The sequence below is a fragment of the Massilia haematophila genome, assembly GCF_042647645.1.
Classification (GTDB): domain Bacteria; phylum Pseudomonadota; class Gammaproteobacteria; order Burkholderiales; family Burkholderiaceae_D; genus Telluria; species Telluria haematophila.
On record NZ_JBHRVV010000001.1, the window covers coordinates 4558222 to 4615892 of the forward strand.

Consider the following 57671-nt stretch of genomic DNA (forward strand, 5'->3'; position numbering starts at 1 on the left):
AGATCGGGCTGGTCTACGACGCCGACCGCGCCGTGTAGATTCGCAACGCCGTCCGGCGTATGCATGTTGACAAGAAAATCGGCGGACCGAATACTGGACAGGTTCCCATGCCTGTCCTGTCCGGAGTCCTCCATGTCTGCCCTGCGCGCCACCCTCCTTGCCGCCGCCTTCCTGCTGCCCCTTGCCGCCCAGGCCGAACCCGTTCCCGTCCCCGCCGACAAGCTGGCCTATGTCGGCGACTGGCAGGGCAAGGAGATGCGCATCCAGATGGCCAAGGACGGCAAGATCAAGTACAAGCGCGACCGGCCCAGCAAGAAGCTCGACCTCAGCGTCGACCTGCAGGGTTTTGACGGCGACAATTTCGACATCGGCTGGGGCTTCGTGCGCTCGACCTTTGTCGTCAGCAAGCCGCCGCAACGCGAGGGCGACAAGTGGAAGATGACGGTCGACGGCGTCGAGCTGACGCGGGTGGATTGAGAGCGCCTAACAGAACCTCCATGGCAGCGTTGCATCGTCTTGCCGTACAGGCGTACTGTCTTCGACGCTGCGCCTTGCCCTGAAGGTTCTGTTAGGGCTCTAGGCTTGAGATAGCGCTGACGCCGGCGCGACGGCTGAAACCGGATGGCGGCTGCATTGTCTTACCATGCGGCTGGCCCATTCATCGGAGGCTAAATGACGCTGAGCAAGGTCGCTCCCATCCTGCGCATCTTCGACGAAGCGAAGGCGCGCGCATTCTACGTGGATTTCCTCGGCTTCGAGGTCGACTGGGAACACCGCTTCGAGCCGGGTTTTCCGCTCTACCTGCAAATCTCGCGCGGCAGCTGCGTGCTGCACCTGAGCGAACACCATGGCGACTGCTGCCCGGGAGCGGGACTGCGGATCGAAGCCGACGACATCGACGCCTACCACGCCGAACTGACGGCGCGCGGCCATGGCAACGCCCGGCCCGGCATCGAGGAGATGCCGTGGGGGACACGGGACATGGCGGTGACCGATCCGTTCGGGAACCGGTTGACGTTTACCAGCGCGATCAGCGCGTGAGCGGGCGCGTCGCGGACAGGCTGTCGGTATGCATGATGTTTACCGCGTGGGTTCAAGAACCCACCCTACGCATACCGCGGTCCTGTAGGGTGGGTTCTCGAACCCACGCTGTACGGCGTTCGATCAGGTCGTAGGGTGGACCGGGCCGCGCAAGGCACCTGTGTCCACGCGGTACGGCGTTTGATCGGAGCGCATCGGTATTCATGATGTGTACGGTTGCTCAACCGATGCACAGCGTGGACTCAGGAGTCCACCCTACGAACTTCGCGCAAGATCACGGCAACACCAGCGCGCTGCCTCAGACCTTCAAGAATTCCTCGCGCCCACCCAGCCAGCGCGCCAGGTGCGCATCGACGATGGCAATCGCCTCGGGACTGTCCCGCTCCAGCAGCGCCGCCGCCACGTCGCGTGCATCTTCCACCAGCCACTGGTCGGTCTCCAGGTCCGCAAAGCGCAGCATCGCCTGCCCCGACTGGCGCGCGCCCAGGAATTCGCCCGGCCCGCGGATCTCCAGGTCGCGCCGCGCGATCTCGAAGCCGTCGGTGGTCTCGCGCATCGTCATCAGGCGCTGCTTGGCCACCTGGCCGAGCGGGCTTTGATACAGCAACAGGCAGACGCTGGCCGCCGAACCGCGGCCGACCCGTCCGCGCAGCTGGTGCAGCTGCGACAAACCGAAACGCTCGGCGTGCTCGATCACCATCAGCGAAGCGTTCGGCACGTCCACGCCGACCTCGATGACGGTGGTCGCGACCAGCACGTGCACCTCGCCGGCGGCAAAGGCGTCCATGATCACCTGCTTCTCGGCCGGCTTCAGGCGCCCATGCACCAGGCCGACCTGCAGATCGGGCAGGGCCTCGGCCAGGGTTTCGTAGGTCTCGGTCGCCGTCTGCAGCTGCAGCGCCTCGGATTCCTCGATCAGCGGGCAGACCCAGTAGACCTGGCGCCCTTCGAGCGCGGCCGCGTGCACGCGCTCGATGACTTCATCGCGCCGGTTCTGGTCGATGGCGCGCGTGACGATCGGCGTGCGGCCGGGCGGCAGCTCGTCGATCACCGACACCTCAAGATCGGCGTAATACGTCATGGCCAGGGTGCGCGGGATCGGCGTAGCCGACATCATCAGTTGGTGCGGCACCAGGCCGTCGCTGCCCTTGTTGCGCAGCGTAAGGCGCTGGCCGACGCCGAAGCGGTGCTGTTCGTCGACCAGCACCAGGCCGAGTTTCGCGAATTGCACCGAGTCCTGGATCAGGGCGTGGGTGCCGATCACGAGGTTCGCCTCGCCCGATTCGGCCATCTCGCTGGCCGCCGCCTTTTCCTTCTTCTTGAGACTGCCGGTGAGCCAGGCGACCTTCACGCCGAGCGGCTCCATCCAGGCCGCGATCTTCCTGAAATGCTGCTCGGCCAGGATCTCGGTCGGCGCCATCAGCGCCGCCTGGTAGCCGCTGTCGATCGCCTGCGCCGCCGCCAGCGCGGCGACCACCGTCTTGCCGCTGCCGACGTCGCCCTGCAGCAGGCGCTGCATCGGATAACCTTCGCGCAGGTCGGCGCGGATTTCCTCCACCACGCGCTGCTGGGCATTGGTGAGCTGGAAGGGCAGGGCGCGCAGGAATGCCTCGGACAACGCGCCCACGGCGCGCAGGGTCGGCGCGCCCTTGTCGCGGCGGGCGCGCTGGGCCCGTTTCAGCGACAACTGCTGCGCCAGCAGCTCGTCGAACTTCACGCGCGTCCAGGCCGGATGCGACTTGTCCATCAGCGCGTATTCGTCGGCGTCCTTGGGCGGATAGTGCAGGAGTTTGATGGCCGGCTCGAAGTCGACCAGGCCCAGCTTGCGGCGCACGCTCGGCGGCACGGTGTCGACCCAGTCGACGCGCCGCATGGCATCGGCGATCGCGCGCCGCAGCACAGTCTGCGACAGGCCTTCGCCCGAGGGGTAGACCGGCGTGAGCGAGGTCGGCAGCGGCGCGCCCTCGTTGACCACTTTATAGACCGGATGGACCATCTCGGCCCCGAAGAAGCCGTGCTTTACCTCGGTGCGGGCGCGCACGCGCACCCCTTCGGCCAGCTGCTTGACCTGGCTGCCGTAGAAATTCATGAAGCGCAGCAGGATGTCGCCGCTCTCGTCGGCGATCGTGACCAGCAGCTGGCGCCGCGGTTTCAGGGCGATCTCGTTTTTTGTTACCACGCCCTCGACCTGCGACACATGGCCGCCGCGCAGGCAGGCCTCGCGGATCGGCACGATCCTGGTCTCGTCCTCGTAGCGCATCGGCAGGTGCAGGACCAGGTCCATGTCGCTGCGCAGGCCGAGCTTGGCGAGCTTGCTTTCTGTGGTTTTCGGGGCGGAAGTGGTCTTGGAAGCGGGCATAGATGCGGCAGGTTGGCGTGCATCAGCGTAAAATAGAGGGTTCGCCGCACGCGCTGCAGCCTCTATTGTAAAGCTGCCAGCCCCCATTTTCCCAGAATTGACCAGAATGTACTCGCTTTCCGATTTCGATTTTGAATTGCCGCCCGAGCGCATCGCGCAGCTGCCGCTGCCCGACCGCAGCGCCTCGCGCCTGTTGCAGCTCGACGGCGACCGCATCACCGACCGCCATTTCGCCGACATCGTCGACCAGCTCCAGCCGGGCGACCTGGTGGTGATGAACAATACCCGCGTGCTGAAGGCGCGCTTTTTCGGCGTCAAGGAAACCGGCGGCCAGGTGGAAGTCCTGGTCGAGCGCGTGCTGGACAAGCGCACCGTGCTGGCCCAGGTGCGCGCCTCCAAATCGCCAAAGCCCGGCAACCGCATCCGCCTGGCCGATGCCTTCGACGTTACCGTCGGCGAGCGCGCCGGCGAGTTCTTCACGCTCGCCTTCGAGGGCGACGTGTTCGAGCTGATCGAAGCCCACGGCCGCCTGCCGCTGCCGCCCTACATCGAGCACAACGCCGACGAAGTCGACGAGCAGCGCTACCAGACCGTGTATTCGAAGGAGCCGGGCGCTGTCGCCGCGCCGACCGCCGGCCTGCACTTCGACCAGCCGCTGCTCGACAGGTTGCAGGCGAAGGGCGTGAAACTCGCCTATGTCACCCTGCACGTCGGCGCCGGCACCTTCCAGCCGGTGCGCGTCGAGGACCTGTCCGAGCACAAGATGCACTCCGAGTGGTACACCATTGCGCAAGAGACGGTCGATGCCGTGCGCGCCGCCAGGGCGGCCGGGCGCGACGTGATTGCCGTCGGCACCACGAGCCTGCGCGCGCTGGAGTCGGCCTCGCAGTCGGGCGAACTGGTGGCGGGCAGCGACGACACCGCCCTGTTCATCACGCCGGGCTACCGCTTCAAGACGGTGACGCGCCTGATCACCAATTTCCACCTGCCGAAGTCGACCCTCATGATGCTGGTGTCGGCCTTTGCCGGCTATGAGGAGATCCGCAAGGCCTACGCCCACGCGATCGCCAGCGAATACCGCTTCTTCAGCTATGGCGACGCCATGCTGCTGACCACCACTTCCCGTTAAGAATACCGATGCTCGAATTTACGCTCCTGAAGAAAGACACCAGCGGCCTGTCGCATGCGCGCCGCGGCCGTTTAAAACTCAACCACGGCACCATCGAAACCCCGATCTTCATGCCGGTCGGGACCTATGGCTCGGTCAAGGCGATGGACCCGGTCGAGCTGAAGGAAGTGGGCTCGCAGATCATCCTGGGCAACACCTTCCACCTGTGGCTGCGCCCGGGCACCGAGGTGCTGGATAAATTCGGCGGCCTGCACGGCTTCATGGGCTGGGACAAGCCGATCCTGACCGACTCCGGCGGCTTCCAGGTGTTCTCGCTGGGCGCGATGCGCAAGATCACGGAAGAGGGCGTCACCTTCGCCTCGCCGATCGACGGCTCGCGCAAATTCCTGTCGCCGGAAGTGTCGATGCAGATCCAGCGTTCGCTGAACTCGGACATCGTGATGCAGTTCGACGAGTGCACGCCGTATGAGATCGACGGCCGTCCGGCCACCGCCGAAGAAGCGGCCAAGTCGATGCGCATGTCGCTGCGCTGGGCCCAGCGTTCGATGAACGAATTCAACCGCGGCGAGAATCCGAACGCGCTGTTCGGCATCGTCCAGGGCGGCATGTACGAGCACCTGCGCGACGAGTCGCTGGCGGGCCTGGAAGATATTAACTTCCCGGGCCTGGCGATCGGCGGCCTGTCGGTGGGCGAGCCGAAGGAAGACATGAAGCGCATCCTGGCCCACGTCGGCCCGCGCCTGCCGGAGAACAAGCCCCACTACCTGATGGGCGTCGGCACCCCCGAGGACCTGGTGGAAGGCGTGGCCAACGGCGTCGACATGTTCGACTGCGTGATGCCGACCCGGAACGCGCGCAATGGCTGGCTGTTCACCCGTTTCGGCGATGTGAAGATCAAGAACGCGCGTTACAAGGACGATACCGCGCCGCTGGACGAATCCTGCACCTGCTACTGCTGCAAGAACTTCTCGCGCGCCTACCTGCATCACCTGCACCGCTCGAACGAGATCCTGGGTGCGCGTTTGAACACCATCCACAACCTGCACTACTACCTGAACCTGATGCAGGAGATCCGCGACGCGATCGATGCGGATGGCTTCCATGCGTTCCGCCTGCAGTTCAACGCGGACCGGGCGCGCGGGGTGTAATCGGTGCGCGGCTGTGCTGCTGCTGGTTGAACGCGTGGGCACAGGGGCGCCCACCCTACGCGGTTCCGGCCGGTGGCCTGGATGGTTGTAGGGTGGGCGCCCCGTGCCCACGCGGTCAACGCACGTTTGCGGGGCCATGGAAAAAAAGCGGCGCCTCGGCGCCGCTTTGTCGTTTACTCCGCCGCGCGATAGCGCTCGAGCCAATGCGCATACGGCGCCGGCAGCGTCCACGACGGCTTGTCCAGGCCCAGCGCCTTGGCCGCCGCATACGGGTAATGCGGATTGCCCAGGTGCGCGCGGCCGATCATCACCAGGTCCATCTGGCCATCGGCCACGACGCGGTTGGCGACCGCCGGCGAGTCGATGTTCCACGACGACGCTACTGGAATGCCCGCTTCGCGCTTGACGCGCTCGGCGATCGGCGCCAGGAAGCCCGAGGCCCAGGGAATGTTCGCGTCCGGGGTCGAGAAGCCGACGCTGACGTTCAGCAGGTCCAGGCCGCCGGCGCGGAACTGGCGCGTCAGTTCGATCGATTCCGCCAGCGTCTCTTCGTCGCGGCCGTCGAACTCGATCACGCCGAAGCGCGCCGTCAGCGGGAAGCGCTCGGGCCAGACGGCGCGCACCGCTGCCAGGGTCTCGAGCAGGAAGCGGCTGCGGCCGGCGAGGTCGCCGCCGTATTCGTCGGTGCGTTGATTGGCGTGGACCGAGAAGAAGCTCTGGCCGAGGTAGCCGTGCGCGAAGTGCAGCTCCAGCCATTCGAAGCCGGCCTCCAGGGCGCGCCGTGCGGCGGCGACGAAGTCGGCCTTCACGCGCTCGATGTCGGCGATGGTCATCGCTTGCGGCACCTGCGGCAGGTTGGCGCCAAAGGCGACGGCGGACGGCGAGATGGTGTCCCAGCCGCGCGGGTCGCCGGCTGGGATGTGGTCGTCGCCTTCCCAGGGACGCTGGGCGCTGGCCTTGCGGCCGGCGTGGCCGATCTGGATGCCGGCCACGGCGCCGCCGGCCTTGATCCCGGCGGCGATGCGCGCCAGGCCCGGCACGTGCGCGTCGGACCACAGGCCCAGGCAGCCCGGGGTGATGCGGCCTTCCGGCGAGACGCCGGTCGCTTCGACAATCACCAGACCGGCGCCGCCGCGGGCGATGCTTTCGTAGTGGGTGGTGTGCCAGTCATTGGTATGGCCGTCGGTGGCGCTGTACTGGCACATCGGAGGCACCGCGATGCGGTTGCGCAGGGTGACGTCCTTGAGGGAGAAGGGGGTAAACAGTGCTGACATTCGTGTGTTTCTTTTTGCAAGGGTAAAACGGGCCCGGTGCGGCCGGAGGGGGCTGCACAGGGCAAGTAATCGGGATTGATCGGTGAAGGGGGCGGATCATACTCCCGCCGGAAAATTTCTGCTGAGACCGGGTTCGTTTTGGATGGTGTGTGAGCGGCCACTTCCGTGCTGACCGGGGATTTTGTAGGGTGGGCTCTTGAGCCCACGCGGTATCCCTCCTGAGCAATCGCGCATTTAAGCTCAACCAAAACCTATGAGCGGCCGTTTCGGGCAAGCTCATCCTATGCAGACTGCATCAGCACGACCGCGTGGGCACGAGTGCCCACCCTACGCAACCCGCACATATCTGCAAGAGATTTCCTACTTGCATTTTTTATACCCATCCCCAGATGCGGCGGAATGGCCGCTGGCAGTTCGCCGGTGCTAGAATACAGCGCTGTTTTTTTTATCTCATAATCGGAGTCCTTGTGTTCATTTCCAACGCTTACGCGCAAACCACCGCCGCCGCCGATCCTGGCCTGATGGGTAACCTGACGACCTTCGCGCCGCTGCTGATCATGTTCGTGGTCATGTATTTCCTGATGATCCGCCCCCAGCAGAAGCGCCAGAAAGAGCTGAAAGCCATGATGGATGCGCTCGCGAAGGGCGATGAAGTGGTCACCGCCGGCGGCATCCTGGGCCGCGTCGTGCAGGTCAAGGACGCCTACGTCACCCTGGAAGTGGCCGCCGGCACCGAAATGGTCGTGCAAAAGAACGCAGTCACCACGCTGCTGCCGAAGGGCACCCTGAAGTCCCTGTAAGCCGGCGCCGCGGCCCTTGCCATGCCTGGGGCCGCGCGCCGCTCAACATAGAACGCTGGAACACTATGAATCGCTATCCGCTCTGGAAATATATACTGATCGCTGTCGCGCTCCTGCTTGGCGCGCTGTACACGGCGCCCAACTACTTCGGCGAATCGCCGGCGCTGCAGGTAACGACCGGCAAGACCACGGTCAAGATCAACAGCGACACCACGGCCCAGGTCGCGGAAGTGCTGAAACGCGAGGGTGTTCCGGCCAACCAGGTCACGCTCGACGGCTCGGGTAACTCGACCGCCGTGCGTGCCCGCTTCGATACCACCGACGCCCAGTTCAAGGCCAAGCTCGCACTCGAGCGCCAGCTGAACCGCAATCAGGAAGACCCCGACTACATCGTCACCGTCAACCTGGTGAAGAACACCCCCGCCTGGATGCAGGCCATGCGCGCGCTGCCGATGAACCTCGGCCTCGACCTGCGCGGCGGCGTCCACTTCCTGCTGCAGGTCGACTCGAAAGCCGTGCTCGAAACCCGCCTCAAGGGCACCCTGGCCAGCGTACGCAGCGTCCTGCGCGACGCCAACGTGCGCCACGCCGGCATCGAGCGCAGCGGCAACGCGATCGAGATCAGCTTCCGCGACGAGCAGACCCGCGCCGCCGCCCGCACCGTGCTGGGCAAGCAGATCGCCGACTTGACCCTGCTTGATGCCGCCGACGGCACCGACCTGAAGCTGGTCGCCACCATGAAGGCCGAGGCGCTCAAGCGCATCGTCGAGGAAGGCGTCAACCAGAACATCTCGACCCTGTCCAAGCGTATCAACGAACTCGGCGTGACCGAGCCGGTCATCCAGCGCCAGGGCGCCGACCGCATCATCGTCCAGCTGCCGGGCGTGCAGGACGTCGCCCGCGCAAAAGACCTGATCGGCCGCACCGCGACCCTGGAACTGCGCCTGGTCGATCCGACCGTGACCCCCGGCACCGAACTGTCGGCCGCGATTCCGCTGAACTCGGAACTGTTCACCGAAGGCCGCGGCGCCCCGGTCGTGGTGTCGAAGGACATCATCCTGACCGGCGACTACATCACCAACGCCGTCGCCAGCTTCGACCAGAACCAGCAGCCGGCCGTCTCGGTCGACCTGAACGGCGACGGCGGCCGCAAGATCCGCCTCGTCACCCGCGAAAACGTCGGCAAGCGCATGGCCATCCTGCTCAAGGAGAAAGGCAAGTACACCGTGCCGTCGGCCCCGACCATCCAGAGCGAACTGGGCTCGACCTTCCAGATCACCGGCATCGGCAACGCCCAGGAAGCGAACGAACTGGCGCTGCTGCTGCGCTCGGGCGCGCTGTCGGCGCCGATGGAGTTCATCGAGGAACGCGTGGTCGGCCCGCAGCTCGGCGCCGAAAACATCAGCCGCGGCCTGCACTCGACCCTGTGGGGCTTCGTCGCGATCGCCGTCTTCATGATCGTCTACTACCACATGTTCGGCATCTTCAGCGCCATCGCGCTGGCCGCCAACGTGCTGTTCCTGCTGGCCCTGCTGTCGATGCTGCAGGCCACCCTGACCCTGCCTGGCATCGCCGCCATCGCGCTGGCGCTCGGCATGGCGATCGACGCCAACGTGCTGATCAACGAGCGCATCCGCGAGGAACTGCGTGCCGGTGCCACGCCGCAGCAGGCGATCACGAACGGCTTCAGCCACGCCTGGGACACGATTTTCGACTCCAACGTGACCACCCTGATCGTCGGCCTGGCGCTCCTGATCTTCGGTACCGGCGCGGTGCGCGGCTTCGCGGTCGTGCACAGCCTGGGCATCCTGACCTCGATGTTCTCGGCGGTGTTCGTCTCGCGCGGCTTCGTCAACCTGTGGTACGGCCGCCGCGGCAAGAAACTGAGCAAGCTCTCCGTCGGCACCGTCTGGAAACCGGGCCTGCCCGCTGAAAAGAATTAAGGACTAGGAAACGTCATGGAATTTTTCAAAATCAAGCGGGACATCCCGTTCATGCGCCACGCGTTGATCTTCAACGTGATCTCGGCGCTGACCTTCCTCGCCGCGGTGTTCTTCCTGGTGAGCAAGGGCCTGCACTTCTCGGTCGAGTTCACCGGCGGCACCGTGATGGAACTGCGCTACCCACACGCGGCCGACCAGGAAAAGATCCGCGGCACGCTGCGCTCGATCGGCCATGAAGCGCCGGAAGTGGCCAGCTTCGGCACCGCCCAGGACATCATGCTGCGCCTGCCGCCGGTGAAGACCGCGGCCGGCTCGACCGTCTCGGGCGACGCCTTCAAGGCGATCTGCGCTTCGGAAGGCGGCACGCCGAAGCAGATCAACGTGACCGAGAAGGGCCAGCAGATCGAGCGCACCAGCTGCGCCAACGCGGCCGGCGCCGAAGTGGTGAGCCTGCAGCGCGTCGACTTCGTCGGTCCGCAGGTCGGCGACGAGCTGGCGCAAAGCGGCCTGAACGCGCTGATCATGGTCGTGGTCGGCGTGGTGATCTACCTGGCCGTGCGCTTCGAATGGAAATTCGCGGTCGCCGCAATCCTGGCGAACCTGCACGACGTCGTCATCATTCTCGGCTTCTTCGCCTTCTTCCAGTGGGAATTCTCGCTGACGGTGCTGGCCGCGATCCTGGCGGTGCTGGGTTACTCGGTCAACGAGTCGGTCGTCATCTTCGACCGGATCCGTGAGACCTTCCGCAAGCAGCGCAAGATGAGCGTGACCGAGGTCATCGACCACGCGATCACCAGCACCATCTCGCGTACCATCATCACCCACGCCTCGACCCAGATGATGGTGCTGTCGATGCTGTTCTTCGGCGGTCCGTCGCTGCACTACTTCGCGATGGCCCTGACGATCGGTATCTGCTTCGGCATCTATTCGTCGGTGTTCGTGGCCGCCGCGCTGGCGATGTGGTTCGGCGTCAAGCGCGAAGACCTGGTCAAGCCGGTCAAGGCCAAGGACGAGACCGACGGCGCCGTGGTCTGATACGCATGGCCTGATGATGCTGCCTGCATGAAGAATGCCGCCCGGCCTGGCCGTGGCGGCATTTTTTTAGGTTCATCGCACTTTGCCGGGGAACGCATCCTTGATTTTCAGGAAGAAGTAGGATGCGTCCCGAAAACCGTAGGCCATGCGCTTGATGACCTTGATGCGGTTGTTGACGCCTTCAAGGATCGATGAGCTCATCGGATAGATGGCTGATGCCAGGATGCCGCGGCGATATTTGGCCAGGCGTTTGGCAAACTGGATCAGCGGTGCGATCTGGCTTTGCAAGGCGAGCTTGAGCCAGGCTTTCCACCGCCGGGCACCGTCCCGGACTGATGGCGCATACCAGATTTCCTTCAGCTCGGTCTTGAGCAGGTAAACCGTTGCCAAGGGCTGGTTGGCAGCCAACAGCTCTTCGAGCTTGACGGCCTGCTCGGCCTTGAGGTTGTCACGATTGCGCAGTAACAGCCAGCGACTGCGCTTGATGACCTGGCGGGCTTTTGGTTCGGCACGCAAGGCATTGGCCTGGTCGACACGAACCCGGTCGACCACTTCGCGACCGAAGCGCGCCACCACATGAAACAGGTCGTAGACGACTTCTGCGTTTGGACATTGCTGGCGAACTTCGAGGTCCATGGCCGTGTTCATATCCATGGCAACGGCTTCGATCCGCTGGCAGCCTTCCTCTCCCAGCAACTCGAAGAACGGCCGAATCGCTTCCCGGCTATTGCCTTCTCCCACCCATAGCACCCGCATTCGTTCGGCATCCAGGGCGACAGTGGCGTACCGGTGCCCCTTGTGCAGGGCGAATTCGTCCATGACCAAGCGCCGTACGCCTTCTGCCGAGAAGCCACCATGCAGGTGCTGCAAGCGCCGATGATCGATGTCCTTGATGGTATGCCAGTGCAGGCCGGTCAACCGGGCCACATGGGCTATCGGAAGCAGCTGTGCCAGCGCCTCCACCCAGAGGCGCACGCGGTGCGTGATGCGCGCCCGGCGGTCGAGCCAAACAATGTGCTCGGCTACCCGTGCGTCGCAGTGATGGCAGTCCAGTCGCCGCACCGGCACATCGAGCCAGACACGCCTATCCAGAATGTCGCGGTCACGCACCTTACGCCTTCGGCGCTCATGAACCAGAGCGCAAGGCTGGCGGCATGCCCCGCACAAAGCTTCGCTTGAAGGGCTGGTATCGAGAACGATTAACAGCGACCCGTCCTCTTGTTCGTGGACGGCATCGACAATATGGCCTTCCCAAAACGGGACAGACGGCATAGCATTGAGCATGGCGGTGGTTTGACAGACTGATTTGTTTGGCGACTATCAATCTACCAACATCAGACCTCCGCCACCACCTCCTGCTCAGTTCGTCAATCCCGTCTTCCCCCATTCCCCGCGAAGAACCTTTTTTTATGCATAAGCCATTTCCCCATCTCGATTTTTACAAAGAATTGTTCGAAATGTGACATTTCCCAGCCTTGTGTGAGTTATCGCACAGAGTGCCGGGGTAGCAGAACCTTATAGTGGAACCGTCTCTTTCAGGACATCCCTAGTTTTGGACTTCACCCGCTCCCTCCCGGAGCGGGTTTTTTTTTGCCGCGATCGCCTGTCATCGACATTTAACACAAATGTCACACGAAAGTGAATTGGCGCACAGAGGGCAGGGGGGCTGGGAACTATAGTGGAACTGTCTCTTTCAGGACATCCCTAGTTTTGGACTTTGCCCACTCTCCGGAGTGGGCATTTTTTTTGTTGGTGCCCGATTGGGATGCTGGCGGTGGTGGGGCTGTTGCCTGTAGTGTTATCGGTGTTTTACATCCGCGTGGGCTCGAGAGCCCACCCTACGGTCATCGCCAACGGCGAGTGCATACGAAACCCGGATACGCAGCGTGTCCTGTAGGGTGGGCCGGGCCGCGCTAGGCACTCGTGCCCACGCGGATCAAGAAAGCCGCCAGCAGGGGAGGCAACAGCCCCACGAACGTCAATCGGGTTTCAGAGAAAAAATGAAAAGGCCTACATCAACGCCGACGTCAAACTCTGCACTTCCTGCGCCGACTCCTCCATGATCCTGGCCAGCGTCCCGTCGCCCACCGCGAAATCGATGGTCGCCGCCGCCTGCGCGGTGGTTGCGCCCGGCCGCTCGAGCAGGGGAGAAGGCTCCGGCGACAAGTCGTTCGCCAGCAGCAGGGTGTCGCCCAGGGTTTCCGGCGGCAGCGCGCGCAGGCCGTTCCACATCGCTTCGATCGCGCCCATCACCGGCGCCGGCACGCCCAGCTTGAGCAGGACGCCGCGGCCGATCGCCACTTCGCCATGCTCCAGCCAGTCATCGGCGCCGCCCTCGAGCAGGCCCGGGTACTCGTGCGCGCGCGAGAGCAGGTAAAAGCCGCCGACCTCGTGCACGATGCCGGCGAACATCGCCGTTTCAGGATCGACGAAGGAGACGCGGCGCGCGATCACCTGGGCCAATGCGGCCACGTGGGCCGAGTGGCGCCACAGCTGGTCGGCGCGGGCGCGCAGCGCCGGGTCGGTGATCTCGCTGCTGAGCTGGCGCACGATGACGGAAGCGGCCAGCGCGCCGAGGGTGCGGAAACCCACGCGCTGGACGGCGGCGCGCACGTTGGTCACGTCGTTGCCGGCGCGGTTGTAGGTAACGGAATTGGCGATCGCAACGGTGCGCGCGGCCAGCAGCGGCTCGGCCTGGACCAGGCGGGCCGCCGCGTCGGCGTGGCACTCGGGATCGTTCAGCGCACGCTGCAGCTTAAGCGTGGCGTCGACATTCGTGGGAAAACTGAGCTCGCCCCGGATGGCCTGGGCGGCGATGCTCTTGAGGGCGTCAAGTCTGTCCATCGAAAAATTATACCCCCAACGGCTAGCCACACCCGGGAGTATTTGCCTCGAAGCATCGTTTTACAACGCCGCTCAGGGCTCGCTGAAGATGGCGTCGCAGTCTTCCTTCGGTTCCTCGGTGTCCTCGAGTTCGTCGACCAGGCCGAGGTCGAACAGTTCTTCGACGGCGTTCATGAAGCTGTTCAGCTTGGTGGCGCCGATCAGGCGGTAGATCTCGCCGTCTTCGTTGCGCACGCCGATCAGCATCGCTTCCTCGCGCACTTCTTCTTCCGAAGCCACGTCGAGCAGCAGGTTGCCGATGATGTGCTTGTCGAAATGGGCCGGCTTTTTGCCTGCGATCAGGGAAGTTTTCAAGATGATTCCTTTTGTTGTGTTAGTAAAGGGGACCCGAGTATCCGTTCGCGCAGTTTCTTCAACGCGCCATCGACTTCATCGAACTCGGCGTCGCTGAACCCGGCAAACAATTGTTTGCCGTGATCAACAACTTTCGGGAAGACGTCGCGGAACACGGCATCGCCGCTGTCCGTCAGGCGCACGAAATACGAGCGCTTGTCGTCCAGGCTGCGTTCGCGCAGCACCAGGCCTTTCTGCTCGAGCCGCTCGATCACGCCGGTCAGCGTACCCTTGGTGATCAGGGTGCGCTCGCCCAGCTCCTTGTAATTCATCCCGCTGGTGTTGCCGAGCGTGGCGATGATGTCGAACTGCGCATGCGTCAAGCCGTACTGCCGCACCGATTCGCCCGAGTATCGCTCGAAGCCCTGCAGGCATTCGGCCAGCAAGCGGACGCTCTTTAAATATCGTTCCCCCATGAACAGGGATTATAGCCGCCAGCGGGCGTTCGACAGCGCCGCCACGCTATGCATAGCGGGGAAAATGGTGCCGTGTTCGCCAGTGCGCGACCGGGAAACGGGCAGCCCGTGGCGCCGGCCTTTTTGGGACGGCCGGCGCCGCCTTATCGCCTTTTACGGCCGGGCGGCGTACCATACGCGTTTTGCCCATCAGCCACACATGACCCGCCACCTCCACGGCATCCTCGCCTTGCTGCTCGTCACCCTCGTGTGGGGCACGACCTTTCCGGCAATGAAGGACCTGACCGGGCATTTCTCGGCCGTGTGGATCATCCTGGTGCGTTTCGCCCTGGCCGCCGTGCTGCTGTCGCCCTTCCTGTGGCGCGCCAGGCTGGCCGACGTGCGCGCCGGCGCCATCCTCGGCGTGTTGCTGTTCTTCTGCTTCGTGTTCCAGGTCGAGGGCCTGGCGCTGACCAGCTCGAACCGCAACGCCTTCATCTGCGGCCTGAACGTGCTGGTCGTGCCGCTGCTCGGCGTGCTGGCCGGCCGCCTGCCGGAGCGCCGCATCGTGCTGGCCCTGCTCATGTCGATCGCCGGCCTGGCCGCGCTGTGCTGGGATGGCGGCGCCTGGGGTACCGGCGATTCGCTGGCCCTGATGAGCGCGCTGTGCTTCGGCGTCTACATCAAGGTGATGGAGGTGCAGACCCGGCGCGCCACGCGCCTCTTGAGCGTCACCGCGGCCCAGATCGGCACCGTCGCCCTGTGCGCCCTGGTCTGGCTGCTGGGCCGCGAACTGCCGGGGGACGCCGCAGCACGTGCCGCCTACCTGGCCGACGTCGTCGGCAATCTCGGCCACGCCGGCTGGAACTTCGCCTACCTCGGCGTGGTGGCGACCGCCGCCATTATCTCGCTGCAGACCTGGGGCCAGTCGCGCACCTCGGCCAACGAAGCGGCGGTGGTCTACGCCTTCGAGCCGGCGGCGGCCGCCTTCTTCGGCTACTTCTGGCTGGGCGAAGCCTTGAGCGCCCGCGGCTGGCTGGGCGGTTTGCTGTTGATCTCCGGTATGATAGTCAGTCAATGGAATTCCGAAAGCCGGCCCTCCGCCGCGCTTGCACCCGAGTGAACACCTTCCCGATCCGCCCCCATGCCGCAAGCTGAACTGCCCCTCCTGGCGCAGGAACGGCCGCTGCGCATCCTGCTCGTCAACGCCGGCGAACCGGACACGATGAGCTGGTCGGGCCTGGCCCAGCCGCTGCGCCTGGCCGCCAAGATCCTCGGCCCCGAGCGCCTGCACGTGGACGTGCGCAGCCCCGACAAGTTCGCCGGTGACAGCCAGCGCCACTGGCACCTGGTGCTGCTCGCCGCCGACGAAGCCCAGTCCGGCCTGAAGCCCGCCAACTTCCGCGCCGTGGTCGAGCGCTGCCGCGCCGCGCCCTTCTGGGGCGGCGTCGGCGCCGGCGTGCTGTGGCTGGCCGAAGCGGGCGCCCTGAACGGCGTGCGCACCGCGTTGCCCTGGTCCCTGTACGCCGACGCCGACAGCCGCGCCGACCAGGCCGTGTTCACCCCTCACCTCTACGAAATCGACGGCGCCCGCCTGACCTGCTGCGGCGGCGCCGCCTCGGTCGACTTCGCGCTGACCCTGATCGAGACCATTTTCGGCTCGACCGTGCAAGCGCAGGTGAAGGAAATCCTCTGCGTCGACCGCGTGCGCGGCAGGGAAGAGCGCCAGCGCGTGGCGCTGCAGGCGCGCTTTGGCACGTTGCAGCCCAAATTGACCGAGGCAGTGACCTTGATGGAAGCGAATATCGAGGAGCCGCTGTCGACCGACGAGATTGCGCAACTGGCCGGGGTGTCGCGGCGCCAACTGGAGCGCTTGTTCAAGCAGTATCTGGGCAGTTTGCCGTCGCGCTACTACCTCGAACTTCGGTTAAAACGGGCGCGGCAGCTGCTGCTGGATACGAATTACTCGATCGTGCAGGTCGGGCTGATGTGCGGGTTCTCGTCGGGGTCGCATTTTTCGACGGCGTTTGGGGCGTTGTTTGGGAATACTCCGCGGGAAGAGAGGCAGCGGAGGTTGGCTGAATAAGTTATAGCTCGTGAAGCGTTTTCGGCTTCTTTCGAAAGTTCAGACGGCCACGACTACGTGCTCCTCACTTTGCGATTGATTAAGTTGTAAAATCGCAAGCCCTTGAATAATGACAAACGCTGGTCTGTGAAGGACGAGCGCGAGTTCTCAAGGGACAATAATGAGCAAATTAAGCCGTTCGATTCATGACCTGATGTACGGCAGACAGTACAACCGCATCCTGCGCTTGTCGTTCCCTAACAATGACGCCCCAGCTGCTCAGATTTTAGTCAACAAGATCGATGCGACAGAAGGCTTGTCCAAAGATTTCGCATATACGGTAGAGCTGCTTTCCAATGACCCTGCCATTGCGCTCAAAGCGGTACAGGGCAAGTTGCTCAATATCGAGTTAGTGCGTAAGGACGGCAGCCTTCGCTATTTCTCCGGCTATGTGTTCAGCTTCAGGCGTCGTCATTCCGACGGCGGCATCACCTTCTATGAAGCCATACTCGGCCCTTGGCTAAGATTCCTCAGCCTGCGCAAGGATAACTACCTGTTTCACAACAAGACCTTACGCGCCCAGGCAGAAAGCATTTTTCAGGATTACACGACATATCCGCGGTGGGAATGGCGTGTGACGGGCGACGATCCCGTCATGACCGATGCTTGCCAGTTCGACGAAACCGACTTCAACTATTTGAGCCGTCGCTGGGAAGCCGCAGGCTGGTATTACTGGTACGAACACGACGCCAGCGGCCATACGCTCATCATCAGCAGCGATTCAATCCGGGCCCCGGTGATCGATGGTGGCGCAGAGGTGCGCTTCCATGGCGAAGGCGGCGCCTTGGAAGAGGATGCAATTGACTGCTGGTCCCCAGTGCGTCAGGCCATGCCCTCCAGTGTTGCCTTAAGCGGTTTCAATTTCAAATCTCCAATCCCCGCCAATGTCACGCTTCCTACGTTAAATCAGCAGGGCGAGCTGCCAGAGGTCGAGTCCTATGAATATGCCGGCGCTTACGGATTCAGGAACATCAGAGACGGTGATGCGCAGAGCCGCATTCGCATGGAGGAAATCGAAGCCTTTGCCCGATACGTCGAAGCGGAAGGCAATGATCGTTTTCTGAAGCCGGGCCGCTGGTTCAAGCTGACAGACCACTTTAATCACAGACCGTTTGGCCGCGGCACAAAGCGCGGTAAGGACGAATTCCTGATTCTGTCGGTTCGTCACCTCGCTACCAATAACTATCTACAGGAGGAGGACGAAAAGATCCTCTATCGCAACTGGTTGACTTGCACGCGCAAGGATATTCCGTGGCGCCCAGGGCGCTGCTTCAACAGTACGGATACCAAAATTCTTGCACCTCAAACTGTCATTGTCGTCGGCCCCTCGGGGCGGGACAGTATTTATACCGACGAATACGGACGGGTGCGCGTGCAATTTCATTGGGATCGTGTTGGAAACAACGATGAACGTAGTTCAGCCTGGTTGCGATTGTCGAGCTCTTGGGCAGGAGCAGAGCTTGGCGCGGCGGCGATTCCACGGATAGGAATGGAAGTCATTGTCCAATGGCTGAATGGTTGCCCGGACCGACCCATCATCACAGGAACGGTATTTAATGTACGCAATATGCCGCCGTGGCGCTTGCCGACGCAACAGGCGCTGACTGGATTTCGAAGCCGGGAACTGGCACCGAATGCCGGCAATTCCCTAAGCGGACGCAGCAACCACCTGATCCTGGATGACACGAACGAGCAAATTCAGGCCCAGCTCAAGAGTGATCATCAGCACAGCCAGCTCTCGCTGGGATATATCACGCGGATCGAGGACAATCGCGGCCGAACGGATGCGCGTGGAGAGGGATGGGAGTTACGTACCGACGGGCATGGGGCATTACGCTCGGCAAGAGGAATGTTGATCACCACTGAGCGGCGTGATCGCGCCCAATCCCACATTACCGATATGAAGGAGCCTCTTAAGCGGTTGGCAGATGCTCATCAGCTACACGAAAAGCAAGCTAAAGACGCAATCGACCAGCAAGCCCAGGAATGGGGACATCAGGACGATGTCGCTGATAAGTTGCATGGCCAGAACAAGACCTTGGCCGGAGCCTCAGAGCCATTCCCCGAACTATCCGCTCCCCACCTGATTTTTGCGAGTGCGGCCGGACTGGCGACCTCAACAGCACAGCCCACTCATCTGTCCAGTGACGAGCAGATCGCCCTGACCGCGAAGCGGGATGTGTCCATTGCCGCAGGGGATAGTCTTTTTGTAAGCGTGGCACAAACCCTGCGCTTATTCGCCAAAAATGCAGGGATGAAGCTATTTGCGGCGGCTGGGAAGGTATCGGTTGTAGCGAAACAAGACGATATCGAGCTTATAGCGGCAAAAGTCCTAACGCTCATAAGCGAAACCGATTGGATCGACCTGAAAGGAAAAAAAGGAATTCGCCTGCATGGAGCCGGATCCATGGTTGAAATCAGTGACAAGGTGCAGTTCTTCACCGCGGCGCCGACATTATTTCACGGCAACTTAGAAACACTCGCCCCTTCGCCCCGGCCGCATTCTTCCGCTGCAATACATGTCGCTCCTGCTTCAGCTCCTCTGCCAGAGCACGAGCAGACCTTTGATGAGCAATTTCAGCTCATAGGTTCTGATGGCCACACACCCATTGCCAACCGTCGATATCGCATCGTTGCAGATGATGGTCAAACATGGGAAGGACGGAGTGATGATAGCGGCTTGACAGAGCGTGTCGTAACACGCGCTTCGGCGAAGCTTTCTCTTCTACTGCTCCCAGACTAATTACCATCATAGAGGAACATATGTCCGAGGTGCTTGTCGGTGAAGCCACTACGAATTCAGCCAAGGGTTCTGTCGCCAAGGTAAAAATTGACGACTATATCTGCACTCTCGCTGTGGAGCAGAACCAATTTGGCGACACCCTTCCAATCATTCCTACTACAGCGCGTACGGAGCGCAATAAGATTCTTTATCAGTTGAAGATCAAAGCCAAGCTAACTCGGCAGTCCGATGGAAGTGCTGTGTCCGGTTACAAATTTTCTATCAAATCTAATCGTACAAGCGATCGAGTTGAGTCAAAGGGGCAGACGAATGCACAGGGAGAGGTGACTTTCACACTGGTAACACGGGAGTCTGGGGAACTTACACTCGACACATCAACTGCCGGGATTACGCTGTCTCCGTTCCCGATTAAGATACAAGAGGCGTGGTACGAGTCTCCCTTTCTCATCACTGTGTATAACGTTTGTGATGAGAGCGACTTTTCTGGCCAACTGGTCGAGGGTAGGGGGCTTGATGAAAAGCACAAAGATGACTTCCTCTATGGTGCAGCAGGGGTAGCGATGCAAGGGACGGGAAGAACAACTGAAAGAAAATACGTTCGTCTTAATAACAGCCCTGGAGGCTGGCAAAAGAACAAGAAGGGAAGCCCTGAACGTTTGGCGAATCCATCCGCAGCCGAATTTGCTTACGCAAATGGCATTCATGGAAAATACGACGACCTCAAGGAAAACTACTCGATTGCAGTAGATAAGGTAATTATTCCTAAAAAAGCAAAAGTGGAGATTGAAGGCTTGGGGGAGCGTGTGGCCGATGATTCCGGCGGCGCAATCGATCTGTATCACATTGATAACTTTCTCGGGACAGGGAAGGCGGTAGTGAAAGCTTGGCTAAAAGGCGGAATCAACGGAACAAAACGACGTGTAAAATATCTTGGGGCCAGCAAATGAAAATAGTAACGCAATCTCTAGGTGCGCTAATACTTGTTCTCTTCACTAGTCAAGCTCAGGCTGAAGCATTAAAAAGAGTCTACTTAGACAAGAAAAATAATGTGCATTTGCAGACAAAGCAGGGGCGGGACCGGCAAGTTACACGCAAGGGCAGCGCAAGTATGTTAAAGCTCGCACCTGACAATGAGACCGTGGCTTGGTTGGTGTTGAATACATGGACAGCTGAAGGAGATGATAAGCCTGGATCTGAAGAGCTTGTTATCTACCGCAACGGAAAATCGGCCTCAATAAAGTGTGGCCCGTTCATTCGAGATTACTGGTTTTGGCAGAATGGAAACCAAGTCGCGATCGATTGTGGCGGGCGGAGGTTTGCAGGCCGTGAGATCCTCTATGATGTCAAAACTCTTAAAAAGCTTGAAACTATAGATCAGGCTGAAGTTCCAATAGATAAACGTCCAGAATGGTCGAATAGCAGTGATGACTAATTGTTAGGCGATCCGAACGTTATTTATGGTAGCTAACTGCACAGAGGCCCATATGAAACATGAAGGACGTGGTGTCGTTCGGTTGAATGATAAGACCGATCATGGAGGCCAAGTTATTTCTGTGTCATCAGGAACAGTTGTCTTGGGTACGGAAGCAGCGCTCGCAGACGATATGACTTTTTGCCCAAAGTGCAAAGGGCTGTTTCCCATTAAACCAGACGGAGCTGGTGCCAAACATGTAGGACGACCTTACGCATACGATAATGACCCGACCGCCTGCGGAGCCAAGTTAATGTCGTCACTATAACTGTACGCGTTCACTGTCTTCTCTGGTATTTACTCAAAACATAGAACGTTGATCTGCTTCCAGCGACGACATCTCTGTTAATTTCGTTGTGATTACCCGAGGCTAGAGTGCAAGCGGACGGGGCAATTGTTGCTGGATATGAACTACTGGCCGTGCGGGTGAGGCTGATGTGCTGTTTTTTGTCGGAGGCGCACTTTTTGACGGCGTCTAGGACGCTGCTTGGGACTACGCCTTGCGAAGAACGGCAGCGGTAGTTGGCTGAATAGTCACTCGTTGGATCGACGGCGTAATGAACAATATTTTGCTTTCAGATGCGATTACTTATTTGTCAAGGCCGCCAACATTTTTCCAATGTGGTCGTTTAACTGTGTCTTCGCACTGGAGATGGTGCACGCTTTCTTAGTTTGATACTCAGCTATAAGGATTTTGCCTATTCGCTGTGGCTTCATTATCTCTGCTGGGCTAACAGGCGACTTAGTAAAGTCGACCAAATACGCTCTCTTAAAATGCCAATGATTATTGATGATGAATGATAGGAAGTCCATTATGTGCTCATCACTAAAAATCAAATCGGGGTCCAGCTTTGCGAACTTAGGGAGCTTTGTTCTATATTCATCCGAATTGGTGGTCAGATTTTTGAAAATCCAAGAGTAATACTCATCTGAGGCATTGTGTTGGCGACCGTTTAAGAGGTCTGCCTGAATGCCGTAGTTTAAAGGAGTTATATCTTCTTCCCACCATATTTTGAAAAGTGATGGATATAAATCTAATTCGAGTAGGGTATTTATGTTGTTATGCTCAGCAAGCTTTCTTGAGAACGGTGTGTCGTAACGCAACCCTTTCTGTGTGCCGTATGAGTAACATAACTCATCCAATAACAAACTTGAAAAGGTTGTGGCTAAGTCATAGGCATCAACAATTTCATTGATTTTTTCGTTATCATATTTAAGGTTGACCTTGTAGAACCACTTGCGAGTTACGCCGAGACACTCGCCAAAAGAAGAGTGCTCTAGGTCCATAAAGACTACGCTTGAGAAAGTTAATAAGTCGCTGAAAATGTCTTCTGTGTTTTTCAGGGCCATATCTGGTGCATATGCTCGTGGTCCGTTGTGGTCGCCCAAGCCAAGCTTTAAGAGATAGTGGGTTTGTGATCTTATCCTAAATAGTCCTCCGACTAAAGATTCAGCCGGAAAAATTAACTTTTGATGCGCGCTGACATTCCGAAGATGTTTAAAGGTTTCATAATTTTTTTTGTTGCGTTCTACAAAATCTACGACGGCGCTCTTCAGCCATGGCGGCGAATTCTTTTTAGAATACTCTATAAAAAATAGTAAACTCCTTAAAGTGTTGTTAAGACTTAGAATGAATTGCTTTGGTCGGTGGTAGGTTGTATTTAAAGTGGTAATGTTTTCGTTAACTATGTCAATATTCTGCACTATCGTGGAGTGTTGTTCATTCATTCTCTCAAAGAAGAATGAAGAGGTAGCTAGGTCGAACATCTTTCATCCTTTTAAAGGGATTTATTTAATTAGAAATAACTGTTTTGGATTTTTTGTTCATTTGGCAATGACTTGTGGGTGCGCACATAGGGTTCGCTGGCTAATGCCGTGTTGACTCAAGAGACTGGAGGGTTGCTGGTCCTTCAAGCCGACGCTTGCATGCAATATCGGGAAATGCCGATTCTGTGATCTCGTCACGGTCGGGCTTTGGGCGCAAGATTTCATTCCAATTAGTTCCAACGCTAACACTGGTCCATACTAGCGCATTTGACAACTAAGCTGATCTGGCAAGACGCGAGTAAGTGTCTAGTTACTTGGTTTCACGCATGTACGTGGGCAGCAGGCGCGACCAAAAATGAAAATCCCCGTCGCACTTCTGCAAGAACTTGCCACCCCGTCTTCCTATAATGACCAGGTTCGGCGCCCGTCTCCAGGCGCGCCTGTCACTTACATGGATGAGGAAAAAGTCATGAACGCAAAGCTTGATTCGGGTGTCACAACGCGGCCTGTCACTCGGCAGACCTTCGACGAAGTCCTCGTCCCGACCTACGCCCCGGCCGGCATGGTGCCGGTGCGCGCTTCGGGCCTGGACGTGTGGGACCAGGAAGGCAAGCACTACCTCGACTTCACCTCGGGCATCGCGGTCTCGAGCCTGGGTCACGCCAACCCGGTGCTGGTCGACGCGCTGACCAAGCAGCTGAACACCCTGTGGCACCTCGGTAACGGCTACACCAACGAGCCGGTCCTGCGCCTGGCGCTGGCCCTGACCGAAGCGACCTTCGCCGACCGCGCCTTCTTCTGCAACTCGGGCGCGGAAGCGAACGAAGCGGCCCTGAAACTGGCGCGCAAGTACGCACACACCAAGTTCGGCCTGCACAAGTCGCGCATCATCTCCTGCCTGTCGTCCTTCCACGGCCGTACCCTGTTCACCGTCTCGGTGGGCGGCCAGCCGAAGTACACCGAAGGCTTCGAGCCGCTGCCGCAGGAAATCAACCACATCGCCTATAACGACATCGAAGCGGCGCGCGCCGCCATCCTCGACGACGTCGCGGCCGTGATCGTCGAGCCGATCCAGGGCGAGGGCGGCGTGATCCCGGGCGACAAGGAATACCTGCAGGCCCTGCGCGAGCTGTGCGACAAGACCGGCGCCCTCTTGATCTTCGACGAAGTGCAGTCGGGCGTGGGCCGTACCGGTTCGCTGTACGCCTACATGGATGTCGGCGTCACCCCGGACATCCTGACCAGCGCCAAGGCACTGGGCAACGGCTACCCGATCGGCGCGATGCTGACCACCAACGCCATCGCCGAGCACTTCAACGTCGGTTCGCACGGCACCACCTACGGCGGCAACCCGCTGGCCGCGACCGTCGCTCTGAACGTGATCGAGACCATCAACCAGCCGGCCTTCCTGGCGCGCGTCAAGGAAGCCAGCGCCAAGATCTTCGCCAACCTGGACAAGCTGTCCGCGGACTACCCGCAGCTGTTCGGCAAGGCGCGCGGCATGGGCCTCTTGATCGGCCTGCCGATGGCGGAAGGCTACAAGGGCCGCGCCAAGGACCTGACCAAGGTCGCCGAGAAGATGGGCCTGATGCTGCTGGTGGCCGGCATGGACGTGGTGCGCATGGCGCCGGCGCTGATCGTGTCGGACGAGCAGATTCTTGAGGCGGACCGCATCCTGCGCGCCGCGGTCGAGGAATTCCTGGCCGCCGCCTGATCCGCGAAGAGCCTCATTGAAGTTGCCGTAACCCATGGCCTGCGCCGCTGCGCGGGCCATGGCGTGTTCGCAGTGACGCAGGTTTTTTGGGAGTTCACATGTATGTTGTCCGTCCGGTAGAACTGTCGGATATCGGCGCGCTGGAGAGCCTGTCCGCGGTGGCGACGCCGGGAGTGCACACGCTGCCGCGCACGCGCGAGGCGATCACCGCCTTCGTCGAGCGCTCGATCGCTTCCTTCGCGGCCCAGGTCGATATCCCCAGCGAAGAGTCGTACCTGTTTGTGCTCGAAGACACGGCCAGCCGCGAGGTCGTCGGCACCGCCGCGGTCCACGCCTCGGCCGGCTCGAACGGCACCTATTTCGCTTTCCGCAACGACGTCATCCAGCAGGTCTCGCGCGACCTGAACATCTCCCACAGCGTACATGCGCTGACGCTGTGTTCCGAACTGACGGCCTGCTCGCAGCTGGCCGGCTTCAACCTGCGCGACCGCGAGCGCGCCGGCATCGAGGCGGCGCTGCTGTCGCGCGCGCGCCTGCTGTTCGCGGCGCTGGCGCCGCACCGCTTCGGCGACCGCTTCTTCGTGCCGCTGGCCGGCGTCACCGACAGCGACGGCCAGTCGCCGTTCTGGAATGCGCTGGGCCGCAAGTTCTTCAAGATGGACTTCCTGGAAGCCGAGCGCGTCATCGGCGGCGCGCGCAACCGCACCCTGATCGTCGAGCTGATGCCGCATTACCCGGTCTACGTGCCGCTGCTGCCGGGCGACGCCCAGGCGGCGATGGGCCAGATCCACCCAAGCGGCCAGCTGGCCTTCAAGCTGCTGACCGAAGAGGGCTTCGAGGCCGACGAATACGTCGACATCTTCGACGGCGGCCCGATCCTGGCGGCCCATAAACTGTCGCTGCGCTCCTTCTGCGGCTCGCAGCACCGCCGCGTCGGGACCGCGTCGCGCGAGGGCGGCGCCACCGTCACCTACGCGGTCGCCACCAGCGCCGAACGCTTCCGCGCCGTCACCGTGGCCTGCCCACCCTGCGATACGTCCGACGCCATCTGCCTGCCGGCGGCGGCGCAGGAAGCGCTGGGCGTGACGCCGGGCGACTCCGTCATCTGCGTCAGACTCTGAGAGAGGCACCATGCTCGTCATCCGTTCCATCGTTGCATCGGACCTCGACGCCCTGATCGACCTGGCCACCCAGGTCGGCGGCGGCATGACCACCCTGAAACCCGACCGCAAGATGCTGGGCGACCGCGTCGAATGCGCTGTCGCCTCGTTCGCCGAAACGATTCCGCCGCACGAGCGCGACTACATGTTCGCGCTCGAGGACACGACCAATGGCCGCCTGGCCGGCGTGTGCGCGATCAAGGGTGCGGTCGGCCTGACCGAGCCCTTCTATAACTACCGCATCGGCACCCTGGTGCACTCCAGCCGCGAACTGAACGTGTTCACGCGCATGGAGACGCTGTACCTGTCGAACGATCTCACCGGTTCGACCGAGCTGTGCTCGCTGTTCCTGCAGCCGGACTACCGCGTCGGCTACAACGGCAAGTGGCTGTCGAAAAGCCGCTTCCTGTTCATCGCCCAGTTCCAGCAGCTGTTCACCGAGAAGATCATCGCCGAGATGCGCGGCTACCTGCTGGAAGACGGCACCAGCCCCTTCTACGAGGGCCTGGGCCGCCACTTCTTCAAGATGGATTTCAACCACGTCGACGGCCTGACCGCGATGGGCAAGAAATCCTTCATCGCCGAGCTGATGCCGCGCCAGCCGCTGTACGTCGACTACCTGCCGCAGTCGGCGCGCGAAGTGATCGGCCAGGTGCACCGCTCGACGCTCCCCGCACGCAAGCTGCTGGAGCAGGAAGGCATGCACTACGACGGCTACGTCGACATCTTCGACGCCGGCCCGGTGCTGCAGGGCCGCGTGTCGGACCTGCGCTCGGTGCGCGACAGCGTGCTGCGGGTGGCCGCCGAAGGGCGCCCGGACGGCGAGACCGAATGCCTGCTGGTGTCGAACACGAAGCTGCACGATTTCCGGATGGTGCTGGCCCAGACCACGATCGAGGGCGCGCAGGTCGCGCTGTCGGCGCAGGAGCTGGCGCTGCTGCATTGCCAGGCGGGCGACACGGTGCGCACGCTGTCACTCAACGTAAGGAAGAACAATGGCTAACCTGTCGAACTACATCAACGGCGAGTGGCTCGCCGGCAGCGGCGCGGAACTGGTCACGGTCGATCCGTCCACCGGCCGCCAGACCTGGACCAGCAACGAATCGACCGAAGAGGACGTGGCGCGCGCCGCCCAGGCCGCGCGCGACAAGTTCGAAGACTGGGCCCTGCGCCCGCTCGACGAGCGCATCGCCGTCTGCACGCGTTTTCGCGACCTGCTGAAGGAACACGCCGAGGAGCTGGCGGCGACGATCGCCGAGGAAGTCGGCAAGCCCTTGTGGGAAGCGCGCACGGAAGTGGCGACCATGGCCAACAAGATCGACATCTCGGTCCAGTCCTACGGCGCGCGCACCGGCGAGAGCAATGCCAAGGTCGCCGACGGCAACGCCGTGCTGCGCCACCGTCCGCACGGCGTGTTCGCCGTCTATGGCCCGTATAACTTCCCCGGCCACCTGCCGAACGGCCACATCGTGCCGGCCCTGATCGCCGGGAACACGGTCGTGTTCAAGCCGAGCGAGTACGCGCCGCGCACCGCCGTGAAAACCGTGCAGCTGTGGGAAAAGGCCGGCCTGCCGAAGGGCGTACTGAACCTGGTGAACGGCGGCCGCAACACCGGCATCGCGCTGGGCGCGAATCCCCTGATCGACGGCGTGCTGTTCACCGGCAGCAGCCAGACCGGCGCCGCCCTGCATAAACAGTTCGGCGGCCAGCCGGGCAAGATGCTGGCGCTGGAAATGGGCGGCAACAATCCGCTGGTGGTGTGGGACGTGAAAGATGTCGACGCCGCCGTGCACCACGCCGTGATGTCGGCATTTATCTCGGCCGGCCAGCGCTGCACCTGCGCGCGCCGCCTGGTGGTCCAGGACACGCCCGAAGGCCAGGCCTTCATCGACCGCCTGGTCGAAGTGGCAGCCAAGCTGCAGGTCGGTCCGTCGAATGCCGATCCGCAGCCGTTCATGGGTCCGGTCGTATCCGCCGCGGTCGCCGCGCGCCTGGTGCAGGCCCAGGCCGAAATGGAACAGAAGGGCGGCAAGGTGCTCTTGCAAATGCGCCAGCTCGACCCGAATACCGGTTTTGTTACCGCCGGCATCGTCGACGTCACCGATGCGCAGGGCATTCCGGACGAAGAATGGTTCGGCCCGCTGCTGCAGGTCGTGCGCGTAAAAGATTTCGACAGCGCGCTGAAGGTCGCGAACGCCACCGAGTTCGGCCTGGCCGCGGCGCTGCTGTCGCAGTCGGAGGAACTGTGGAAGCGCTTCGCGGTGCGCGCCCGCGCCGGCATCGTCAACTGGAACCGTCCGACCACGGGCGCGGCCAGCTCGGCGCCGTTCGGCGGCGTCGGCAAGTCGGGCAACCACCGTCCGAGCGCCTATTATGCGGCCGACTACTGCGCCTACCCGGTAGCCTCGATCGAAACCTCCGAACTTGAAATGCCGGCCAAGCTGTCGCCGGGACTGAGTTTCTAAGCCATGCGTAACGCTCGCGAATACAACTTCGACGGCCTGGTCGGCCCGTCGCACAACTACGCCGGCCTCTCGTTCGGCAACGTGGCCTCGTTCAGCAATGTGCGCAGCGCCTCGAACCCGCGCCAGGCCGCGCTGCAGGGCCTGGCCAAGATGCGCGCCCTGGCCGCGCGCGGCTTCGCCCAGGCCGTGATGCCGCCGCAGGCGCGTCCGAACTTCCGCCTGCTGCGCAGCCTCGGCTTCTCGGGAACGGATGCCGACGTGCTGGCGCAGGCCTGGCGCGAGGCGCCGGTGGTCCTGTCCTGCGCCTGGTCGGCCGCGCCGATGTGGACCGCGAATGCGGCCACCGTCAGCCCATCAAGCGACACCCGCGACGGCCGCGTGCATTTCACCGCCGCCAACCTGAACAACAAGCTGCACCGCTCGGAAGAGCACGTGCAGGCCACGCGCACGCTGCGCGCGATCTTCGCCGACCACGACCATTTCGTGGTGCACGACACGCTGCCGGCGACCCCGGCCTTCGGCGACGAAGGCGCGGCCAACCACACCCGCTTTGCCGCCGACCACGGCGCACCGGGCGTGGAATTCTTCGTCTACGGCCGCGTCGAGTTCGATCCGTCGGCCCCGGCGCCTAAAAAATACCCGGCGCGCCAGACCCTGGAAGCCTCGCAGGCGGTGGCGCGCCTGCACGGGCTGGATCCGGTGCGCACCGTGTTCGCGTCGCAGAATCCGGACGTGATCGACCAGGGCGTGTTCCACAACGACGTGATCGCGGTCGGCAACGGCAACGTCCTGTTCTACCACGAGCAGGCATTCGCGGACGAGGCGGCGACCCTCGAGGCGTTGCGCCGCGCGGCGGGCGGCATCGGCTTCGAGTTCGTGCCGGTGCGCGTCGATGGTGGCCAGGTGCCGGTGACCGACGCGGTGGCGAGCTACCTGTTCAACAGCCAGCTGCTGTCCAAGCCGGACGGCAAGATGGCGCTGGTGGTGCCGCACGAGTGCCGCGAGAACGAGGCGGTGGCACGCTATCTGTCCGGCCTGGTGGCGGGCGGCGGGCCGATCGACGAACTGATCGAGTTCGACCTGCGCCAGAGCATGCGCAACGGCGGCGGCCCCGCCTGCCTGCGCCTGCGCGTGGCCCTGACCGACGAGCAGGCCGCGGCCATGCACGGCGGCGTGATCATGACCGAGGCGCTGTATGCGCAGCTGGTCGAATGGGTCGAGAAGCATTACCGTGACCGGGTCGAGCCGAAGGATTTGATGGATCCGCAGCTGGCGATCGAGTGTCATGCGGCGCTGGAGGCGCTGGAGCGGATCATTGGTCTGCCGGGGTTGTACGACTTCGGTTGATTTCAGGATGATCGGCCGGTGGAACGGTGGGTTCAAGAACCCACCCTACGGTTGTGATGTTGGATGATCAACCGGTGAGACCGCGTGGACACAGGTGTCCACCCTACGGTGCGCTGCTGTTGTAGGGGTTACCGGGCCGCGCAGGCTCCCGAGTCCACGCGGTACGGCGGCAGAGAAGAGGTACAGCACCGTAGGGTGGGTTCTCGAACCCAGGCGCTACGGCGGTAGAGAAGAGATACAGCGGCGCACAGCACCGCAGGCAGCAAGCAGCAAGGGACCGACGGCGCCGCACGACGCATCGCCGTCGCAACGATAACGAGTTACACGCTTCCGGGACAAGGAAGCCGAGGACCTGGACGGGACAACCCTGTCCACCAAACGCCGGGGCGCGCGAAGCCACAAGCCGTAGCGCGCAGCGGCGACAACACTAAGCTTTGGAGAAAGCAGAATGAACGACATGACGCAAGATTTGCGCACCCAGACCCTCTCGCTGGTCACGAACCAGCCGGCCGCGGGCGCGACCGCACCCGTCACCGCGCTGATCAGCGCCTGGCTCGGGTCGCTCGACGAAGAGGACCTGGCCGGCACCACGCCGGAAGCCCTGGCCCCCGTCCTGTGGGACGGTTTCACCCAGGCCGCCAAGCGCGCCGGGCAGGGTTGCCAGATCGCGCAGATGCGCTACACCGACACCAAAGGCGGCATCGCGACCGCCCTGCTGATCCTGAACGACGACATGCCCTACCTGGTCGACTCGTTCGTCATGGCCCTGCGCAAGGAGCGCGTCCTGGCCGCCGGCGTGATGAACGCCGTGCTGCCGGTCGAACGCAATGCATCGGGCCAGGTGGTCAACGTCGGCACCGCCGGCGCGCCCCTTGAATCCTACGTGCTGGTGCTGCTGAACGACGAGCTGGCCTTCGAGGAACTCGACAAGTTGACCGCGCGCATCCGCATGGTCGCCAACGACGCCGCCGTCGTGCACCGCGACGCCGTCGCGATGGGCGACCGCATGACCGAAGTGGCCGCGGCAGCCGCTGCCGCCGGCACCCCGGCCGGCCAGGAAGTGGCCGCCTTCCTCGAGTGGGCCAAGAACGAAGGCTTCGAGCCCTTCGGCTACGCCTACTACGTGGTGCAGCCGGGCCAGGATGAGCTGGCGCGCGACATCCCGAGCCGCATCGGCGTGCTGAAGGACACCGCGCACCCGGTCTACGGCACCTGCCTGGCCAACATCCCGGGCGAACTGAAAACCCTGTCGGCCCGCGCCGAGACCCTGTCGATCGTGAAGGCCGACGTCGAGGGCACCCTGCACCGCGACCAGCCGCTCGACTTCATCGGCGTGCGCAACACCGATGCGCAAGGCAACATCCTCGGCGAGCACTGCTTCGTCGGCCTGTTCACCCGCGCCGCCACCTCGACCCCGCTGGCGCGCCTGCCGTTCGCGCGCGGCCGCGTCGCCAAGGTGCTGAGCCTGGCCGGCGTGCGCCAGGAAGGCTTCCGCGCTGAGAAGTTCCTGGAAATCCTCGAATCGCTGCCGCGTACCGAAGCGCTGGAAGCCGATCCGGAATGGCTGGCGCAAGTGTGCAGCTCGGTCGTGTCGCTGTACAAGCAGCCGCGCCCGAAAGTCTTCGCCCGCCGCGACGTCTACGGCCGCCACCTGAACGCCCTGGTCTACCTGCCGCGCGAGCGCTACAGCGCCGCGGTGGCCGCCTCGCTGGCGCAAGCCCTGAAGGACAGCTCGGGCGCGCATGACGTGCGCGTGCAGACCCTGGTCGCCGACGGTCCGCTGGCCCGCGTCTACCTGATCGCCCACGCCGCCCGCAATCCGCTCGACCTCGAAACCGACATCCAGCAGCCGCTGCTGGCCGTGCTGGACGGCTGGCACGACCGCTTCGCCGCCATGACCAACGGCGTCGAAGAGCACGCCCAGCGCAGCGCCCTGCGTAAACTCGGCGCCAACCTGCCGGTCTCGTTCGTCACTGCAACCGCGCCGGAAGTCGCCTTCCGCGACCTGCAGGCCATGCTGAACATCGGCCAGCAGCAGCGCGTCGCCGTGCGCATCGAGCCGGGCAGCGGCGACGGCAACGCCGCGCGCGACGCCTCGATCCGCCTGTACTCGGGTGAGAAGGTGCCGTCGCTGTCGCGCATCCTGCCGGCCCTGCAGAACGCCGGCATCGCGGTCGACCGCGAACAGACCTGGGCGATCACGACGGCCGACGGCGTGCGCCACCACGTCACCGCGCTGGCGGTGGACGACGAGAGCGGCGACAAGCTGGTCAAGCCGGGCATCGCGCAGGTCGCCGAAGAGCTGTTCGCTGCCCTGTTCAACGACGAAGCCGAAGACGGCCGCATGAACGGCCTGACCGTCGAAGGCGGCCTGTCGATGCGCGAAGTGCAACTGGTGCGCGCCTATATCAGCTACTGGCGCCAACTGGGCTCGAAGTTCTCGGTGCGCTACATGGCCGAAACCCTGCGCACCCAGCCGGCCCTGGTCAAGGAATTCGTCACCGGCTTCGTCCAGCGCTTCGATCCGGCGCTGGGCGAGTCCGAGCACGCCGCCGGCAATGCCAAGCTGGCCGCGCTGAAGGCCGGCCTGTCGAGCGTGAACCACGCCGACACCGAGGAAATCATGGCCGCCCTGGTCGACCTGGCCCTGGCCACCGTGCGCACCAACTACTTCCAGAACGACGGCGAGAAGATGATCTTCAAGGTCGACACCAGCAACCTGGCGCTGGCGCCGGAGCCGCGTCCGTACCGCGAGATCTACGTGTTCTCGCGCCGCTTCGAAGGCGTGCACCTGCGCGGCGGCCCGGTCGCCCGCGGCGGCCTGCGCTGGTCGGACCGCATGGAAGACTACCGCACCGAAGTGCTGGGCCTGGTGAAGGCGCAGATGGTCAAGAACGCCGTCATCGTGCCGGCCGGCTCGAAGGGCGGTTTCGTCTGCAAGCAGATGCCGAAGGACGCGCCGCGCGACGTCATGGCGGCCGAGGGCGAAGCCTGCTACCGCATGTTCATCTCGAGCCTGCTGGAAGTGACCGACAACCGCGTCCAGGGCGCGATCGTGCCGCCTGAGCGCACCGTGCGCCATGACCAGGACGATCCTTACCTGGTGGTCGCCGCCGACAAGGGCACCGCGACCTTCTCCGACATCGCCAACAGCATCGCGGTGCAGCGTGGCTTCTGGCTGGGCGACGCCTTCGCCTCGGGCGGCTCGAACGGCTACGACCACAAGAAGATGGGCATCACCGCGAAGGGCGCCTTCGAGGCCGTCAAGCGCCACTTCTACGAACTGGGCCACGACATGACCACCACCCCGATCACCATGGTCGGCGTGGGCGACATGTCGGGCGACGTGTTCGGCAACGGCGTGCTGCTGTCGCGCCAGCTGAAGCTGGTGGCCGCGTTCGACCACCGCCACATCTTCCTCGATCCGACCCCGGACGTCGAAGTCTCGTTCAAGGAACGCCAGCGCATGTTCGCGCTGCCGCGCTCGTCGTGGGAAGACTACGACAAGTCGCTGATCTCGCAGGGCGGCGGCGTGTTCCCGCGCAGCGCCCGCTCGATCGACCTGACCCCGCAGGTGCGTGAAGTGCTGGGCATCGAGGAAACCTCGCTGGCGCCGGAAGAGCTGATGCACCGCATCCTGCTGGCCCCGGTCGACCTGTTCTACAACGGCGGCATCGGCACCTACATCAAGGCCTCGCACGAGACCCATGCCCAGGTGAAGGACCGCGCCAACGACCGCATCCGCGTCAACGGCGGCGAAATGCGCTGCAAGGTGGTGGGCGAGGGCGGCAACCTGGGTGCGACCCAGGCCGGCCGTATCGAGTTCGCGCTGAACGGCGGCCGCATCTTCACCGATGCGATCGACAACTCGGCCGGCGTGGACTGCTCGGACCACGAAGTCAACATCAAGATCTGGCTGGACACCGAAGTCAGCGCCGGCAAGCTGCCTGAAGCCGACCGCAACCGCATCCTGTTCGAGATGACCGGCGACGTCGAGAAACTGGTCCTGCGCGACAACACCCAGCAGACCCGCCTGCTGACCCGTGAAGCCCAGGCGCAAGGCAACGCGTCGATCGTCGACGCCTACGCCGCCCTGATCGCGAACCTGGAAGCGGAAGGCGCGGTCTCGCGCGAGCTGGAGCAGCTGCCGAGCGACGCCGAACTGCAGCGCCGCAAGGCGCTGGGCCAGGGCTTGACGGCGCCGGAACTGGCGGTCGTCATCGCCAACGTCAAGAACCGCTTCAAGCGCACCCTGGCCGCGCTGCCGCTGGTCGACGAGCCATGGGCCGCGACCGTGCTGCGTCCTTACTTCCCGGCGCAACTGGTCGCCACCCGCGATCCGCTGGATCACCCGCTGGCCAACGCCATCCTGGCGACCGTGCTGGCCAACGAGGCCGTCAACCGCTGCGGCCCGCTGATGCTGAGCGACCTGGCCGCCGAGCACCGCGTCGACGAGACCGAAGTGGTCAAGGCCTGGGGCCGCGGCTGGTCGGCGCTGCAGCTGGCGCCGGTGTTCGACGCGCTCGACGCCGACGCGCTGAACGTGCCGCGTGAAGTGTCGATCGCGGTCGACACCCGCACTCGTGCGCTGCTGCGCGCCGTGATGGAAGGCGTGCTGTCGCTGCCGCAGGGCGCCGACGGCATGGCCGAACTGTCCTCGCTGTTCGCCAACGGCGACCAGCTGCGCCAGCTGATGCCGTCGACGTCGGAAGCCGACGGCTACGCCGGCCTGAGCAAGAACTTCGTCGGCGCCTGGAAGGCGGTCGAGGCCATCGAGTCGCTGGCGACCTTCCTGTTCGCGGCGGTGTCGGTGCAGCGTCCAAGCGGCATGACGCTGGCCCAGTTCCTGCAGGTCGGCATGGCGCTGCGCGAGCGCGCCGGCATCGACACGCTCGAGCGCGGCCTGAAGCTGCCGGCCACCAGCAAGTCGCAGGAACAGCTGCGCAACTACGCGATGCAGGCACTGCGCCGCACCCAGCAGCGCCTGCTGCTGAAGGTGATCGAGCGTGCCGGCAGCGGCGATGCGCTGGCCGCGGTCGATGCGGTGACTCTTGAGATGGGCCTGACCGGCTACACCCAGGCCACCGACCTCGAGCAGGCCATGCTGGACGTCTGGGCGCTGTCGGAAGGCTCGAACCCCGAGCGCCTGGCTGCCTGAGATGAGCGCGCCCGCCCAACCACCCGTGGTGCCTGAAGCGGTGCGCGCGCTGGCCGAGGCTGATTTCGGCCTCGTGGCGCAGCGCTTCAGGGAGGCAGGTTTCACGGTCATGCTTCCCGCAAGGGGCGTCATGACGGTGAAGGCCGACCGTAGCGCTGCCCGTCCGGCGGTGTTGCTGTCGGTCGGCGTGCACGGCGACGAGACCGGGCCGATCGAAATGGTCGCGCACGTGATCGAGGCGTTGTCGCGCCAACCAGAGGCCCTGGCGGTGGACCTGATGCTCTGCGTCGGCAACATCGACGCCATCGCCGCCGGCAAGCGTTTCATCGACGCCGACCTGAACCGCATGTTCAAGGCCGACCGCGGCGCGCTGGCCGGCACCGCGGAAAGCGCGCGTGCGGACGAGATCATCGCGGCGACCGACGCCTTCTTCGCGGACGCCGGGCCGGTGCGCTGGCACCTCGACCTGCACACCGCGATCCGCGCCTCGCACTATCCGATGTTCGCGATCGTGCCGGACCTGATCGCGGAAGAACGCAAGTCGGCCCTGATCGGCTGGCTGGGGCAGGCGGCCATTCAAGCGATCATCATGAACCCGAAGTCGGCCGGCACCTACAGCTACTATGCGAGCGAGCACCATGGCGCCGCCGGCAGCACGGTGGAGCTGGGACGCGTAGGCACGCTGGGCCAGAACAACCTGGCCCAGTTCGCCGACGCGTCGCAGGCGCTCGACGCCTTGCTTCGCGGCGTCGAGGCGCCGCCGGCCAAGGCCGCGCCGCACGTGTTCAAGGTGGCGCAGGAGGTGGTCAAGCTGTCGGACGCCTTCACGATGGGCTTCAGCAAGGAGACCCCGAACTTCGCCTCGCTCAAGCGCGGCGAGGTGATCGCCACCGATGGGGAAACGGTGTATACCGTTTTCCATGACGAGGAGATGGTGGTGTTCCCGAATCCCGACGTGCGGGTCGGCCTGCGCGCCGGGTTGATGGTGGTGCGCGTGAGTTGATGGTGTAAGGTGTAAGGCAGAAGCCGCGAGAGATCGCGGCTTTTTTTATGCCCGCGGCGGTGAGGGAGGCGTAGGGTGGGCTCTCGAGCCCACGCGGTCTCACCCGACGAGCAGACGCGACCTCGAACGAATCCGTGCCGCCGTGTCGCGCTGCGATGATGCATGCGCCGTACCGGTGGGTTCAAGAACCCACCCTACACCCCGCCATACCCTTGCGTCTGCACAATTGCTGGACCTTCGCTAGACTTTGTCCTTTGCACAAGTTCCGGAGCCCTTCATGCGCAGCGCATTGTTTTCCCCTTATAAAATCGGGCCGCTCGAGCTGCCCAACCGCATCGCCATCGCCCCGATGTGCCAGTACTCGGCCGACGAGGGCCTGGCCACCGACTGGCACATGATCCACCTCGGCCAGCTGGCGCTGTCCGGCGCGGCCCTGCTGATCATCGAGGCCACCGCCGTCGTGCCCGAGGGCCGCATCTCGCCCGACGACCTGGGCCTGTGGTCCGACGCCCATACCGAGGCCCTGCGCCCGATCGTCGCCGCCATGCGCCGTCACTCGCCGATCAGGATCGCGATCCAGCTGGCGCACGCCGGGCGCAAGGCATCGAGCGCCGCGCCCTGGCTGGGCGGGGCCAACATCAAGCCCGACGAACCGCGCGGCTGGCAGACGGTGGCGCCGTCCGCCGTGCCGCATGCCGAAGGAGAAACCGTGCCGCTGGCGCTCGATGCCGAAGGCTTGCGGCGCGTGAAGGATGGTTTCGTGGATGCCACGCGCCGCGCCCAGGCCCTGGGCTTGGACGCCATCGAACTGCACGGCGCCCACGGCTACCTGCTGCACCAATTCCTGTCGCCGCTGTCGAACCGGCGCGAAGACGAATATGGCGGCTCGCTCGAGAACCGCATGCGCTTCCCGTTGGAGGTGTTCGATGCGGTGCGTGCGGTCGTGCCAGATAGTATGGCGCTCGGGATGCGCATCTCGGCCAGCGACTGGGTCGAGGGCGGCTGGGACCTGGAGAGCAGCGTCGTCTTCGCCAGGGAGCTGGAAGCGCGCGGCTGCCACTTCATCCACGTCTCGAGCGGCGGCCTGTCGCCGCAGCAGAAGATCCCGGTCGGCGCCGGCTACCAGATCGCGTTTGCCGAGCGGATCAAGCGCGAGACCACGATGCCGACCATCGGCGTGGGCTTGATCACCGAGCCGGCCCAGGCCGAGCACGTCCTGCAATCGGGCCAGGCCGACATGGTGGCGCTGGCGCGCGCGATGCTCTACGACCCGCGCTGGCCCTGGCATGCCGCAGCCGAGCTGGGCGCCCAGGTGGCGGCCCCGCCCCAATACTGGCGCTCGCAGCCGCACCAATATAAGACGCTGTTCGGCGAAACCCGGCTCGGTCAAAGGTGAGATGCGCGCTAAGGTTCGCTTTTTTACGCTTCAGCCCGTAAAAAACGCAATCCGTCGCAAGGAGGGCGACAGCGGGAGGGCCGGATTCTAAAGTGGCAACATCGGCGCCCGGCGCCCAACCACGACAAGAAAAGGTTCACACCATGCGCACTCTCCTCGCTCTCGCCGTTGCCGCCACCCTCAGCGGCTGCATCATCGTCGCCGCGCCTCCGGGCGGCGACTACGCGGTCCATACGCCGTTCAGCAGCAGCAAGACGGTCGAGGGCGACGGCGTGGCCACGCGCGACGTGCGCCAGGTGGCGGCGCTGACCGGGCTGGACGTCGGCGGTTCGATGATCGTCGAGGTGCGCGTCGGCGCCGCGCCGTCGCTGGTGGTGGAGGGCGACAGCAACCTGGTGCACCTGGTGCAGACCGAAACGCGCGGCTCGACCCTGCGCATCGGCACCGAAGGCCGCCTGCGCAGCAGCACGCCCCTGAAGGTGACCTACACCGTGCCGCGCCTGACGGAATTGAATGCCGGCGGCTCGGGCCACGTGACGGTGCGCGACCTGAAGGGCGATCCGCTCGACGTGCGCCAGGGCGGCTCGGGCGTGACGCGCCTGTACGGCGAAGTCGCCGAGCTCGACGCGCGGGTATCGGGTTCCGGCAAGATCGATGCGGCCGAGCTGCGCGCCGGCAGCGCCAAGCTGGCCGTGAGCGGCTCCGGACGCCTGATCGTCGGCGAGGTGCGCGGCGAATACGCACGCGCCAACGTCAGCGGCTCGGGCCTGGTCCAGGCCAGCGGCGCGGTGCAGCGCCTGAATGCGAGCGTGAGCGGCTCGGGCAGCGTCGACATGGCGAACCTGAGCAGCGAGAAGGGCGAGTTGTCGACCAGCGGCTCGGGCGGCATCTCGGCCACCGTGCGCCAGTCGGTGTTCGCGCAAGCCAGCGGTTCGGGCCCGATCCGCGTGTACGGCCAGCCGGCCCAGCGCAACATCAGCGGCCGTACGGTGCAGGTGTTGTAACAAGACGGAGCGGCGACCGTAGGGTAGGCACGAAGTGCCCACGCGGTACCTGCGTTTGAACTGGCTACGGGCGGCGAGGTATCGCTCGCGAAGCCACCGCGAGCCACGTGGCACGGTGATGCCGCGCGGGCGACAGGCCATCGCACGTGGTGCACGGACACGCCCGTAACGCGTGGGCACGGAGTGCCCACACCCTACGGGAAACGCAGCCTCTTAGAGCAAGTGATCCAGCAACTCCGGCCCGAACACCTCGCGGTGCAGGCGCGCCGGGGGCACGCCGGCGTCCAGCAGCGCCAGCCACTGCGCCTGCATGAACTTCAGCGGGCCGCAGATCCACACATCGGTTCCTTCGCGGTCCCAGGCCGGCAGGCGCGCCACGTCCATGCGGCCGGCCAGCACGCCGGCTTCGCCATTCACCTCTTCATAAAAAGTCGCCACGTGCAGGTTCGGCATCGCGGCCTGGGCGGCGGCGACGTCGCTTTGCAGCGCATGGTGGCGCGCGTCGCGCGCGGCGTGGGCGAAGATCACCTGGCGCTGCGGGTTGACCAGCGCGATCCGGTTCAGTGCCGACACCATCGGCGTGATGCCGACACCGGCCGACAGCAGCACGATCGGCGTGTCGGACTCGGTATCGGGCGTGAATTCGCCGAACGGGTGGGTCACCTGCAGCACGCTGCCCGGCTGCACGTTGGCATGGATCCAGTTCGACACTTCGCCGGCCGGCGTGGCCTCTTGCGCGTCTTCTCGCTTGACCGAGATGCGCAGGCTGTCCTTGCCGGCAGCATCGGACAGGCTGTACTGGCGCAGCTGGTGGCGCCCGCCCGGCAGGTCGACCGCGACGCTGACGTACTGGCCGGCCTGGAATGGCGGCAGGGGTTTATCGTCCGCCGGGACGAAGCGGATCGACAGCACGTTGTCGCTCTCGCGCGTGACTTCCGTGACGCGCATCGGACGGGTTTCGCCCGGCTCCACGCCGGCAGTGCTGTACATCTCGGCTTCGGCCGAAATCAGGAGGTTGGCCAGCGAGTTGTAGGCTTCGGCCCAGGCGTCGATCAGCGGTTTCGTTGCTGCCTCGCCCAGCGTGGCGGAAATGGCCGCCAGCAGGTGCCGGCCGACGATCGGGTAGTGCTCGGCGCGGATGCCGACCGAGACGTGCTTGTGCACGATGCGCTTGACCACCGGCCCCAGCGCTTCCGGCGTCCCGATGTTCGCCGCGTAGGCGAACACCGCCGACGCCAGCGACTGCTGCTGCGCGCCGCGCGCCTGGTTGCCCATGTTGAACAGGCGCGTCAGCTCCGGGTGCTCGCCCAGCATGTTCTTGTAGAAGAGGGTGGTGATGGCGAGACCGTGTTCGCGCAGGACGGGGACGCTGGCATCGATGTAGGGACGGGAAGCGGCGGAGATCATCGTGTATTCCTCAGTTCTTGCATTTGAAATGCAACTTTAAGCTTCAAAAAAACGCCTGCACCTGGCAAGCGGGGTTGGTTCAAAATTACAGTGCGGCCATGGTGCCGCCGTACCGCGTGGGGACAAGTCCCCACCCTACAACGGCAAAGACGAGTTTCCAGCGCCACTCCAGAACATCTTGTGCATGCGTACGATCTGCTCGCCGGTATTGCCTTCGGTGATACGGGCCAGCGTGTAGCGGTCCATCTCCTGGTAGAAGGCGCGCATGCCGGCGCGCAGTACGCCGCGCAACTGGCAGTCCAGGCTCAGGGCGCATTGCGTGCCCTCGCAGTCGACCAGCTCGTCGTCGCCTTCGAGCTCGCGCAACACCTGGCCGATGGTCAGCACCTGCGGATCGGCGGCCAGGCGCAGGCCGCCGTTGCGTCCGCGCATCGCACGGACCCAGCCGGCGCGGGCCAGGTGGCCGACCACCTTCACCAGGTGGTTCAGCGGCAGGTCGAACTGCGTGGCGATCTCCGCGACCGTCACCGGATGCGGCCGTTCGCCGGCGCGCTCGAGGTAGATCAGCACGCGCAGGCCGATGTCGGAAAAGCGGGTCAGGCGCATCGGATATGTTCTGTGAGTAACGGAAATATTCTAGCGCACAAATAAGCATTTGTGATGCATATTTTGAGAAAACTATTTTCTCAAGGACAGCAGAACGGCCCTATAATCGCGAACTTTGGCTGTCCTTCTGTGCTCAGCCATTTTTCAATTTATAGCGCCTAAGAAAATCTCCAGGGTAAGGGATGCGGCCGCCCGACGCAGCGTCGAAGACAGTACGCTTGTACGGCGAGACGATGCAACGCAGCCATGGAGGTTTTGTTAGGCGCTCTTTGCACGACCAAAGGACACTTCGTGAATCTGACACTGGGCCAGAAGCTGTTTCGTACCAAATCGGCTGAACGCGCGCACGACGACAGCCACGCCCACGGCGGCACGCTGACGCGCTCGCTGGGCCTGTTTCCGCTGACGATGATCGGCGTCGGCGCCACCGTCGGCACCGGCATCTTCTTCACGATGGTCGAAGCGGTGCCGAAGGCCGGCCCCGCCGTGATCCTGTCGTTCCTGATCGCCGCGCTGACCGCCGGCCTGACCGCGCTCTGCTATGCCGAGCTGGCCGGGCGCGTGCCGGCTTCCGGCTCCTCCTACTCCTTCGCCTACGCCACCGTCGGCGAATTCGCCGCCTTCATCGTCGCGGCCTGCCTGCTGCTCGAATACGGGCTGGCCGGCAGCGCGGTGGCGATCGGCTGGTCCGACTACCTGAACAACTTCCTGCAGAATGCCTTCGGCTGGCAGATCCCGGAACACCTGCGCTCGCCGATGTTCGTGTCCGATCACAGCAACCTGAGCGTGCACGCCGGGAATTTCAACCTGCCGCCGGTGCTGCTGGTGGCCATGTGCTGCATCCTGCTGATACGCGGCGCCAAGGAGTCGGCGACCACGAACGCGGTCATGGTGGTGATCAAGCTGGCGATCCTGGCCTTCTTCGCCGCCATCGCCTTTACCGGCTTCGACGCCAACAACTTCACGCCCTTCTTCAACCAGGACGCCAGCAAGGGCTTCGCCGGCATGGCCGGCGTGACCGCCGCCGCCGGCACCGTGTTCTTCTCCTTCATCGGCCTGGACACCATCGCCACCGCCGGCGAAGAAGTGAAGGACCCGCGCCGCAACGTGCCGATCGGGATCCTCGCGGCCCTGGTCATCGTCACCGTCTTCTACCTGCTGGTGGCGCTGGCGGCGATGGGCGCCCAGCCGGCCCACATGTTCGAGGGCCAGCAGGCCGGCCTGTCGGTGATCCTGCAGAACGTCACCGGCAAGGCCTGGCCGGCGCTGGTGCTGTCGGCCGGCGCCGTGGTCTCGGTGTTCTCGGTGACCCTGGTGACGATCTACGGCCAGACGCGCATCCTGTACGCCATCAGCCGCGACGGCCTGATCCCGAAGACCTTCCAGAAGGTCAATCCGCGCACCGGCTCGCCGGTGTCGAACACCCTGATCGTCTGCCTGGTGGTCGGCCTGATCGCCGGCCTGGTCGATGCCACCTTCCTGTGGGACATGGTCAGCATGGGCACGCTGACGGCCTTCATCGTGGTCTCGATCGCCGTCCCCGTGATCCGCGCCAAGCAGGGCCCGAACGCCGAGCATGGCTTCAAGGTGCCCTTCGGTCCCTACGTGATCCCGGGCCTGTCGATCGCCGCCTGCCTGTACATCATGAAGGACCTGCCGCCGGCGACCTACCGCGTGTTCATCATCTGGATGGTAGCTGCGGTCGCGACCTACTTCCTGTACAGCGTGCGGCACAGCCGCTTGAACAAGAAGGGCTGACCGCCTTCACGCGCATGAACAAGAACGCCGCTTTCACAGCGGCGTTTTTTATTGCGGCTCGTAGGGTGGGCACGCCGTGCCCACGCATTTCGCACGTGTCCGCCAGTCACATGCGGCGATGTGTCGCCCGCACAGTATGCGATGGACGCAATGCGGGTCGGGATTGGCGTTAGCGGGCGATCGGTTTCGGCCAACCCTGAAAGGATGCGCACGTAGCGCGTGGGCACGGCGTGCCCACCCTACGACAGAACAAGGTCGCGACGGCTATTATTTTTGTGCTTCGCGCGCCAGCGGCCGCACGTAATTCAGCAGGCTGACCAGGGTCTTGCCCGGCTCCTCCCACGGCACCATGTGCGCCGAGTGCTCGAACCACACGGCCTGCTTCGATGGCGCCTTCACCTGCGCCAGCCAGTCGACGGTCGGTTGCGTGGGCGTCGTGTAGTCGTGCCGGCCGAGGAACATCACGACCGGGATCGGGAAGGTCTTCACCTGCGAATAATCGACCTGCACGAATTCCGGCAACAGGCGCCCGAGCGTGAGCAGGCTGCCCTGGTCGATGGCCTTCACTTGCGCCGCGTCGTAGTCGGGCGAGAGCAGCGGGCCGGCAAAATAATAGGTGGAGGTGCTGCGATAGGCGCTCAGGCCGCCGTAGTGTTGCGGCCATTTTCTCGCCACGACGATGCGCTCGCGCGTGATGGGTTGGTCGCCGGGGTAGGGCGCGATTGACTGCAGCTCCTTCATCGCCTCTTCGTTCTTGTGCAGTTTCGCCTGCGCCAGCGCATATTCGTAGCTGATGCGCTCGTTCTCGCGGGTGCTGATCACCTGGCCGATGCCGACATAGGCGTGGAACAGGTCGGGGCGCTTCAGGGCGGCGCCCATGCCGACGATGGTGCCCCAGCTATGGCCCATCAGGACCAGCTTGCGCTTGCCGTAGCGCTTGCGGATGTGCTCCGCGACCTCGATCGCGTCGTCGACGTAGCGCGCGATGCGGATCGTCGGCGCGACGGCGTCCGGATCGGTTTCGCCGTAGGTCTTGCCGGCGCCGCGCTGGTCCCAGTTCACCACCGTGAAGTATTCCTCGATCGGACGCTGGAACTGCCACATGGTCGGCGTCACCGGCGCGGCCGGGCCGCCGTGCACGAACAGGATGATCGGATTGCCGCGGTCCTGGCCGCGCACGTTGAGCCACTGGTCGATGCCGCCGATCCGGGTCTTGTACGATTCCTGGATGCCGTTGGGCGCGGAGATGCGTTGCAGGTCCTCGACCGCGGCGCGCGCGCGCGCATGGTTCTTGGCGTCGGGCGTTTCCTGGGCCGTGGCGCTGGACAGGCCGGCCAGTGCGAAGCAGAGCAGCAATGCGTTCTTCATGTGGTCTCCGTGACATGGGATCAGACGAGCGCACAGCATAACGCCGCGCCGCGCTTGCCTGAACACGGCGGCGACCAATTTCCGGATCGATGGGATGAACGGTTGCCGGCGCGCGACGGCGGCGGGTGCAACGACAAGCTGGCAGCAGAAACCACGCGCCTTGCGGCATTCGTGGTCTCAAAGAAGGCCAGCTGAATGCAGCGCTCAGTCGCGCTGCTGCCGCGTCGACAGCGCCACGACCGCGGTGCCGGCGGCGACGATCAGCGCGTCTTCGATCAGCCCGCTCGGGGTCTGGCCGATGGCGGCCATGGCGCGCTTGCGGCCGGCCAGCGTCAGGTAGGCGAGCGGCACGGCGGTGGCGACCGCGGCCACGGCCCCCTCGCGCTCGCGCCCGCGCGGCGCCAGGGCGGCGCCGGCGATCCCGGCGCTCATCACGCGCGCCAGCAGGCCGAGGAAGACCGTGCGGTCGGGTGCGGTCTTCATCTTGTCGCCCACCAGTTCTCCGGCGCCCATGGCCAGGGCGCCGTACTTGAACAGCGGGCGGTCGAGCAGGAACAGTTCGCCGGGCGTCTTTCGGTCGGCAAGGCGTGCGGTGGCGATGGTGGCCATCGGCGTCATCGAGCGGGCGCTGGCAACGGCGCCGATCAGGATGGAAGGAAGCAGGTCGCGCAAGTTCATCGGTGTTTTTCCTATATAAATGAGTGGTGATGGATCCTTTCGACAGTGGTTCGAATTTACGGCAGCGGCGCAGATCGTGTCGCCACCATGGCTGAGTGCGGTTGCAGACATGAAAAAAGCCACGCGCCTTGCGGCAGCGTGGCTTTGCTTCAATGAGCGGCCAGGATTACAGCACGTTCATTTCCTTCAGCAGGTTGTCGGCCTTGTCGACGTGCTTCATGTTCCACAGGATGTAGCGGACGTCGACCTGGATGTCGCGGGTGTTGGCGGCATTGAAGTCCCAGTCCGAAATGATCGAGTCCAGGGTGCCATCAAAAGCCAGGCCGATCAGCTCGCCGCGCTTGTTCAGCGCTGCGGAACCCGAGTTGCCGCCGGTGATGTCCAGCGTTGCCAGGTAGTTGACCGGGACGCTCTTCAGGACCGGGTCGACGTACTTGCCGAAGTCCTTGGCCTTGATCGCTGCCAGCTGGGCGGCCGGGGCGTTGAACTCGCCTTCGCCGGTGTGCTTCGCGACCACGCCCTTGACGGTGGTGAACGCGGTCCAGGAACCGGTGCCGTCGGCGCCATGGTCGCGGCCCATGATCTTGCCGAAGGTCACGCGCAGGGTGCTGTTGGCGTCCGGGTAGACGGCCTGGCCCTTGCTGTTCATGTAGGCGATCTTGGCCTTCATGTAGCCCGAGTAGGCTTTCTGGATCTTACCGGCGAGCTCTTCCTCTTTAGCCTCGTCCTTCATGTCGGCGTCGTACATGGCGACCGCTGCCTTGATGAAGCTGTCGTTGCTGGCCTTGAATTCGGCCGGCGACTTCTTCAGCCAGGCGGTGCGCTCTTCCTTGTTGGCCAGCTTGGAACCGGCGTAGGCCTTGTCCAGGGCGGCCTTCAGCTCGTCCTGGCTCATGCCCGCACGCAGCCCAAGGGCGTCGTTGAAGGCCTTGTCCTGCTCGGCGGCCGGCTGGGCCAGGTACTTGGCGAGGAAGTTCATGACCAGGGCCTTGTCGACCTTCTCGTCATAGGTGCGGTCCTGGCCGGTGATGACCGAGGTCAGGCGCGCCATGTCGCGTTCCTGGTAGCCCGATTTGCGCTGGGCATCCGGCTTGGTGCGCTCGTTGGCCAGGCGGTACAGGCTGCGTGCCGAGCTCAGGAAGCGCGGCTGGGCGTAGCCCAGGTAGAAGCCCTGCTTGGTGTGGGCGTCGCGCTCGGCGATCAGCTTCTCGGCGGCCTCGATGTCGGCGCCGAACTGCTTCTTGCGGGCGGCGTCGGCGTTGACCCAGGCCTTCATTGCGGCGTGCTCGGCGGTCTTGCGTGCCAGGAAGTCGCTGTTCTCGTACGAGGTCAGCATGCCCTTGCGGTTCTTGTAGTAGTTGTTCACGCCCGCGATCTGGCCGGCGTACTTCAGCTTGGCGGCCGGGTCGTTCTTGGTCTCGCGTTCGATGATGGCCAGCACTTCACCCGAAGCCTGGACGAAGGCCGGGTAGTTCCAGTCGAAGGTGTACTGTACTTCCGACGGCAGGCGGTGGCGGTTGGTGCGGCCCGGGTAGCCGGCGACCATGATGAAATCGCCTTCCTTCGAGCCTTCGGTGGCGACCTTCAGGAAGTGCTTCGGCACGTAAGGCACGTTGTCGGCGGCGTAGTCGGCGGCCTTGCCGTCCTTCGAGACGTAGGCGCGGTAGAAGCCGTAGTCGCCGGTGTGGCGCGGCCACATCCAGTTGTCGGTGTCGCCACCGAACTTGCCGACGCCGGCCGGCGGCGCGTGCACCAGGCGCACGTCGCGGATTTCCAGTTGCTTCAGGCGGTAGAACTCGAGGCCGCCGTAGTAGCTCGGCACGGTGCAGCGGTAGCCCGGGGTCTTCTCGCAGGCGGCGACCATTTCCTTCTGATTCTTTTCGATCGCGTCGATGCGAGCCTTGCCGGTCAGCTTGGCGACTTTCTTGTCGATGATCTGGTCGGTGACGTTGGTCACTTCCTCGGTCACGAAGACGCGGCTGCCCGGGGCGGCCGGCACTTCCTCGGCGAACGTCTTGGCCAGGAAGCCGTTGGCCAGCAGGTCGCGCTCGGGCGTCGAGTTGACGGCGACGCTGTTGTAGACGCAGTGGTGGTTGGTGATGACCAGGCCCTGCGGCGAAACGAAGGAGGCCGAGCAGCCGCCCAGGCTCACGACGGCGCCCATCGGGAATTCGGTCAGCTGGGTCAGGGTGTTCGGGTCCAGCTCCAGGCCGGCGGCTTTCAGTTGCTGGGCTACTTGTGGCAGCTGCTGCGGCATCCACATGCCTTCGTCCGCTTGTGCGGCGAAGCTGGTCAGGATGGCGAGCGAGAGAAGGGTCTTTTTCATTCGCGTGTGTCAGGGATGGTTGTCGGATGCGTCGGGCTCCGCGGAGCAACCCGGAGTATGGATACTCTACGGCTGGCTCGTCAACCACTAATTGCCTGTCAAGACACGCGATGATTCAGGAGACGACTACAGCTGCGCTCCCAGCAGCGAAGCCGCTTCGCCGGCCAGTTTCTCGGTCCATGGACGGTCCTGCCAGGCCTGGAGGCTGATCGGCCGCGCGCGTTTCCAGTCGTCTTCGAAGATATCCCGCTGGGCCCGTGCGAAGGCCGGGTCGAGCAGGTTCAGGTTGGCCTCGTCGTTGATGCTGAACGAGCGGTTGTCGAAGTTGGTCGAACCGACCGAGACCATCATGTCGTCGACGATCAGCGCTTTCACGTGGTACATGGTCGGCTGGTATTCGGCGATCTTGATGCCGGCCTCGAGCAGGGGACCCCAGCGCTCGCGCGAAGCGATGCGCACCACGTCGGAATCGATTTCCTTGCCGGGCGTAATGATGCGGACGTCGACGCCGCGCTTGGCGGCCGCGACCAAGGCGCGCATCGCCAGCTCGTCCGGCACGAAATACGAGGCCGACAGCAGGATCGACTGGCGCGCGGCGGTGATCGCCATCAGGTACATCAGGTGCATGCTGGCGCTGCCGCCGGTGGGCGAGCTCGAGAACATCTGGGCGGGAATGTCGCCTTTGGGCGCGAGCGGCGGGAAGTAATCGGGGCCGTCGAGGACGGTGCCGGTCGCTTTTGTCCAGTTGTCGGTGAACACGGCCTGCATCTGGCCGACCACCGGGCCTTCCACGCGGAAATGGGTGTCGCGCCAGTGTTCTTCGTCCTGGGCATTGCCGCGCCACTGGTCGGCGATGCCAACGCCGCCCGTGAAGCCGACCTGGCCATCGACGATCAGCAACTTGCGGTGGGTGCGGTTGTTCAGGCGCGCCAGCTTCCACCAGGCCGGCTTGTGGTAGCGCTGCAATTGCACGCCGGCGTCGCGCATCGCCTGCATCGAGTCGTCGTCCATCTTGATGCTGCCGATGAAGTCGAGCATCAGGTGGACCTTGACGCCGGCGCGCGCGCGCTCGGCCAGCGCTTCGGAAAATTCGTGGCCGATGCTGCCGGACCAGTAGATATAGGTTTCGAAGGTGATGCTGGTCTTCGCGGCGCGGATCGCGTCCAGCATGGCCGGGAAGATCTGGTCGCCGTTGAGCAGCACCTCGACCTTGTTGCCCTCGATGATGGGCGGCCCCAGCAGTACGCCCATCGAGCGCCGGAATTGGGCGTCGTGGATGTCGTACTGGCGCGTCAACTGGGTCTCGATTTGTTTCTCGCTCGGCATGAAGTTTAGGGCGAGAAAGCCGGCCAGCAAGGTGACGATGCTGGTGATCAAGATAATGACGAGGGTCCTGGCGCGCATGCGATATTCCAAACGAAAAAAAACCAACGCATGAAAGCGTTGGTTTTATCAGGGGCTTTCCAAACTTCTTATTAACGAACGCGGCCGCGGCGCAGCAGGTTCACGATGGCCAGCAGGATGACGGCGCCCAGGAAGGAAACCAGCAGCGACGAGACACTGAAGTCATCGGAATTGATGGTGCCCGTACCAAACAGCGGGGAGAGCAGCCAGCCGCCCAGGAAGGCGCCAACGATACCAACCACGACGTTCAGGATCATGCCTTGCTCAGCATCGGTTTTCATGACCATGCTGGCGAGCCAACCCAGGATACCACCGACAACGATCCAAATGATGAATAGCATTTTGATTCCTCCTCATAGTGAAAAAACTACCCCAGGCCAATTGATTGCCGTGGCCATGTGAAAAAGTCTACGTAGGCCAGCCATAGCGGGTCGGTGCGGCAAGTAACGTTAGACGACGAATTACGCCGCCGCGTTCCAACACCTTGTTTTTTCAGGATTTTTCTTTCCTTTTGGAATGTCTCGAAGTGAGTGCGTCAGCGAACAGAAGCATATGGCTGGGCAGGCATATTGTTCGTGAACTGGCAACGACCACGTTGCAGAGCCCACTGCATCACGAACCTTGAAAGGATCCATCATGAGCTACGACACGACGAACAACCAGCAGTCGCGCATGGTCACCGGCCTGTTCCCCGATCGCGCCAGCGCCGAGCGCGCCTACGGCTCGATTTCCGACCGCGGTTATGGCCGCGACGACGTCAACCTGATGATGTCGGATTCGACCCGCAAGACCCACTTCGGCGACACCGATACCGAACTGGGCAGCAAAGCGGCCGAAGGCGCCGGCATCGGCGCGGGCATTGGCGGCACCATCGGCGCCGTGCTGGCTGGTATCGCCGCAGTCGGCACCACGCTGGTCCTGCCGGGCGTTGGCCTGGTGGTGGCCGGTCCCCTGGCAGCGGCCCTGGCCGGCGCCGGCGCGGGCGGCATCACCGGCGGCCTGATCGGCGCACTGATCGGCGCCGGCATTCCGGAAGAGCGCGCCAAGCACTATGAAGAAGGCATCAAGAACGGCGGCATCCTGATGGGCGTGAACGCCCGTTCGGACGACGACGCGGCCCACATCCACCGCTCGTGGACCGAAAGCGGCGGCTCGCACGTGATCGGCACCGGCGTCGGCGCCGTCGGCGGTGCGCTGGCCGGCGCCGGTATCGGCGCTGCTGCCGGTCCGGTCGGCATGGCCGCGGGCGCCGCGATCGGCGCCGTCACCGGCGGCATGGCCGGCAAGGGCGTGGGCGAAGTGGTCAACCCGAAAGCGGGTGACGACCTGCCTGAACACCACCTGGCCAAGGGCGTGGGCGCCGGCACCGGCGCCGCCTTGGGCGCTGCCGCAGGCACCGTCGCCGGCCCGATCGGCATGGCGGCTGGCGCCGTGGTCGGCGGCCTGGCAGGCGGCGCAGCCGGCAAGGGTGCCGGCGAAGTGGTGAACCCGAAAGCGGGCGACGAACTGCACGACCATAACCTGGCGCAAGGCGTCGGCGGCATGGGCGGCGCGGCGGCCGGCGCCTCGGTGGGCGCGGTCGGCGGCCCGGTCGGCATGGCCGCCGGCGCCGTGATCGGCGGCCTGGCGGGCGGCGCAGTGGGCAAGGGCGCGGGCGAAGTCGTCAACTCGAAGCCGGGCGACGAGCTGCACGACCATAACCTGGCCAAGGGTGTCGGCGCCGGCGGCGGCGCCGCGGCAGGCGCCTCGATCGGCGCCGTCGGCGGCCCGATCGGCGCAGTCGTGGGTGCGGGCGTGGGCGCCGCGGTCGGCGGCATGGCCGGCAAGGGCGTCGGCGGCATGGTCAATCCGGCGCACGAGGATGCCTACTGGCGCGACAACTACCAGACCCAGTCGCACTACACCCCGGGCTACACCTACGACGACTACCAGCCGGCCTACGCGCTGGGCTACAACGCCAAGAGCCGCTATCCGGGCAGCTACGATACCAACGAGCGCTACCTGTCGGACGAGTGGGAAACCACGAAAGGCCGTTCGCGCCTGTCGTGGGACCAGGCCAAGGTCGCCAGCCGCGCGGCCTGGGACAAGGTCGAGCGCGCGATTCCGGGTGATTCGGACCGCGACGGCAAGTAATCGGTTCGTGATGTAGAAAAGCCCCGCTGCCTGACGGTAGCGGGGCTTTTTCTTTGCCGATTGGACGATTGCGTTTCCGATAGGCGTAGGGTGGGCACTTGTGCCCACGCGGTGATAGCTGGCGGAAAGATCAACGTGGCCGATATCGAAGCCGGTAACGATCCCCGCGTGGGCAGCGCAGCTGCCCACCCTACGTTTTATTGCTTGACTGCCTCGACCTGGATCGCCAGCTTCACTTCCGGCGAGAAACGCGGCAGGCCGAAGTTGACGCCGAAGTCGCTGCGCTGGAAGGTCGCCGAGGCGTCGGCGCCGCAGACTTCGCGCTTGAGCATCGGGTGGTCGATGCACTTGAACTTGTTGATGGTCAGGGTCAGCGGCTTGGTCACGCCGTGCAGGGTGAACTGGCCCTCGACGGCAACCGGGGTGTCGCCGTTGAAGCGGATCTTGTTGCCTTTGAAGGTGGCGGTCGGGAACTGGGCGACGTCGAAGATGTCAGGCTTGCGCGCGTGTTCGTTCATCTTTTCGTGGCCGAAGTCGACGCTGTTCATGTCGACCGTGATGTCGACGCTGCCGGTCTTCGCCGCGCGGTCGAGCACGATGGTGCCGTCGGTCTTGGTGAACTTGCCGCGCCAGACAGAGATGCCCATGTGGTCGGCTTCGAAGCTCGGGTAGGTGTGGCCCGGGTCGATCTTGTAGGTATCGGCGGCGGCGAAGGCGAAGCTGGCGCTGGTGGCCAGCGTGGCAGCGATCAGGCACTTGAGTTTCATTGGTTACGTTCCCTGGTTGGTTGGCTTACTGGTTCAATCTGGTTGGTTCAGCTTACTGACCCGCGGTGACGCGGAACTTGATGACAACTTCGTCGGCGACCATGCTCGTGTCCTTCCACTCGCCTTCGCCGATATTGAAAGCCAGTCGCTTGATCGGCAACTGACCCTCGAAAACCTGTTGCTTGCCTTGCGCCTTCACCGTCAGCGGGAAGGCGACGTCGGCGGTCTTGCCCTTGATGGTCAGCTTGCCGACGACGTTCAGCTTGCCGGCGCCGGCCGGCTTGATCGACGTGGAAACGAAGCTCGCTTTCGGGAATTGCGCCGTATTGAACCACTCCTTCTTGGCGACCTCGCGGTTGTATTCGGCATCGCCCAGGTCCATGCTGGCGGTGGCGATGTCGACCGCTGCTTTCGACGCTTCCGGCTTCGCCGCATCGTAGTCGATCTGGGCGGTAAACGTCTTGAACTTCGCTTCGACCGGCACGTTCATCTGCTTGAACACGGCCGAGACGCTGCTGTGCGCCGCGTCGGTCTTGAGCGGGGCGGCGTGGGCGGCGGTGGCGGCGAGCACGGCGGCGGCCAGCAGGACGCGGATGGGTTTCATCGGTTACTCCTTATTCGGAACGCATTTTGAAGAGAAAGGCAGCATACGCTGCATCACGCCGTCGCGGTCAAGCAGCAGGTGCTTGAATGCGGCCAGCACGTGAAAGGCGACCAGGGCCGCCAGCAGCATGTTGAGCCAGTAGTGCAGGGCGCCGAGCACCGGTTTCAGGGCCTGGTCGGCCTCGATCAGCACCGGCAGCGAAACCACGCCGAACCAGACCACCGGCACGCCGGCCGCCAGGCTGTAGAAATAGCCGGACAGGGGCACGGCGAACATTAGTACGTAGAGCAGGCCGTGCAGCGCGTGCGCGGCGCTGCGCTGCCAGGCCGGCATCGTGTCCGGGTAGGCCGGCGGGCGCGAACGCAGGCGCCACAGCAGGCGCAGCGCGGCCAGCGCCAGCACCGTCACGCCTGCCCATTTGTGCCAGGAAAAGTAGCGCAGCTTGGTCGGGGTCAGGCCGGGAATGTCGGTCATCACCAGGCCGAGCGTGAACGTGCCGACGATCAGCACGGCGATCAGCCAGTGCAGGGCAATGGCGACGGAAGAGTAACGCTGCATGGTGGATAGTTTGGGTTAGTACTTGTTAGAAGAAAACTATAACAAAAAAGCCTTGCAGGTGCTGGAAAAGCGACTATTTCTTTCTGTACACTATCATGGATTGTTAAACGTGCACAGCCGCAGAGCGCCGGAATGTAAAATCGATCCAGGCGTAAAGTCATGATTAAAAGCGCGCTCTACAACGCGGCCCTGTCGCATCGTGTTAAAGGAAGCTATGCAAGACCCATTGCCCACCTTGCGTCTACGCGCGCTGGCCGTCCTGACCGTGGTGGCGCTGGGCGCCGCCGCACCGGCCGCCGCCCAGTCGGGAAACACCGCTTCCGATAGCGGCCAGCTCCAGGCCGAATTCGCCGACCTGTCGATCGAAGAACTGGCCAACATCCAGATCACTTCTGTGTCGAAAAGGCCCGAGCGCCTGCTCGACGCGCCGGCCTCGGTATTCGTGATCACGGCCGAGGACATCCGCCGCGCCGGCGCCGCCAGCCTGCCCGAAGCCCTGCGTCTCGCGCCCAACCTGCAGGTGGCGCAAGTCAACGGCGCCAGCTACGCCATCACCGCGCGCGGCCTGAACGGCGGCGGCAACAGCGCGCCGAACAAACTGCTGGTGCTGATCGACGGCCGCTCGGTGTACACGCCGCTGTTTTCCGGCGTGTTCTGGGACGTGCAGGACGTCATGCTCGAAGACATCGACCGCATCGAAGTGATCAGCGGCCCGGGCGGCACCCTGTGGGGCGTGAACGCGGTCAACGGCGTCATCAACATCACCACGCGCTCGGCGCGCGACACGCAAGGCAGCCTGGCCGTGCTGCGCGGCGCCAGCAACGGCGCCGACCTCGCGTTCCGCCAGGGCGGCCGCAGCGGCGAGGGCAGCTGGCGCGTGTACGGCAAGGCCCGGGGGCGCGGGCACACGGAATTGGCCAGCGGCGCGCCGATCGACGACGGCTGGCATGCCGCCCAGGTCGGCGTGCGCGCCGATTGGGAGCGCGGCGCCGACCGCTTCAGCTTCATCGGCAACGCCAACCGCGGTATCTTCGAGCAGCCGGCGCCCGGCGCGATCGCCGTGTCGGGAACGGATCCCGGCCTGGGTAGGATCGATACCCGCGGCCTGAACCTGACCGGCGAATGGGTGCACACGCTCGAGGGCGGCGGCAAGGTCGACGTGCAGCTCTACTACGATTACACGCGGCGCGAAGTGCCGCCGATCTTCACCCAGTCGCTCGACATCGTCGACCTGCAGGTGCAGCACACGCTCGCCCCCATCGGCGTGCACAGCCTGGCCTGGGGCGCGAACGCCCGCTACAGCTGGGACCGGACGGAAAGCAGCCAGTACGTCGCCTTCCTGCCCGAACGCCTGAACCAGGCCTGGCTCAGCCTGTTCGCACAGGACGAGATCGCGCTCACGCCGACCCTGCGCGCCACCGTCGGCGCCCGCGTCGAGCGCAACCCCTACACCGGCGCCGAGTTCCTGCCGAGCGTGCGCCTGTCGTGGAGCGCGGCGCCGGACCACGCGTTCTGGGCCGCGGCCTCGCGCGCGGTGCGGGCGCCCTCGCGCGTCGACGCCGACACCTATATTCCCGGCCGCCCGCCCTACATCCTCGCTGGCGGAGACACGGTGCGTTCGGAAGTGGCCAAGGTCTTCGAGCTGGGCTACCGCGGCCAGCCGCTGCCGCGCCTGTCGTACTCGGCAACGCTGTTCTACAACGACTACGCGCACCTGCGCACGCAGGAGCTGGCGCCGAGCCGGACGGCGGTGAGCTTCGCCAACCTGATGGACGGGCATGCGCTCGGTGTCGAGATATGGGGCAGCTTCCAGGCGACCAAGGCCTGGCGCCTGTCCGGCGGCTTGACGGCGCTGCGCGAGCGGCTGCGCCTGAAGGCCGGCAGCAACGACGTCGGCGGACTGCAGCGGGTTGGGCTGGACCCGTCGCACGTCTGGCAGCTGCGCTCGAACTACAGCATCGACGCCACGCGCGAGTTCGAGGTGGCGCTGCGCAAGGTCGACGACCTCGACAGCCCGGCCGTGCCGGGTTATACGGCGCTCGATGCGCGCTTTGGCTGGCGGCTGCGGCCGAACCTCGAATTGTCGGTCGCGGGCAAGAACCTGAACGGCGATCATGCGGAGTATGGCGGCATTGCGACCCGCTCCGAGATCCCGCGCACGGTGGCGGTCAAGCTGGTGTGGACGAATTGATGGCGCCGCACCGCGGAAATATAGAAGTCGTAGGGTGGGCACCTGTGCCCACGCGGTGGAGCGTTGATTCAGTCGTGAGGCCGGTCATTCGAGGGGCGCGCGATTTCGGAAGCGTTTCGATACGCATGAGTGGTACCGCGTGGACACAGGTGTCCACCCTACAAAAAAACAGCCACAAACAAAAAGCCCGCATCATCGCTGACGCGGGCTTTTTTCAAGGCATCGGCAATCCTCAGATCGCCTTGGCCAGCTGGGCCGCCAGGCCGGTGTAGTTCGCCGGCGTCATCTGCAGCAGCAGGTCCTTGGCTTCCTGCGGTACCGCCAGCTTGCCGATGAACTCCTGCAGCGCTTCGCGGGTGATGCCCTTGCCGCGGGTGAGTTCCTTCAGCTGTTCGTACGGGTTCTCGATGCCGTAGCGGCGCATCACGGTCTGCACCGGCTCGGCCAGCACTTCCCAGCTCGCGTCCAGGTCCGCTTCCAGGCGGGCGGCATTGACTTCCAGCTTGTTCAGGCCGCGCAGGCAGCTGTCGTAGGCCAGCAGGGCGTAGCCGAAGCCGACGCCGATGTTGCGCAGCACGGTCGAATCGGTGAGGTCGCGCTGCATGCGCGAGACCGGCAGCTTCTCGGCCATGTGGCGCAGCATGGCGTTGGCCAGGCCCAGGTTGCCTTCCGAGTTCTCGAAGTCGATCGGGTTGACTTTATGCGGCATGGTCGACGAGCCGATCTCGCCGGCACGCAGTTTCTGCTTGAAGTAGCCCAGCGAGACATAGGTCCAGATGTCGCGGTTCAGGTCGAGCAGGATGGTGTTGGCGCGCGCGATGGCGTCGAACATCTCGGCCATGTAGTCGTGCGGCTCGATCTGGATGGTGTAGGGGTTGAAGGTCAAGCCCAGGCGGTTCTCGATCACGTCCTTCGAGAACGCCGGCCAGTCGAAGCCCGGATAGGCCGACAGGTGGGCGTTGTAGTTGCCGACCGCGCCGTTCATCTTGCCCAGGATCTCGACGTCGGCGATGCGCTGCACGGCGCGCCGCAGGCGTGCGACCACGTTGGCGAATTCCTTGCCCAGCGTGGTCGGGCTGGCGGTCTGGCCGTGGGTGCGCGAGAGCATCGGCAGCTCGGCGTTGACGTGGGCGATCTCGGTCAGCTTGGCGATGATCGCCTGCAGGGCCGGCAGCAGCACGGTGTCGCGCGCGGTCTTGAGCATCATGCCGTGGCTGGTGTTGTTGATGTCTTCCGAAGTGCAGCCGAAGTGGATGAACTCGGAGGCCGCGACCAGCTCCGGCACGTCTTTTACTTTTTCCTTGAGCCAGTACTCGACCGCCTTGACGTCGTGGTTGGTGACCGCCTCGATTTCCTTGATGCGCGCGGCGTCCGCTTCGTCGAAGCCGGCGGCCAGGTCGTCGAGGTGGGTGCTGGCTTCGACCGAGAACGGCTTGATCTCGTCGAAGCCAGCCTGGGCCAGGGCCTGCAGCCAGGCGATCTCGACCATCACACGATGGTGCATGAAGCCGGCTTCGGACAGGATCGGGCGCAGCTTGTCGGTCTTGGCGGCGTAGCGGCCGTCGAGCGGCGACAGGGCCGACAGGGAGGAAAGTGGGGCGGTAGCGGTCATGACGGGCGTCCGTGCAAAAACGCGGATTTTACCATTGGCGCGGCCAGGGACCCTTGTTGCGAACGCGGCAAACGCGCCCGGCGCGGCGGTTTTTTGGTACAAGGCCAATGTTATACTCTTATTAAAATCTCCTTTCCGAGCATCTATGAAACTCATCGGTTCGAATACCAGCCCGTATGTGCGCAAGGTGCGCGTCGTCATGGCCGAAAAAAAGCTCGACTACAGCTTCAAGCTCGAGAACGTCTGGTCCGCCGACACCCGGATCCTGCAGTCCAACCCGTTGGGCAAGGTGCCCTGCCTGCTGATGGAAGACGGCAGCGCGCTCTACGATTCGCGCGTGATCGCCGAATACCTCGACACCCTGACCCCGGTCTGCAAGCTGCTGCCGCCGAACGGGCGCGACCGCGCCGACGTCAAGGTCTGGGAAGCGCTGGCCGACGGCGTGCTCGATGCGGCCGTGCTGGTGCGCCTGGAAAAGACCCTGCGCCCGCAGGAGCAGCAGAGCGCGCAGTGGATAACACGCCAGCTCGGCAAGGTGAGCGCCGGCCTGCAGGTGATGTCCGACAAGCTCGGCGAGAACGCCTTCTGCATGGGCAAGAACTACAGCCTGGCCGACGTCGCCGTCGGCTGCGCGCTCGGCTGGCTGAGCTTCCGCTTCCCCGACATCGACTGGCGCGGCGCGCACCCCAACCTGGCCCGTCTGCACGACAAGCTCGCCGAGCGCGCGTCCTTCAAGGACACCGTGCCGCTCGAAGGCTGAACCTTGGCCGCGCGTGACATGAAAGCCGACACCACGGCCGGCACCACGGTCGTCTTCGGCGAAGCGCTGGTCGACGACTTCGCCACCGAGCAGGTGGTCGGCGGCGCGCCCTTCAACGTCGCGCGCCACCTGGCGGCCTTCATGGCGCCCAGCCTGATGATCACCCGCGTCGGCGAGGATCGCAATGGCGAGAGCGTGCGCGCCGAATTCGAGCGCTTCGCGATGTCGCAGGCCGGCCTGCAGCGCGACGCGATCGAGGAGACCGGCCGCGTGCTGGTCGAGCGCACCCCGAAGGGGCACCGCTTCGTGATCGTGCCGAACCAGGCCTACGACTACATCGAGCGCGAGGCGGCGTTGAAGGCCCTGGCCGGCGTCACGCCAGCGGCCATCTACTTCGGCACCCTGGCCCAGCGCAACGAGCGTGCGCGCGGCATCCTGCAGGCGCTGCTCGGGGCAGCGGGCACGCAGGCCATCCGCTTCCTCGACCTCAACCTGCGCGACGGCCAGGTCGGCGAACGCACCGTGTTCCACGCGTTACACGCGGCCGACATCGCCAAGGTCAACGAGGAAGAACTGCAGGCGCTGTTCAGCTGGTATTTCCAGCTCGGTCCCGACGACCCGCCCATGGCCGCCGACGAAACCCGCTCGGCCTGCGCCGGCCTGGTGCAGATGTTCGGCCTGCAGGCGCTGATCGTCACCCTGGGGCACCGCGGCTCGGTCTATTTCGGCCGCGACGGCAGCGCCATCGACACCCGCGACACGCCGGCGCCGCCCTTCGTCATCGACACCGTGGGGGCGGGCGACGCTTTTTCGGCGATCTTCCTGCTGGGGCGCATGCGCGGCTGGCCGCTCGAGGCGACGCTGGCGCGCGCCAACGAATTCGCCGGCGCGATCTGCGCCATTCCCGGCGCCGTGCCGCGCGACCTGGGCTTCTACGACAAGTGGATGGCGCGCTGGCGGTGAGCCTTATCGCTCCTTGACGTAGGGTGGGCGCCCCTGTGCCCACGCGTGACGCTCGCATGGTGTTGGCGCATCAACGTGGACCAACACTGCTCATCGTTCACTACGGTTCAGAACCCGAAGCCTTCGCCCACGCCCAGCAGCGTCGCGATCCCCAGCCCCGCAAAAATCAGCGCCGCGATCCCGTGCACCAGCGTCAGCGGCACCTTGTTGGCGATGCGCTCGCCGAAATACACCGCCGGCACGTTGGCCAGCATCATGCCGAAGGTCGTGCCGGCCACGACCGCCACGATGTCCTGGTAGCGCGCCGCCAGCGCCACGGTGGCCACCTGCGTCTTGTCGCCCATCTCGGCGATGAAAAAGGAGAGGACGGTGGTGGCGAATACGCCGAACTTCGCCAGCGAGGCTTCGGTTTCGTCGACCTGGTCGGGAATCATCGTCCACACCGCCATGCCGAGGAAAGACAGGCCGAGCACCCAGCGCATCACCGAAGGCCCCAGCAGCTCGCTCACCAGCGCGCCGACGGCGGCGGCGAAGGCGTGGTTCAGCAGGGTGGCGACGAAGATGCCTGCGACGATGGGCAGCGGACGGCGAAAGCGGGTGGCGAGGAGGAAGGCCAGGAGTTGCGTCTTGTCGCCGATTTCAGCGAGACCGACGATGCCGGTGGCGACCAGGAAGGCATCCATAGGATGGTGCGGGCAAAGCGCGGATCATAGCAGAGTCGGCCCGGCGTAGGGTGGGTTCTCGAACCCACCGCTGCGGCGCCCGATCATCCGCTCCGTCGGTTTCGTACGGGGGTTCTCGAACCCACGCTGTACGACGCCC

47 protein-coding genes (1 of these 47 running past the window's edge) are annotated in these 57671 nt (G+C 64.1%); 28 read left to right on the forward strand and 19 right to left on the reverse strand.

Annotated elements, in window-relative coordinates; genetic code table 11:
- From ACFOPH_RS20170 to ACFOPH_RS20180, 3 genes are all read left to right on the forward strand, one after another.
- A protein-coding gene (locus tag ACFOPH_RS20170) for a Gfo/Idh/MocA family protein (protein ID WP_379737055.1) crosses the window boundary here: on the forward strand, positions 1 to 38 show its final stretch. It extends 955 nt beyond the left edge of the window; the window shows 38 of its 993 coding nt (coding positions 956-993); the start codon falls outside the window, past its left edge; the stop codon is at positions 36 to 38.
- Positions 39 to 132: 94 nt separating this feature from the next.
- Entirely contained in the window at positions 133 to 477 is a 345-nt protein-coding gene (locus ACFOPH_RS20175; protein ID WP_379737056.1) for a hypothetical protein, read from the forward strand.
- A 195-nt stretch (positions 478 to 672) separates the two neighbouring features.
- Positions 673 to 1041, forward strand: coding sequence for a glyoxalase superfamily protein (locus ACFOPH_RS20180; protein ID WP_379737057.1), 369 nt, complete (start codon positions 673 to 675; stop codon positions 1039 to 1041).
- A gap of 298 nt (positions 1042 to 1339) precedes the next feature.
- On the opposite strand, the gene recG is transcribed toward ACFOPH_RS20180, so the two are convergent.
- Positions 1340 to 3487: an ATP-dependent DNA helicase RecG gene (recG, locus tag ACFOPH_RS20185; RefSeq protein ID WP_379737058.1), complete on the reverse strand. Its 2148-nt coding sequence runs from the start codon at positions 3485 to 3487 to the stop codon at positions 1340 to 1342.
- Positions 3488 to 3506: 19 nt separating this feature from the next.
- Between recG and queA the strand changes: the two genes are divergently transcribed.
- Both queA and tgt read left to right on the forward strand, forming a co-directional pair.
- Positions 3507 to 4529 carry a tRNA preQ1(34) S-adenosylmethionine ribosyltransferase-isomerase QueA gene (queA, locus tag ACFOPH_RS20190; protein WP_312550097.1) on the forward strand — a complete coding sequence of 341 codons (1023 nt, stop codon included), beginning with the start codon at positions 3507 to 3509 and terminating at the stop codon, positions 4527 to 4529.
- Positions 4530 to 4537: 8 nt separating this feature from the next.
- The gene (tgt, locus tag ACFOPH_RS20195) at positions 4538 to 5677 is read left to right on the forward strand and encodes a tRNA guanosine(34) transglycosylase Tgt (RefSeq protein ID WP_379737059.1); all 1140 of its coding nucleotides are present in this window, start codon (positions 4538 to 4540) and stop codon (positions 5675 to 5677) included.
- A gap of 173 nt (positions 5678 to 5850) precedes the next feature.
- Here the strand turns inward: tgt and ACFOPH_RS20200 are convergent, their stop codons facing one another.
- A complete protein-coding gene (locus tag ACFOPH_RS20200; protein ID WP_379737060.1) occupies positions 5851 to 6951 on the reverse strand; it encodes an NADH:flavin oxidoreductase/NADH oxidase in 1101 nt (366 codons plus the stop codon).
- 467 nt (positions 6952 to 7418) lie between these two features.
- Between ACFOPH_RS20200 and yajC the strand changes: the two genes are divergently transcribed.
- From yajC to secF, 3 genes are all read left to right on the forward strand, one after another.
- Positions 7419 to 7751 carry a preprotein translocase subunit YajC gene (gene yajC, locus ACFOPH_RS20205; protein WP_312550100.1) on the forward strand — a complete coding sequence of 111 codons (333 nt, stop codon included), beginning with the start codon at positions 7419 to 7421 and terminating at the stop codon, positions 7749 to 7751.
- Between the two features lie 65 nt (positions 7752 to 7816).
- A complete protein-coding gene (secD, locus tag ACFOPH_RS20210; RefSeq protein ID WP_379737061.1) occupies positions 7817 to 9694 on the forward strand; it encodes a protein translocase subunit SecD in 1878 nt (625 codons plus the stop codon).
- Positions 9695 to 9709: 15 nt separating this feature from the next.
- The gene (gene secF / locus ACFOPH_RS20215) at positions 9710 to 10729 is read left to right on the forward strand and encodes a protein translocase subunit SecF (RefSeq protein ID WP_312550102.1); all 1020 of its coding nucleotides are present in this window, start codon (positions 9710 to 9712) and stop codon (positions 10727 to 10729) included.
- Positions 10730 to 10801: 72 nt separating this feature from the next.
- Here secF and ACFOPH_RS20220 read toward each other — a convergent pair whose 3' ends face one another.
- From ACFOPH_RS20220 to ACFOPH_RS20235, 4 genes are all read right to left on the reverse strand, one after another.
- A complete protein-coding gene (locus tag ACFOPH_RS20220) occupies positions 10802 to 12013 on the reverse strand; it encodes an ISL3 family transposase (RefSeq protein WP_379732752.1) in 1212 nt (403 codons plus the stop codon).
- A gap of 726 nt (positions 12014 to 12739) precedes the next feature.
- Positions 12740 to 13573 (reverse strand): HDOD domain-containing protein, encoded by an 834-nt coding sequence (locus ACFOPH_RS20225; protein WP_312549826.1) that lies wholly within the window; start codon positions 13571 to 13573, stop codon positions 12740 to 12742.
- Positions 13574 to 13645: 72 nt separating this feature from the next.
- The gene (locus tag ACFOPH_RS20230) at positions 13646 to 13927 is read right to left on the reverse strand and encodes a hypothetical protein (protein WP_312549827.1); all 282 of its coding nucleotides are present in this window, start codon (positions 13925 to 13927) and stop codon (positions 13646 to 13648) included.
- Positions 13924 to 14382, reverse strand: coding sequence for a MarR family winged helix-turn-helix transcriptional regulator (locus ACFOPH_RS20235; RefSeq protein ID WP_312549828.1), 459 nt, complete (start codon positions 14380 to 14382; stop codon positions 13924 to 13926). The genes ACFOPH_RS20230 and ACFOPH_RS20235 overlap by 4 nt, the downstream gene beginning before the upstream one ends.
- A gap of 199 nt (positions 14383 to 14581) precedes the next feature.
- Here ACFOPH_RS20235 and ACFOPH_RS20240 point away from each other — a divergent pair, with 199 nt between their 5' ends.
- From ACFOPH_RS20240 to ACFOPH_RS20265, 6 genes are all read left to right on the forward strand, one after another.
- Positions 14582 to 15484: a DMT family transporter gene (locus ACFOPH_RS20240; RefSeq protein ID WP_379737062.1), complete on the forward strand. Its 903-nt coding sequence runs from the start codon at positions 14582 to 14584 to the stop codon at positions 15482 to 15484.
- A gap of 21 nt (positions 15485 to 15505) precedes the next feature.
- Complete coding sequence (locus ACFOPH_RS20245; RefSeq protein WP_379737063.1) at positions 15506 to 16447, forward strand: GlxA family transcriptional regulator; 942 nt, start codon at positions 15506 to 15508, stop codon at positions 16445 to 16447.
- Between the two features lie 160 nt (positions 16448 to 16607).
- Entirely contained in the window at positions 16608 to 19229 is a 2622-nt protein-coding gene (locus tag ACFOPH_RS20250; protein WP_379737064.1) for a type VI secretion system Vgr family protein, read from the forward strand.
- A 20-nt stretch (positions 19230 to 19249) separates the two neighbouring features.
- On the forward strand, positions 19250 to 20176 hold the full coding sequence (locus tag ACFOPH_RS20255; protein ID WP_379737065.1) for a 3D domain-containing protein: 927 nt from the start codon (positions 19250 to 19252) through the stop codon (positions 20174 to 20176).
- Positions 20173 to 20661, forward strand: a complete 489-nt coding sequence (locus ACFOPH_RS20260; RefSeq protein ID WP_379737066.1) for a hypothetical protein — start codon at positions 20173 to 20175, stop codon at positions 20659 to 20661. Before ACFOPH_RS20255 ends, ACFOPH_RS20260 begins: the two co-directional genes overlap by 4 nt.
- A 52-nt stretch (positions 20662 to 20713) precedes the next feature.
- Entirely contained in the window at positions 20714 to 20968 is a 255-nt protein-coding gene (locus ACFOPH_RS20265; RefSeq protein WP_379737067.1) for a PAAR domain-containing protein, read from the forward strand.
- A gap of 317 nt (positions 20969 to 21285) precedes the next feature.
- On the opposite strand, the gene ACFOPH_RS20270 is transcribed toward ACFOPH_RS20265, so the two are convergent.
- A complete protein-coding gene (locus ACFOPH_RS20270) occupies positions 21286 to 22467 on the reverse strand; it encodes a hypothetical protein (protein WP_379737068.1) in 1182 nt (393 codons plus the stop codon).
- A 469-nt stretch (positions 22468 to 22936) separates the two neighbouring features.
- On the opposite strand from ACFOPH_RS20270, the gene astC reads away from it, so the two are divergent.
- The 9 genes from astC (at position 22937) to ACFOPH_RS20315 (ending at position 37714) form a co-directional block, all read left to right on the forward strand.
- Positions 22937 to 24181 (forward strand): acetylornithine/succinylornithine family transaminase, encoded by a 1245-nt coding sequence (astC, locus tag ACFOPH_RS20275; RefSeq protein ID WP_379737069.1) that lies wholly within the window; start codon positions 22937 to 22939, stop codon positions 24179 to 24181.
- Between the two features lie 98 nt (positions 24182 to 24279).
- Positions 24280 to 25302 carry an arginine N-succinyltransferase gene (locus tag ACFOPH_RS20280; RefSeq protein ID WP_379737070.1) on the forward strand — a complete coding sequence of 341 codons (1023 nt, stop codon included), beginning with the start codon at positions 24280 to 24282 and terminating at the stop codon, positions 25300 to 25302.
- Positions 25303 to 25312: 10 nt separating this feature from the next.
- Positions 25313 to 26344 (forward strand): arginine N-succinyltransferase, encoded by a 1032-nt coding sequence (astA, locus tag ACFOPH_RS20285; RefSeq protein WP_379737071.1) that lies wholly within the window; start codon positions 25313 to 25315, stop codon positions 26342 to 26344.
- Complete coding sequence (gene astD / locus ACFOPH_RS20290; RefSeq protein WP_379737072.1) at positions 26337 to 27806, forward strand: succinylglutamate-semialdehyde dehydrogenase; 1470 nt, start codon at positions 26337 to 26339, stop codon at positions 27804 to 27806. Before astA ends, astD begins: the two co-directional genes overlap by 8 nt.
- A gap of 3 nt (positions 27807 to 27809) precedes the next feature.
- Entirely contained in the window at positions 27810 to 29153 is a 1344-nt protein-coding gene (gene astB, locus ACFOPH_RS20295; RefSeq protein WP_379737073.1) for an N-succinylarginine dihydrolase, read from the forward strand.
- Positions 29154 to 29601: 448 nt separating this feature from the next.
- Positions 29602 to 34311, forward strand: a complete 4710-nt coding sequence (locus tag ACFOPH_RS20300) for an NAD-glutamate dehydrogenase domain-containing protein (RefSeq protein WP_312549843.1) — start codon at positions 29602 to 29604, stop codon at positions 34309 to 34311.
- Between the two features lies 1 nt (position 34312).
- A complete protein-coding gene (locus ACFOPH_RS20305) occupies positions 34313 to 35314 on the forward strand; it encodes a succinylglutamate desuccinylase (RefSeq protein WP_312549845.1) in 1002 nt (333 codons plus the stop codon).
- 277 nt (positions 35315 to 35591) lie between these two features.
- On the forward strand, positions 35592 to 36710 hold the full coding sequence (locus ACFOPH_RS20310; protein ID WP_379737074.1) for an NADH:flavin oxidoreductase/NADH oxidase: 1119 nt from the start codon (positions 35592 to 35594) through the stop codon (positions 36708 to 36710).
- A 143-nt stretch (positions 36711 to 36853) separates the two neighbouring features.
- Complete coding sequence (locus ACFOPH_RS20315; RefSeq protein ID WP_379737075.1) at positions 36854 to 37714, forward strand: head GIN domain-containing protein; 861 nt, start codon at positions 36854 to 36856, stop codon at positions 37712 to 37714.
- A gap of 213 nt (positions 37715 to 37927) precedes the next feature.
- Here the strand turns inward: ACFOPH_RS20315 and ACFOPH_RS20320 are convergent, their stop codons facing one another.
- Both ACFOPH_RS20320 and ACFOPH_RS20325 read right to left on the reverse strand, forming a co-directional pair.
- Positions 37928 to 39121 carry a globin domain-containing protein gene (locus tag ACFOPH_RS20320; protein WP_379737076.1) on the reverse strand — a complete coding sequence of 398 codons (1194 nt, stop codon included), beginning with the start codon at positions 39119 to 39121 and terminating at the stop codon, positions 37928 to 37930.
- 135 nt (positions 39122 to 39256) lie between these two features.
- Positions 39257 to 39727: an RrF2 family transcriptional regulator gene (locus ACFOPH_RS20325; protein ID WP_312549850.1), complete on the reverse strand. Its 471-nt coding sequence runs from the start codon at positions 39725 to 39727 to the stop codon at positions 39257 to 39259.
- A gap of 291 nt (positions 39728 to 40018) precedes the next feature.
- Here ACFOPH_RS20325 and ACFOPH_RS20330 point away from each other — a divergent pair, with 291 nt between their 5' ends.
- Positions 40019 to 41485 carry an APC family permease gene (locus tag ACFOPH_RS20330; RefSeq protein ID WP_312549852.1) on the forward strand — a complete coding sequence of 489 codons (1467 nt, stop codon included), beginning with the start codon at positions 40019 to 40021 and terminating at the stop codon, positions 41483 to 41485.
- Positions 41486 to 41752: 267 nt separating this feature from the next.
- On the opposite strand, the gene ACFOPH_RS20335 is transcribed toward ACFOPH_RS20330, so the two are convergent.
- The 5 genes from ACFOPH_RS20335 to ACFOPH_RS20355 form a co-directional block, all read right to left on the reverse strand.
- Positions 41753 to 42853 (reverse strand): alpha/beta hydrolase, encoded by a 1101-nt coding sequence (locus ACFOPH_RS20335; protein ID WP_312549854.1) that lies wholly within the window; start codon positions 42851 to 42853, stop codon positions 41753 to 41755.
- A gap of 204 nt (positions 42854 to 43057) precedes the next feature.
- The gene (locus tag ACFOPH_RS20340; protein WP_313704496.1) at positions 43058 to 43531 is read right to left on the reverse strand and encodes a hypothetical protein; all 474 of its coding nucleotides are present in this window, start codon (positions 43529 to 43531) and stop codon (positions 43058 to 43060) included.
- 166 nt (positions 43532 to 43697) lie between these two features.
- Positions 43698 to 45857: a S46 family peptidase gene (locus tag ACFOPH_RS20345; RefSeq protein ID WP_312553360.1), complete on the reverse strand. Its 2160-nt coding sequence runs from the start codon at positions 45855 to 45857 to the stop codon at positions 43698 to 43700.
- A 126-nt stretch (positions 45858 to 45983) separates the two neighbouring features.
- Positions 45984 to 47261, reverse strand: coding sequence for a cardiolipin synthase (gene cls / locus ACFOPH_RS20350; protein ID WP_379737077.1), 1278 nt, complete (start codon positions 47259 to 47261; stop codon positions 45984 to 45986).
- Positions 47262 to 47332: 71 nt separating this feature from the next.
- Complete coding sequence (locus tag ACFOPH_RS20355; protein WP_036212790.1) at positions 47333 to 47602, reverse strand: GlsB/YeaQ/YmgE family stress response membrane protein; 270 nt, start codon at positions 47600 to 47602, stop codon at positions 47333 to 47335.
- 295 nt (positions 47603 to 47897) lie between these two features.
- Here ACFOPH_RS20355 and ACFOPH_RS20360 point away from each other — a divergent pair, with 295 nt between their 5' ends.
- Complete coding sequence (locus ACFOPH_RS20360) at positions 47898 to 49394, forward strand: hypothetical protein (protein ID WP_379737078.1); 1497 nt, start codon at positions 47898 to 47900, stop codon at positions 49392 to 49394.
- A 197-nt stretch (positions 49395 to 49591) separates the two neighbouring features.
- On the opposite strand, the gene ACFOPH_RS20365 is transcribed toward ACFOPH_RS20360, so the two are convergent.
- From ACFOPH_RS20365 to ACFOPH_RS20375, 3 genes are read right to left on the reverse strand one after another with little or no spacing between them, the layout of a single operon-like run.
- Positions 49592 to 50161 carry a YceI family protein gene (locus ACFOPH_RS20365; protein ID WP_379737079.1) on the reverse strand — a complete coding sequence of 190 codons (570 nt, stop codon included), beginning with the start codon at positions 50159 to 50161 and terminating at the stop codon, positions 49592 to 49594.
- 52 nt (positions 50162 to 50213) lie between these two features.
- Positions 50214 to 50765 (reverse strand): YceI family protein, encoded by a 552-nt coding sequence (locus ACFOPH_RS20370; protein WP_312548299.1) that lies wholly within the window; start codon positions 50763 to 50765, stop codon positions 50214 to 50216.
- Between the two features lie 3 nt (positions 50766 to 50768).
- A complete protein-coding gene (locus ACFOPH_RS20375) occupies positions 50769 to 51323 on the reverse strand; it encodes a cytochrome b (protein WP_312548301.1) in 555 nt (184 codons plus the stop codon).
- A gap of 214 nt (positions 51324 to 51537) precedes the next feature.
- On the opposite strand from ACFOPH_RS20375, the gene ACFOPH_RS20380 reads away from it, so the two are divergent.
- Positions 51538 to 53514: a TonB-dependent receptor plug domain-containing protein gene (locus ACFOPH_RS20380; protein WP_379737080.1), complete on the forward strand. Its 1977-nt coding sequence runs from the start codon at positions 51538 to 51540 to the stop codon at positions 53512 to 53514.
- Between the two features lie 232 nt (positions 53515 to 53746).
- Here the strand turns inward: ACFOPH_RS20380 and purB are convergent, their stop codons facing one another.
- On the reverse strand, positions 53747 to 55126 hold the full coding sequence (purB, locus tag ACFOPH_RS20385) for an adenylosuccinate lyase (protein WP_312548304.1): 1380 nt from the start codon (positions 55124 to 55126) through the stop codon (positions 53747 to 53749).
- Positions 55127 to 55271: 145 nt separating this feature from the next.
- Between purB and ACFOPH_RS20390 the strand changes: the two genes are divergently transcribed.
- Both ACFOPH_RS20390 and ACFOPH_RS20395 read left to right on the forward strand, forming a co-directional pair.
- Positions 55272 to 55886, forward strand: a complete 615-nt coding sequence (locus tag ACFOPH_RS20390; RefSeq protein WP_312548305.1) for a glutathione S-transferase N-terminal domain-containing protein — start codon at positions 55272 to 55274, stop codon at positions 55884 to 55886.
- Positions 55887 to 55904: 18 nt separating this feature from the next.
- On the forward strand, positions 55905 to 56849 hold the full coding sequence (locus ACFOPH_RS20395) for a PfkB family carbohydrate kinase (RefSeq protein WP_379737081.1): 945 nt from the start codon (positions 55905 to 55907) through the stop codon (positions 56847 to 56849).
- A 107-nt stretch (positions 56850 to 56956) separates the two neighbouring features.
- On the opposite strand, the gene ACFOPH_RS20400 is transcribed toward ACFOPH_RS20395, so the two are convergent.
- The gene (locus tag ACFOPH_RS20400; RefSeq protein WP_312548309.1) at positions 56957 to 57532 is read right to left on the reverse strand and encodes a TMEM165/GDT1 family protein; all 576 of its coding nucleotides are present in this window, start codon (positions 57530 to 57532) and stop codon (positions 56957 to 56959) included.
- Positions 57533 to 57671 lie beyond the last annotated feature (139 nt).

Bases quoted from the DNA above. Each gene is read 5' to 3' on its own strand.
- ACFOPH_RS20260 (WP_379737066.1), top strand. From the start codon at position 20,173: ATGAAAATAGTAACGCAATCTCTAGGTGCGCTAATACTTGTTCTCTTC.
- purB (WP_312548304.1), bottom strand. From the start codon at position 55,126: ATGACCGCTACCGCCCCACTTTCCTCCCTGTCGGCCCTGTCGCCGCTC.
- ACFOPH_RS20220 (WP_379732752.1), bottom strand. From the start codon at position 12,013: ATGCTCAATGCTATGCCGTCTGTCCCGTTTTGGGAAGGCCATATTGTC.
- ACFOPH_RS20390 (WP_312548305.1), top strand. From the start codon at position 55,272: ATGAAACTCATCGGTTCGAATACCAGCCCGTATGTGCGCAAGGTGCGC.
- astA (WP_379737071.1), top strand. From the start codon at position 25,313: ATGCTCGTCATCCGTTCCATCGTTGCATCGGACCTCGACGCCCTGATC.
- ACFOPH_RS20360 (WP_379737078.1), top strand. From the start codon at position 47,898: ATGAGCTACGACACGACGAACAACCAGCAGTCGCGCATGGTCACCGGC.
- cls (WP_379737077.1), bottom strand. From the start codon at position 47,261: ATGCGCGCCAGGACCCTCGTCATTATCTTGATCACCAGCATCGTCACC.
- ACFOPH_RS20200 (WP_379737060.1), bottom strand. From the start codon at position 6,951: ATGTCAGCACTGTTTACCCCCTTCTCCCTCAAGGACGTCACCCTGCGC.
- ACFOPH_RS20365 (WP_379737079.1), bottom strand. From the start codon at position 50,161: ATGAAACTCAAGTGCCTGATCGCTGCCACGCTGGCCACCAGCGCCAGC.
- ACFOPH_RS20300 (WP_312549843.1), top strand. From the start codon at position 29,602: ATGAACGACATGACGCAAGATTTGCGCACCCAGACCCTCTCGCTGGTC.
- ACFOPH_RS20370 (WP_312548299.1), bottom strand. From the start codon at position 50,765: ATGAAACCCATCCGCGTCCTGCTGGCCGCCGCCGTGCTCGCCGCCACC.
- ACFOPH_RS20280 (WP_379737070.1), top strand. From the start codon at position 24,280: ATGTATGTTGTCCGTCCGGTAGAACTGTCGGATATCGGCGCGCTGGAG.
- secD (WP_379737061.1), top strand. From the start codon at position 7,817: ATGAATCGCTATCCGCTCTGGAAATATATACTGATCGCTGTCGCGCTC.
- ACFOPH_RS20265 (WP_379737067.1), top strand. From the start codon at position 20,714: ATGAAACATGAAGGACGTGGTGTCGTTCGGTTGAATGATAAGACCGAT.
- ACFOPH_RS20240 (WP_379737062.1), top strand. From the start codon at position 14,582: ATGACCCGCCACCTCCACGGCATCCTCGCCTTGCTGCTCGTCACCCTC.
- astB (WP_379737073.1), top strand. From the start codon at position 27,810: ATGCGTAACGCTCGCGAATACAACTTCGACGGCCTGGTCGGCCCGTCG.
- astC (WP_379737069.1), top strand. From the start codon at position 22,937: ATGAACGCAAAGCTTGATTCGGGTGTCACAACGCGGCCTGTCACTCGG.
- ACFOPH_RS20225 (WP_312549826.1), bottom strand. From the start codon at position 13,573: ATGGACAGACTTGACGCCCTCAAGAGCATCGCCGCCCAGGCCATCCGG.
- ACFOPH_RS20175 (WP_379737056.1), top strand. From the start codon at position 133: ATGTCTGCCCTGCGCGCCACCCTCCTTGCCGCCGCCTTCCTGCTGCCC.
- ACFOPH_RS20250 (WP_379737064.1), top strand. From the start codon at position 16,608: ATGAGCAAATTAAGCCGTTCGATTCATGACCTGATGTACGGCAGACAG.
- ACFOPH_RS20375 (WP_312548301.1), bottom strand. From the start codon at position 51,323: ATGCAGCGTTACTCTTCCGTCGCCATTGCCCTGCACTGGCTGATCGCC.
- ACFOPH_RS20355 (WP_036212790.1), bottom strand. From the start codon at position 47,602: ATGCTATTCATCATTTGGATCGTTGTCGGTGGTATCCTGGGTTGGCTC.
- ACFOPH_RS20380 (WP_379737080.1), top strand. From the start codon at position 51,538: ATGCAAGACCCATTGCCCACCTTGCGTCTACGCGCGCTGGCCGTCCTG.
- ACFOPH_RS20305 (WP_312549845.1), top strand. From the start codon at position 34,313: ATGAGCGCGCCCGCCCAACCACCCGTGGTGCCTGAAGCGGTGCGCGCG.
- ACFOPH_RS20180 (WP_379737057.1), top strand. From the start codon at position 673: ATGACGCTGAGCAAGGTCGCTCCCATCCTGCGCATCTTCGACGAAGCG.
- tgt (WP_379737059.1), top strand. From the start codon at position 4,538: ATGCTCGAATTTACGCTCCTGAAGAAAGACACCAGCGGCCTGTCGCAT.
- astD (WP_379737072.1), top strand. From the start codon at position 26,337: ATGGCTAACCTGTCGAACTACATCAACGGCGAGTGGCTCGCCGGCAGC.
- ACFOPH_RS20245 (WP_379737063.1), top strand. From the start codon at position 15,506: ATGCCGCAAGCTGAACTGCCCCTCCTGGCGCAGGAACGGCCGCTGCGC.
- ACFOPH_RS20235 (WP_312549828.1), bottom strand. From the start codon at position 14,382: ATGGGGGAACGATATTTAAAGAGCGTCCGCTTGCTGGCCGAATGCCTG.
- ACFOPH_RS20310 (WP_379737074.1), top strand. From the start codon at position 35,592: ATGCGCAGCGCATTGTTTTCCCCTTATAAAATCGGGCCGCTCGAGCTG.
- ACFOPH_RS20270 (WP_379737068.1), bottom strand. From the start codon at position 22,467: ATGTTCGACCTAGCTACCTCTTCATTCTTCTTTGAGAGAATGAATGAA.
- ACFOPH_RS20325 (WP_312549850.1), bottom strand. From the start codon at position 39,727: ATGCGCCTGACCCGCTTTTCCGACATCGGCCTGCGCGTGCTGATCTAC.
- ACFOPH_RS20315 (WP_379737075.1), top strand. From the start codon at position 36,854: ATGCGCACTCTCCTCGCTCTCGCCGTTGCCGCCACCCTCAGCGGCTGC.
- ACFOPH_RS20255 (WP_379737065.1), top strand. From the start codon at position 19,250: ATGTCCGAGGTGCTTGTCGGTGAAGCCACTACGAATTCAGCCAAGGGT.
- ACFOPH_RS20335 (WP_312549854.1), bottom strand. From the start codon at position 42,853: ATGAAGAACGCATTGCTGCTCTGCTTCGCACTGGCCGGCCTGTCCAGC.
- queA (WP_312550097.1), top strand. From the start codon at position 3,507: ATGTACTCGCTTTCCGATTTCGATTTTGAATTGCCGCCCGAGCGCATC.
- secF (WP_312550102.1), top strand. From the start codon at position 9,710: ATGGAATTTTTCAAAATCAAGCGGGACATCCCGTTCATGCGCCACGCG.
- ACFOPH_RS20395 (WP_379737081.1), top strand. From the start codon at position 55,905: ATGAAAGCCGACACCACGGCCGGCACCACGGTCGTCTTCGGCGAAGCG.
- recG (WP_379737058.1), bottom strand. From the start codon at position 3,487: ATGGGGGCTGGCAGCTTTACAATAGAGGCTGCAGCGCGTGCGGCGAAC.
- ACFOPH_RS20340 (WP_313704496.1), bottom strand. From the start codon at position 43,531: ATGAACTTGCGCGACCTGCTTCCTTCCATCCTGATCGGCGCCGTTGCC.
- ACFOPH_RS20345 (WP_312553360.1), bottom strand. From the start codon at position 45,857: ATGAAAAAGACCCTTCTCTCGCTCGCCATCCTGACCAGCTTCGCCGCA.
- ACFOPH_RS20400 (WP_312548309.1), bottom strand. From the start codon at position 57,532: ATGGATGCCTTCCTGGTCGCCACCGGCATCGTCGGTCTCGCTGAAATC.
- ACFOPH_RS20320 (WP_379737076.1), bottom strand. From the start codon at position 39,121: ATGATCTCCGCCGCTTCCCGTCCCTACATCGATGCCAGCGTCCCCGTC.